The sequence below is a fragment of the Bradyrhizobium sp. MV1.5 genome (assembly GCF_055807615.1).
Genome location: NZ_JBVVPL010000007.1, coordinates 65,329 through 121,547, shown reverse-complemented (window position 1 = coordinate 121,547; position 56,219 = coordinate 65,329). Strand labels below are relative to the sequence as shown.

At 64.0% G+C, this 56,219-nt stretch carries 54 protein-coding genes (1 of these 54 running past the window's edge); 35 read left to right on the top strand and 19 right to left on the bottom strand.

What is annotated here, in order from left to right; translation table 11 throughout:
- Positions 1 to 1,381, top strand: the 3' portion of a protein-coding gene (locus tag AC0L2J_RS09495; RefSeq protein WP_473388977.1) for an NAD+ synthase. Its footprint begins 377 nt before the window's first position; the window shows 1,381 of its 1,758 coding nt (coding positions 378–1,758); its start codon lies off the left edge, out of view; its stop codon occupies positions 1,379 to 1,381.
- Positions 1,382 to 1,590: 209 nt separating this feature from the next.
- Here the strand turns inward: AC0L2J_RS09495 and AC0L2J_RS09490 are convergent, their stop codons facing one another.
- Positions 1,591 to 2,772: a DUF2865 domain-containing protein gene (locus AC0L2J_RS09490; RefSeq protein WP_473388976.1), complete on the bottom strand. Its 1,182-nt coding sequence runs from the start codon at positions 2,770 to 2,772 to the stop codon at positions 1,591 to 1,593.
- Positions 2,773 to 2,902: 130 nt separating this feature from the next.
- The gene (locus AC0L2J_RS09485; protein ID WP_007592521.1) at positions 2,903 to 3,208 is read right to left on the bottom strand and encodes a hypothetical protein; all 306 of its coding nucleotides are present in this window, start codon (positions 3,206 to 3,208) and stop codon (positions 2,903 to 2,905) included.
- A 292-nt stretch (positions 3,209 to 3,500) separates the two neighbouring features.
- Here AC0L2J_RS09485 and cysS point away from each other — a divergent pair, with 292 nt between their 5' ends.
- The 4 genes from cysS (at position 3,501) to AC0L2J_RS09465 (ending at position 7,531) form a co-directional block, all read left to right on the top strand.
- Positions 3,501 to 4,883, top strand: a complete 1,383-nt coding sequence (cysS, locus tag AC0L2J_RS09480) for a cysteine--tRNA ligase (protein ID WP_473388975.1) — start codon at positions 3,501 to 3,503, stop codon at positions 4,881 to 4,883.
- A gap of 115 nt (positions 4,884 to 4,998) precedes the next feature.
- On the top strand, positions 4,999 to 5,508 hold the full coding sequence (locus tag AC0L2J_RS09475; protein WP_473388974.1) for a GNAT family N-acetyltransferase: 510 nt from the start codon (positions 4,999 to 5,001) through the stop codon (positions 5,506 to 5,508).
- The gene (gene cimA, locus AC0L2J_RS09470) at positions 5,505 to 7,103 is read left to right on the top strand and encodes a citramalate synthase (protein WP_473388973.1); all 1,599 of its coding nucleotides are present in this window, start codon (positions 5,505 to 5,507) and stop codon (positions 7,101 to 7,103) included. The genes AC0L2J_RS09475 and cimA overlap by 4 nt, the downstream gene beginning before the upstream one ends.
- 50 nt (positions 7,104 to 7,153) lie before the next feature.
- Complete coding sequence (locus tag AC0L2J_RS09465; RefSeq protein WP_473388972.1) at positions 7,154 to 7,531, top strand: VOC family protein; 378 nt, start codon at positions 7,154 to 7,156, stop codon at positions 7,529 to 7,531.
- On the opposite strand, the gene AC0L2J_RS09460 is transcribed toward AC0L2J_RS09465, so the two are convergent.
- Positions 7,528 to 8,133, bottom strand: coding sequence for an LOG family protein (locus AC0L2J_RS09460; RefSeq protein WP_007608828.1), 606 nt, complete (start codon positions 8,131 to 8,133; stop codon positions 7,528 to 7,530). The genes AC0L2J_RS09465 and AC0L2J_RS09460 overlap by 4 nt on opposite strands.
- 202 nt (positions 8,134 to 8,335) lie before the next feature.
- On the opposite strand from AC0L2J_RS09460, the gene AC0L2J_RS09455 reads away from it, so the two are divergent.
- The 11 genes from AC0L2J_RS09455 (at position 8,336) to AC0L2J_RS09405 (ending at position 21,945) form a co-directional block, all read left to right on the top strand.
- Positions 8,336 to 10,291 (top strand): ABCB family ABC transporter ATP-binding protein/permease, encoded by a 1,956-nt coding sequence (locus AC0L2J_RS09455; RefSeq protein WP_473388971.1) that lies wholly within the window; start codon positions 8,336 to 8,338, stop codon positions 10,289 to 10,291.
- Between the two features lie 77 nt (positions 10,292 to 10,368).
- The gene (locus AC0L2J_RS09450; protein ID WP_256379932.1) at positions 10,369 to 11,073 is read left to right on the top strand and encodes a phosphatidylserine decarboxylase; all 705 of its coding nucleotides are present in this window, start codon (positions 10,369 to 10,371) and stop codon (positions 11,071 to 11,073) included.
- An 86-nt stretch (positions 11,074 to 11,159) separates the two neighbouring features.
- Positions 11,160 to 12,041 carry a CDP-alcohol phosphatidyltransferase family protein gene (locus AC0L2J_RS09445; protein WP_473388970.1) on the top strand — a complete coding sequence of 294 codons (882 nt, stop codon included), beginning with the start codon at positions 11,160 to 11,162 and terminating at the stop codon, positions 12,039 to 12,041.
- A 167-nt stretch (positions 12,042 to 12,208) separates the two neighbouring features.
- Positions 12,209 to 12,928: an RraA family protein gene (locus AC0L2J_RS09440; RefSeq protein WP_473388969.1), complete on the top strand. Its 720-nt coding sequence runs from the start codon at positions 12,209 to 12,211 to the stop codon at positions 12,926 to 12,928.
- Positions 12,929 to 13,279: 351 nt separating this feature from the next.
- Complete coding sequence (locus AC0L2J_RS09435) at positions 13,280 to 14,053, top strand: motility protein A (protein ID WP_007592499.1); 774 nt, start codon at positions 13,280 to 13,282, stop codon at positions 14,051 to 14,053.
- A gap of 23 nt (positions 14,054 to 14,076) precedes the next feature.
- Complete coding sequence (locus AC0L2J_RS09430) at positions 14,077 to 14,907, top strand: OmpA/MotB family protein (protein ID WP_007608835.1); 831 nt, start codon at positions 14,077 to 14,079, stop codon at positions 14,905 to 14,907.
- Positions 14,908 to 15,180: 273 nt separating this feature from the next.
- Positions 15,181 to 17,079, top strand: a complete 1,899-nt coding sequence (locus AC0L2J_RS09425) for a potassium transporter Kup (protein WP_007608836.1) — start codon at positions 15,181 to 15,183, stop codon at positions 17,077 to 17,079.
- A gap of 141 nt (positions 17,080 to 17,220) precedes the next feature.
- Positions 17,221 to 19,149, top strand: a complete 1,929-nt coding sequence (locus AC0L2J_RS09420) for a potassium transporter Kup (protein WP_007608837.1) — start codon at positions 17,221 to 17,223, stop codon at positions 19,147 to 19,149.
- Between the two features lie 170 nt (positions 19,150 to 19,319).
- Positions 19,320 to 19,646 carry a rhodanese-like domain-containing protein gene (locus tag AC0L2J_RS09415; protein WP_473388968.1) on the top strand — a complete coding sequence of 109 codons (327 nt, stop codon included), beginning with the start codon at positions 19,320 to 19,322 and terminating at the stop codon, positions 19,644 to 19,646.
- A gap of 8 nt (positions 19,647 to 19,654) precedes the next feature.
- Positions 19,655 to 20,833 (top strand): aminotransferase, encoded by a 1,179-nt coding sequence (locus AC0L2J_RS09410; RefSeq protein WP_063992863.1) that lies wholly within the window; start codon positions 19,655 to 19,657, stop codon positions 20,831 to 20,833.
- A 5-nt stretch (positions 20,834 to 20,838) separates the two neighbouring features.
- Positions 20,839 to 21,945 carry a polyamine ABC transporter substrate-binding protein gene (locus tag AC0L2J_RS09405; RefSeq protein WP_473388967.1) on the top strand — a complete coding sequence of 369 codons (1,107 nt, stop codon included), beginning with the start codon at positions 20,839 to 20,841 and terminating at the stop codon, positions 21,943 to 21,945.
- 100 nt (positions 21,946 to 22,045) lie between these two features.
- On the opposite strand, the gene AC0L2J_RS09400 is transcribed toward AC0L2J_RS09405, so the two are convergent.
- The 6 genes from AC0L2J_RS09400 to AC0L2J_RS09375 form a co-directional block, all read right to left on the bottom strand.
- Positions 22,046 to 22,978 carry a lipid A biosynthesis lauroyl acyltransferase gene (locus tag AC0L2J_RS09400; RefSeq protein WP_473388966.1) on the bottom strand — a complete coding sequence of 311 codons (933 nt, stop codon included), beginning with the start codon at positions 22,976 to 22,978 and terminating at the stop codon, positions 22,046 to 22,048.
- Between the two features lie 8 nt (positions 22,979 to 22,986).
- Positions 22,987 to 24,264 (bottom strand): beta-ketoacyl-ACP synthase, encoded by a 1,278-nt coding sequence (locus AC0L2J_RS09395; protein ID WP_007608847.1) that lies wholly within the window; start codon positions 24,262 to 24,264, stop codon positions 22,987 to 22,989.
- Positions 24,265 to 24,363: 99 nt separating this feature from the next.
- Positions 24,364 to 25,569 carry a beta-ketoacyl-ACP synthase gene (locus AC0L2J_RS09390; protein WP_007592478.1) on the bottom strand — a complete coding sequence of 402 codons (1,206 nt, stop codon included), beginning with the start codon at positions 25,567 to 25,569 and terminating at the stop codon, positions 24,364 to 24,366.
- Positions 25,566 to 26,036 carry a 3-hydroxyacyl-ACP dehydratase FabZ family protein gene (locus AC0L2J_RS09385; protein ID WP_007608856.1) on the bottom strand — a complete coding sequence of 157 codons (471 nt, stop codon included), beginning with the start codon at positions 26,034 to 26,036 and terminating at the stop codon, positions 25,566 to 25,568. The genes AC0L2J_RS09390 and AC0L2J_RS09385 overlap by 4 nt, the downstream gene beginning before the upstream one ends.
- Before the next feature lie 10 nt (positions 26,037 to 26,046).
- Positions 26,047 to 26,334, bottom strand: a complete 288-nt coding sequence (locus tag AC0L2J_RS09380) for an acyl carrier protein (protein ID WP_007592476.1) — start codon at positions 26,332 to 26,334, stop codon at positions 26,047 to 26,049.
- A 233-nt stretch (positions 26,335 to 26,567) separates the two neighbouring features.
- Positions 26,568 to 26,909 (bottom strand): hypothetical protein, encoded by a 342-nt coding sequence (locus AC0L2J_RS09375; protein WP_063992859.1) that lies wholly within the window; start codon positions 26,907 to 26,909, stop codon positions 26,568 to 26,570.
- A 272-nt stretch (positions 26,910 to 27,181) separates the two neighbouring features.
- On the opposite strand from AC0L2J_RS09375, the gene AC0L2J_RS09370 reads away from it, so the two are divergent.
- Both AC0L2J_RS09370 and AC0L2J_RS09365 read left to right on the top strand, forming a co-directional pair.
- The gene (locus AC0L2J_RS09370; RefSeq protein ID WP_007608860.1) at positions 27,182 to 27,805 is read left to right on the top strand and encodes a ParB-like protein; all 624 of its coding nucleotides are present in this window, start codon (positions 27,182 to 27,184) and stop codon (positions 27,803 to 27,805) included.
- Between the two features lie 150 nt (positions 27,806 to 27,955).
- On the top strand, positions 27,956 to 28,099 hold the full coding sequence (locus AC0L2J_RS09365; RefSeq protein ID WP_007608861.1) for a hypothetical protein: 144 nt from the start codon (positions 27,956 to 27,958) through the stop codon (positions 28,097 to 28,099).
- 17 nt (positions 28,100 to 28,116) lie between these two features.
- Here the strand turns inward: AC0L2J_RS09365 and AC0L2J_RS09360 are convergent, their stop codons facing one another.
- The 3 genes from AC0L2J_RS09360 to AC0L2J_RS09350 form a co-directional block, all read right to left on the bottom strand.
- Positions 28,117 to 29,058: a hypothetical protein gene (locus AC0L2J_RS09360; RefSeq protein ID WP_473388965.1), complete on the bottom strand. Its 942-nt coding sequence runs from the start codon at positions 29,056 to 29,058 to the stop codon at positions 28,117 to 28,119.
- A gap of 198 nt (positions 29,059 to 29,256) precedes the next feature.
- Positions 29,257 to 29,838: a peroxidase-related enzyme gene (locus AC0L2J_RS09355; protein ID WP_473388964.1), complete on the bottom strand. Its 582-nt coding sequence runs from the start codon at positions 29,836 to 29,838 to the stop codon at positions 29,257 to 29,259.
- 204 nt (positions 29,839 to 30,042) lie between these two features.
- Positions 30,043 to 31,782 (bottom strand): ATP-binding protein, encoded by a 1,740-nt coding sequence (locus AC0L2J_RS09350; RefSeq protein WP_007608866.1) that lies wholly within the window; start codon positions 31,780 to 31,782, stop codon positions 30,043 to 30,045.
- Between the two features lie 276 nt (positions 31,783 to 32,058).
- Here AC0L2J_RS09350 and AC0L2J_RS09345 point away from each other — a divergent pair, with 276 nt between their 5' ends.
- Positions 32,059 to 32,691: a hypothetical protein gene (locus tag AC0L2J_RS09345; protein ID WP_007608867.1), complete on the top strand. Its 633-nt coding sequence runs from the start codon at positions 32,059 to 32,061 to the stop codon at positions 32,689 to 32,691.
- Here AC0L2J_RS09345 and AC0L2J_RS09340 read toward each other — a convergent pair.
- From AC0L2J_RS09340 to AC0L2J_RS09330, 3 genes are read right to left on the bottom strand one after another with little or no spacing between them, the layout of a single operon-like run.
- Positions 32,688 to 34,073: an esterase/lipase family protein gene (locus tag AC0L2J_RS09340; RefSeq protein WP_473388963.1), complete on the bottom strand. Its 1,386-nt coding sequence runs from the start codon at positions 34,071 to 34,073 to the stop codon at positions 32,688 to 32,690. The genes AC0L2J_RS09345 and AC0L2J_RS09340 overlap by 4 nt on opposite strands.
- Positions 34,074 to 34,084: 11 nt before the next feature.
- A complete protein-coding gene (locus tag AC0L2J_RS09335) occupies positions 34,085 to 35,185 on the bottom strand; it encodes a transglutaminase-like domain-containing protein (protein WP_473388962.1) in 1,101 nt (366 codons plus the stop codon).
- Positions 35,182 to 36,405 carry a hypothetical protein gene (locus AC0L2J_RS09330; RefSeq protein ID WP_473248378.1) on the bottom strand — a complete coding sequence of 408 codons (1,224 nt, stop codon included), beginning with the start codon at positions 36,403 to 36,405 and terminating at the stop codon, positions 35,182 to 35,184. The genes AC0L2J_RS09335 and AC0L2J_RS09330 overlap by 4 nt, the downstream gene beginning before the upstream one ends.
- A 348-nt stretch (positions 36,406 to 36,753) precedes the next feature.
- On the opposite strand from AC0L2J_RS09330, the gene AC0L2J_RS09325 reads away from it, so the two are divergent.
- On the top strand, positions 36,754 to 37,716 hold the full coding sequence (locus AC0L2J_RS09325) for a catechol 2,3-dioxygenase (RefSeq protein WP_275167413.1): 963 nt from the start codon (positions 36,754 to 36,756) through the stop codon (positions 37,714 to 37,716).
- 3 nt (positions 37,717 to 37,719) lie between these two features.
- Here AC0L2J_RS09325 and AC0L2J_RS09320 read toward each other — a convergent pair whose 3' ends face one another.
- Positions 37,720 to 41,250 (bottom strand): molybdopterin cofactor-binding domain-containing protein, encoded by a 3,531-nt coding sequence (locus AC0L2J_RS09320; RefSeq protein WP_473388961.1) that lies wholly within the window; start codon positions 41,248 to 41,250, stop codon positions 37,720 to 37,722.
- Positions 41,250 to 41,732, bottom strand: coding sequence for a (2Fe-2S)-binding protein (locus tag AC0L2J_RS09315; RefSeq protein ID WP_473388960.1), 483 nt, complete (start codon positions 41,730 to 41,732; stop codon positions 41,250 to 41,252). Before AC0L2J_RS09315 ends, AC0L2J_RS09320 begins: the two co-directional genes overlap by 1 nt.
- A 282-nt stretch (positions 41,733 to 42,014) precedes the next feature.
- Here AC0L2J_RS09315 and AC0L2J_RS09310 point away from each other — a divergent pair, with 282 nt between their 5' ends.
- The 9 genes from AC0L2J_RS09310 (at position 42,015) to AC0L2J_RS09270 (ending at position 50,651) form a co-directional block, all read left to right on the top strand.
- A complete protein-coding gene (locus AC0L2J_RS09310) occupies positions 42,015 to 43,472 on the top strand; it encodes a hypothetical protein (protein ID WP_035974002.1) in 1,458 nt (485 codons plus the stop codon).
- Entirely contained in the window at positions 43,469 to 44,365 is an 897-nt protein-coding gene (locus AC0L2J_RS09305) for a UPF0280 family protein (RefSeq protein WP_473388959.1), read from the top strand. Before AC0L2J_RS09310 ends, AC0L2J_RS09305 begins: the two co-directional genes overlap by 4 nt.
- Positions 44,366 to 44,392: 27 nt before the next feature.
- Complete coding sequence (locus AC0L2J_RS09300) at positions 44,393 to 44,977, top strand: amino acid synthesis family protein (RefSeq protein WP_473388958.1); 585 nt, start codon at positions 44,393 to 44,395, stop codon at positions 44,975 to 44,977.
- Positions 44,978 to 45,003: 26 nt separating this feature from the next.
- Positions 45,004 to 46,206 carry an ABC transporter substrate-binding protein gene (locus tag AC0L2J_RS09295; protein ID WP_007608885.1) on the top strand — a complete coding sequence of 401 codons (1,203 nt, stop codon included), beginning with the start codon at positions 45,004 to 45,006 and terminating at the stop codon, positions 46,204 to 46,206.
- 152 nt (positions 46,207 to 46,358) lie between these two features.
- Entirely contained in the window at positions 46,359 to 48,248 is a 1,890-nt protein-coding gene (locus tag AC0L2J_RS09290) for an ABC transporter permease (RefSeq protein WP_473388957.1), read from the top strand.
- Positions 48,245 to 49,036: an ABC transporter ATP-binding protein gene (locus AC0L2J_RS09285; protein WP_473388956.1), complete on the top strand. Its 792-nt coding sequence runs from the start codon at positions 48,245 to 48,247 to the stop codon at positions 49,034 to 49,036. Before AC0L2J_RS09290 ends, AC0L2J_RS09285 begins: the two co-directional genes overlap by 4 nt.
- Positions 49,033 to 49,737, top strand: coding sequence for an ABC transporter ATP-binding protein (locus AC0L2J_RS09280; RefSeq protein ID WP_007592446.1), 705 nt, complete (start codon positions 49,033 to 49,035; stop codon positions 49,735 to 49,737). Before AC0L2J_RS09285 ends, AC0L2J_RS09280 begins: the two co-directional genes overlap by 4 nt.
- A gap of 26 nt (positions 49,738 to 49,763) precedes the next feature.
- On the top strand, positions 49,764 to 50,219 hold the full coding sequence (locus tag AC0L2J_RS09275; RefSeq protein WP_035974947.1) for a MarR family winged helix-turn-helix transcriptional regulator: 456 nt from the start codon (positions 49,764 to 49,766) through the stop codon (positions 50,217 to 50,219).
- A 42-nt stretch (positions 50,220 to 50,261) separates the two neighbouring features.
- Positions 50,262 to 50,651 carry a hypothetical protein gene (locus AC0L2J_RS09270; protein WP_473388954.1) on the top strand — a complete coding sequence of 130 codons (390 nt, stop codon included), beginning with the start codon at positions 50,262 to 50,264 and terminating at the stop codon, positions 50,649 to 50,651.
- Positions 50,652 to 50,656: 5 nt separating this feature from the next.
- Here the strand turns inward: AC0L2J_RS09270 and AC0L2J_RS09265 are convergent, their stop codons facing one another.
- Positions 50,657 to 51,346, bottom strand: a complete 690-nt coding sequence (locus tag AC0L2J_RS09265) for a hypothetical protein (protein ID WP_473388950.1) — start codon at positions 51,344 to 51,346, stop codon at positions 50,657 to 50,659.
- 108 nt (positions 51,347 to 51,454) lie between these two features.
- A complete protein-coding gene (locus AC0L2J_RS09260) occupies positions 51,455 to 52,651 on the bottom strand; it encodes an amidohydrolase family protein (protein ID WP_456764835.1) in 1,197 nt (398 codons plus the stop codon).
- A 156-nt stretch (positions 52,652 to 52,807) separates the two neighbouring features.
- On the opposite strand from AC0L2J_RS09260, the gene AC0L2J_RS09255 reads away from it, so the two are divergent.
- The 6 genes from AC0L2J_RS09255 to AC0L2J_RS09230 all read left to right on the top strand — a co-directional run.
- Entirely contained in the window at positions 52,808 to 53,581 is a 774-nt protein-coding gene (locus tag AC0L2J_RS09255; RefSeq protein ID WP_473388946.1) for a ferredoxin--NADP reductase, read from the top strand.
- A gap of 107 nt (positions 53,582 to 53,688) precedes the next feature.
- Positions 53,689 to 54,015, top strand: a complete 327-nt coding sequence (locus AC0L2J_RS09250; protein WP_007608909.1) for a hypothetical protein — start codon at positions 53,689 to 53,691, stop codon at positions 54,013 to 54,015.
- 109 nt (positions 54,016 to 54,124) lie between these two features.
- Positions 54,125 to 55,381: a cytochrome P450 gene (locus tag AC0L2J_RS09245; protein ID WP_473388942.1), complete on the top strand. Its 1,257-nt coding sequence runs from the start codon at positions 54,125 to 54,127 to the stop codon at positions 55,379 to 55,381.
- A 138-nt stretch (positions 55,382 to 55,519) separates the two neighbouring features.
- Entirely contained in the window at positions 55,520 to 55,702 is a 183-nt protein-coding gene (locus AC0L2J_RS09240) for a hypothetical protein (RefSeq protein WP_007608911.1), read from the top strand.
- Between the two features lie 12 nt (positions 55,703 to 55,714).
- Entirely contained in the window at positions 55,715 to 55,915 is a 201-nt protein-coding gene (locus AC0L2J_RS09235) for a hypothetical protein (protein WP_007592432.1), read from the top strand.
- 3 nt (positions 55,916 to 55,918) lie between these two features.
- The coding region (locus AC0L2J_RS09230; protein ID WP_473388939.1) for a hypothetical protein at positions 55,919 to 56,219 on the top strand (301 nt) is incomplete at its 3' end.

Genomic DNA, 56,219 nt, shown 5'->3' with positions numbered 1-56,219 from the left:
CGACGAGAAGCGGCTGTTTTCGCGGGGCCCTGCGGCCGGCCCCGTCACCGTGCGCGGCGTGCGCATCGGTGTGCCGATCTGCGAGGACATCTGGCTGGAGGAGTCAGAGGACTACGAGAATGTGGTCGAGACGCTGGCCGAGACCGGCGCGGAGATCATCCTTGTGCCGAACGGATCTCCGTACGCCCGCAACAAGGCGGACGTGCGGTTGTCGGTCGCGGTCGCGCGCGTCACCGAGAGCGGCCTGCCGCTGGTCTATCTCAACCAGGTTTGCGGCCAGGACGAGCTGGTGTTCGACGGAGCTTCCTTCGCGCTCAACGGCGACCTATCGCTCGCGGCGCAATTGCCGGCATTCGCGGAGAGCATCACCACACTGCGCTTCACGAGAAGCGGCGACGATTGGCGCTGTACCGGTCCGATCGCCGCGCAGCCCGAGGGCGACCACGCCGACTACGCAGCCTGCGTGCTGGGCTTGCGCGACTACGTCGCCAAGAATGGCTTTCCCGGTGTGCTGCTCGGGATTTCCGGCGGCATCGACTCTGCCCTCTGCGCAGCGATTGCGGTCGATGCACTGGGTGCCGATCAGGTGCACGGCGTGATGCTGCCTTATCGCTACACTGCGGCACACTCGATTGCTGACGCCGGCGAACTCGCCGGCCATCTCGGCATCCGCTACGAGGTTCTGCCGATCGCGGAAGCGGTGACCGGGTTCGAGACCATCCTGTCCGGCGTCTTCAAGAATCTGCCGCCCGATATCACCGAGGAGAATCTCCAGGCCCGCACCCGCGGCACGCTGCTGATGGCGATCTCCAACAAGACCGGCCTGATGGTGGTGACCACAGGCAACAAGTCGGAGATGTCGGTCGGCTACGCCACGCTCTACGGTGACATGAATGGCGGCTTCAATCCGATCAAGGACATCTACAAGACGCAGGTGTTTCGGCTGGCAAGCTTGCGCAATTCGTGGAAGCCCGAGGGGGCGCTGGGGCCGGCCGGCGAGGTGATCCCGCCCGACATCATCACGCGTCCGCCGACAGCGGAGCTGCGCGAGAACCAGACCGACCAGGATTCGTTGCCCGCTTACGACGTGCTCGATGCCATCCTGGAGCGTCTGATCGAGCGCGAAGAGCCGCTCGAGACAATCATTACCGCTGGCTTCGACCGCGAGACGGTCACCCGCATCGATCATCTCCTCAACGTCGCCGAATACAAGCGCCGCCAGGCCGCGCCCGGCGTCAAGGTCACGGCCAGGAATTTCGGCCGCGACCGCCGCTATCCCATCACCAACCGCTTTCGCGACAAAGGCGAGCAGCTCGCCGCCCCGGACGAGACGCTGGTGTCGCGTGGGAGCAAAGCCTCGATCGACGCGTTCGAAGGGTGAGCTGGCGCTTGCGCTGCCGTTTCCACAAGCGAGATCGGCGTTATTGTGCCCTCGCCCCTTGCGGGAGAGGGCAGCTTCGCTGTCGAAGCGAACTCATTCGGGTGAGGGGTCTGTCTCGGCGTACTCGTGTGCACGTGTGAGCGCGGATCGAACCCCTCATCCGGCGCTTTGCGCCACCTTCTCCCGCAGGGGGAGAAGGGAAGAGCGACCTACTTCTGCTGTTGCGGCAGGAAGCTCGGGCCGACCGAACGGATCGGCTTGTTCTCGGACGAGGTCGCAGGGGCGTCCGCCGGCGGCGTTGCTGCCGGGGCGCCAGCCGTCGTCGTCGCCGGGGCCGCGCCCTTCTTGGCATTCGCAGGCGGGCCCTTGTTGAGCTGCCGCTGCTGCATCTTCTTGGCGCTCTCCTCGGTGACGATGATGTCACCCTGCTGTTCGGCCGATGCCTTGTCGTCGGCGGATTTGAGCGCGTCGGCCCAGGTCTGGCCCGCAGCCTTGCAGGAGCAGGATGGATTGAACTCGCTGCGGAATTTGAACGCGGTCGGCAGCGCCGTGTAGGGCTGGCCGCTGGTGGACACCGCGGAGTTCATGTCCTCGCCGGGATTGCGATGGGTGTAGAGCACGGCTTCGGCGGCCGGGCACAGCGCCTTGCAGGTCTTCTCGTCGTCGGGGAAGCGCGCCGGCACGGTCGCAAACGAGACCGGGAAATAAGCGCCGTCGCAGGTGCGCACGCACACGGTGCGATAGGTGCCTGATTGCGGGCCGAGATCGGACGGCGGCACGCCTTGCGGATTGTTGGGGTTGTTGCCGCCGAACAGATTGCTCAGGAAGTTGCCGCCGCCTTGCGACTGTGCGGCGTTGGCATATTGCGGGCCGCAATTGTTCTGCGCCAGCGCTGCCAGCACCGAGCGGCGCTGGTTGTCACGCTCGGGGCTGAAGCCGCCGGGGCCGCCGCCGCGCAGGCGTTCGAGATTGCCGGTGATCTGGTCCAGATTGGCGCGCATCTGCTGGATCTGGGTGTTGACCGGACCGCATTGCGCCGACTGGCCGCTGAACAGCGAGAAGAAGCCGGAGGAATCGCAACCCATGCGCTTGGCCTGCATGGTGACGCGGTCGAGCTCGGCCTGCTGCTTGCTTTGGGACTCTTGATACCGGCGGATCTGGTCTTCGCGCGCGGGATCACCGCCGCCACGATCGAGACCGGCGAGCTGGCCTTCCAGGCGCGCGCACATCGGGTTGGGTCCGAGCCCGTTCTGGCCAGGCTGAGGTGGCGGTCCCGGCGGGCCGGCCTGTGCGAACGCGTTAGTGACGAGCGCGACCGTGCTCAAGAGCGCGGCGCAGGCAAGGATCGAGCGAGCACGGGAGAGAGACAAAAATTCAGGCATATCCGCCATTCTAGCGAGGTCACGGCCACGCGTGATGTGGGGGGCCGAAGCCCGCCCTCCCATAGCCGCTTCCTGCGGCATCGTCACGTCGTTTCAGAGGCCAGCGATTGGGCCTAAGGTACGCCAGTTCCGAGCGAATTCAGCGCTGGCAGGTGATTGCGACATATTCATCGCAATGGCCATGGGAGCAGTTTGCGCCGGATTTGGGGACAGAGCCGGTAATTTCGTCGGGATCGACCCGGCGATAGGCCGAAGCCTGGGCAAAATCGCGTGACTGGCAGTAGGTGCGGGCGACCTGCGCGCCGCATTTGTCGCTTTTGGCCAGGCACTGATCGACGCCGTAGCCATCCGCCTGGTTGGGGATGATGAAGACGCGGGTCTCGGCGAGAGCGCTGGAAACGACAAGGATGGAGGCGCAGGAAATGAGCGCGAGCAATGATCGCATGAAAACACCGGGGGCAAAAAATAGGAACTGCCAGTTCCAGAATGGGCTCAAATGGTTAAGGATCTGAACCATCTAGCCGTAGCGGCTGCGCATTGCGGAGATAAAACGGCATTTTCGCGGCTCTCTTGACGCGGGGCCGCCTCATAGCCCATATGTTCCGTCATGAACGGTCTCCTCGTCATTTGCGCCATTTGCCGCGAGATTACGAGCTAGCGATTCGCTGGCTGGAGCCGTCTTTTCTCAAAACCATTGAGAGCACTGGACGCCCGGCCAACAGCCGACGGGTATCCTTATGGAATTGCGCCTCTACGATACGCTGAGCCGGGAAAAGCGCACCTTCGTGCCGCTCGATGCCAAGGACGTCCGCATGTATGTCTGCGGACCGACGGTCTATGACTTCGCCCATATCGGCAATGCCCGGCCGGTGATCGTGTTCGACGTGCTGTTCCGGCTGCTGCGCCATCTCTACGGTGAGGCGCACGTCAAATATGTCCGCAACATCACCGACGTCGACGACAAGATCAACGACCGCGCAGCGCGTGATTTCCCCGGCCTGCCGCTAAACGAGGCGATCCGGAAAGTCACGGAGCAGACCGGCAAGCAGTTTCACGCCGACGTCGACGCACTCGGTGCGCTGCGGCCGAACGTCGAGCCGCGCGCCACCGAGCATATCGGCGAGATGCGCGAGATCATCGAGCGGTTGGTCGCCGGCGGCTTCGCCTATGTCGCGGAGGATCACGTGCTGTTCTCGCCACAGGCGATGAACGCGGCCGATGCCGGGCTGCCGCGCTATGGCGCGCTGTCCAACCGTTCGCTGGACGAGATGGTCGCCGGCGCCCGCATCGATGTCGCGCCCTACAAGAAGGGCAACACCGACTTCGTGCTGTGGAAGCCGTCCAAGGCCGGCGAGCCGTCATGGCCGTCACCGGCCGGCGTCGCCGCGCAGGGCCGCCCGGGCTGGCACGTCGAGTGCTCGGCGATGGCCTGGAAGCATCTCGGCGAGCACTTCGACATCCACGGTGGCGGCATCGATCTCGTGTTCCCGCATCACGAGAACGAGGTCGCGCAGACCTGCTGCGCCTTCCATCGGGAGCGCATGGCGAACTACTGGATGCATAACGGCTTCCTGCAGGTCGAGAGCGAGAAGATGTCGAAATCGCTCGGCAACTTCATCACCATCCATGAGCTGCTCACCGACTGGCCGGGCGAAGTGCTGCGCCTGAATATGCTCAAGACGCATTACCGCTCGCCGATCGACTGGACGATGAAGTCGCTGGAGGAGAGCGCCAGGACGCTCGACGACTGGTATCGGGTTGCGGCTGAGGTCGTACCCGGCAAGCCCGCCCCGTCAGTGATCGAGCCGCTGCTCGACGACCTCAACACGCCGCTGGCCATCGCGGCGCTGCATGGCTTGCGCGGCGGCGACGTTGGTGCTCTCGCGGGTTCGTTGCGTCTGCTCGGCTTTCTCTCCGAGAGTGCCGCGCAGTGGGAAGGACGCAAGCAGCAGGCGAGCGGCGTCGATGCCAAGGAAGTGGAGCGCCTGATCTCGGAGCGGACGGCGGCGCGTGCGCGCAAGGACTTTGCCGAGTCCGATCGTATCCGCGATCTGCTTGCCGCGATGGGCGTTGCGATCAAGGACTCCAAGGAAGGCACGACCTGGGAGGTCGCACGATGAAGCGGCCCGACACGCCTTTTCCGCGGCACTGGTTCTATTACATCGCGCTGAAAATCCTGCTGCTCGGCGCCGCCGTGGCGCTGGCGCTGAAACTCTATGGGATGTGGTGAAGACGATGGCACAAGCACTCCCAAAGCCCGGCTTGCGGCCCTTCCTGCCGGAGGACGTGCCGGTTCTCGCCGCGATCTTCACGGCCAGCATCGAAGAGCTGACCGGCGAGGACTATAGCGAAGCGCAGCAGCAGGCCTGGATGGCCGCAGCCGAGGACGAAGAATTCGGCAAGGGGCTCGCCTCCGACCTGACGCTGATCGCAACGCTGGAGGGATCACCGGTGGGCTTTGCCTCGCTGCGCGGCAAGGATCATGTCCGCATGCTCTATGTGCATCCGGCCGTGGCCGGGCAGGGCCTGGCGACCATGCTGGTCGATGCGCTGGAAAAGCTTGCGGGCGGCCGCGGCGCCGACAAGCTGACGGTCGATGCCAGCGACAACGCGCAGGGCTTTTTTGCCAAGCGCGGCTATGTCGCCATGCAGCGCAACAGCATCACCGTCAACGACGAGTGGCTGGCCAACACCACCATGCAAAAGACGCTGGGCAGCGGACCCGCGACGGGAGCGCTGCAATGAGCAAGGAGCGCCTCTATCTGTTCGACACCACGCTGCGTGACGGTGCGCAGACCAATGGCGTCGATTTCACGCTGACCGACAAGCAAATCATCGCTCAGATGCTCGATGAACTCGGCATCGACTATGTCGAGGGCGGCTATCCCGGCGCCAATCCGACCGACACCGAGTTCTTTGGCACCAAGCCGAAGTTTTCGCATGCGCGCTTCACTGCGTTCGGCATGACACGTCGGGCGGGGCGCTCGGTCTCCAACGATCCCGGCGTGGCCGGTCTACTCGAAGCGAAAGCCGACGCCATCTGCTTCGTGGCGAAGTCGTCGGCCTATCAGGTGCGCGTTGCGCTGGAGACGACGAACGAGGAGAACCTCGCCTCGATCCGCGACAGCGTCGCGGCGGCCAAGGCTGCCGGCCGCGAGGTGATGCTCGACTGCGAGCATTTCTTCGACGGTTACAAGGAGGATTCCAGTTTCGCGCTCGCCTGCGCGAAAGCCGCCTATGAAGCCGGCGCGCGCTGGGTGGTGCTGTGCGACACCAATGGCGGCACCATGCCGAATGAGATCGAGGCCATCGTTACCGAAGTGGCGAAGCACATCCCCGGCGATCATCTCGGCATCCACGCCCATAACGACACCGAGCAGGCGGTGGCGAATTCGCTCGCCGCGGTGCGCGCGGGGGCGCGGCAGATCCAGGGCACGCTGAACGGCCTCGGCGAGCGCTGCGGCAACGCCAATCTCTGCTCGCTGATCCCGACCTTGAAGCTGAAGGCTGAGTTTGCCGACGCTTTCGAGATCGGCGTCACGGCGGAAAAGCTTGCGACCCTCGTCAAGGTGTCGCGCACACTCGACGACATGCTCAACCGCGTGCCGAACCGTCATGCAGCCTATGTCGGCGAGAGCGCCTTCGTCACCAAGACCGGCATCCATGCCTCCGCCGTGCTGAAGGATCCGCAGACCTACGAGCATGTCTTGCCGGAGCTGGTCGGCAATCACCGCAAGGTGCTGGTGTCCGATCAGGCCGGCCGCTCCAATGTCATTGCCGAGCTCGACCGCGCCGGCATCGCCTATGAGAAGAGCGATCCGAAGCTGTCGCGGCTGGTCGAGGAATTGAAGGAGCGCGAGGCGCAAGGCTATGCCTATGAATCCGCCAACGCCTCGTTCGAGCTGCTGGCGCGGCGCACGCTCGGCAAGGTGCCGCATTATTTCGAGGTCGAACAGTTCGACGTCAATGTCGAGCAGCGCTACAATTCGCATGGCGAGCGCGTCACCGTGGCGCTGGCGGTGGTCAAGGTCGACGTTGCCGGCGAGCATTTGATCTCGGCGGCCGAAGGCAACGGTCCCGTCAACGCGCTTGACGTCGCGCTGCGCAAGGATCTCGGCAAGTACCAGAAATATATCGAAGGCCTGACGCTGATCGACTATCGCGTGCGTATCCTCAACGGCGGCACCGGCGCGGTCACGCGTGTCCTGATCGAGAGCGAGGACGAGAACGGCGACAGCTGGACCACGGTCGGGGTGTCCCCCAACATCATCGACGCCTCCTTCCAGGCCCTGATGGATTCGGTGATCTACAAGCTGGTGAAGTCGGGGGCGCCGGCGTAGGGACATGGCGCCAGGAACGCAATGACGAGGAGAGAGGGGAAGCGCGACCCATGATCGACCACATCTCCGTCGGCGTCAGCGATCTCGAACGCTCAGCAAAATTCTACGAAACAACGCTCGGGGCGCTCGGGCTCACGCGCGTCGTCACGCGACCGCGGACGATCGGCTTTGGCAAGGCCTATCCCGAATTCTGGATCAATCTGCGCGAGGGCATGCCGCACGTCACGCCGGAGAGCGGCGTGCATATCTGCCTGCGGGCCAGGACGACCGCCGAGGTCGATGCATTTCACGCCGCGGCGCTGTCCGCTGGCGGCGCGTCCGACGGCGCGCCGGGTATCCGCCCGCACGATCGCGTGCCTTATTACGCAGCCTTTGTCGTCGACCCCGATGGCAACCGGATCGAGGCGGTGACGTTTCCAGCGGACTAAAGCTTGCGCGCGACTTCCGGGGCAAGCTGCTTTTCTGCGTCAGCGAGCTGTGCCACGGCGGCCTTCAGCTTCGGCAAGATCTCCTCGATGCGATCGGCCTTGAGGATGTCGACCGAGAGGCCGGCGCGGATGAACTCGGTCTGGCGCATGTGCGACAGCAGCGAGAACAGCGGCTCCCAGAAATTGTCGATATTGGCGAGCAGCACCGGCTTGGCGTGACGGCCGAGCTGTTTCCAGGTCAGCTGCTCCACCAGTTCCTCCAGCGTGCCGACGCCACCCGGCAGCGCCACGAAGGCGTCGGAGCGCTCGAACATCAGCCGCTTGCGCTCGTGCATGTCGGGAGTGACGATCATCTCCTGCACGCGGGTCAGCGCGTTCTCGCGCTTCCGGAGGAATTCGGGAATGATGCCGGTGACGGTGCCGCCGTGATCGAGCACGGAGGTCGCGACCGAACCCATCAGGCCGAGCGAGCCGCCGCCATAGACGAGGCGGATGTTGTTCTCGGCGAGCGCCTTGCCGAACGCCTTGGCGCCTTCGGTGAAACGGGGATTGGTTCCTGGGCCGGAGCCGCAATAGACACAGACGGTTTTGATCGTGCTCATTGGTGCCATGATGCATTGCAGCGAAGAGGCGTCAAGCCCAATCGGTGATTCGGGACTTCCGGAAATCTACCGGTAAACGGCGGCGAACAATCGAAGATTCGCCATCTGGCGGGGTGCATGGGCATCGGTAAGGCTCTATATGACAAACGAAAATCCTTAATGGCAACACAGCCCGCATCCGACGGGCTTTTCAGGCTTCTTGATGGACCAAGTTCAATCGCCCGCCGGCCCCAACGTTCCTGATCCCGCCGGGGGGCCGCTGGAGCGGGCCACGCTGATGGGCACGCTGGCGCATCTGTGGCCCTATATCTGGCCGGGCGACCGTTTCGACCTGAAGATGCGCGTGGTCTGGTCGATGGTGCTGCTGCTCGCCGCCAAGCTGATCACGCTGACGGTTCCTTTCAGCTTCAAATGGGCGACCGACGCGCTGACCGGCGCCAACACCGCGCCGGTCCAGGCCGACAATTGGCACCTCTGGGTGATCGCCTCGCCGCTGCTGCTGACCGCCAGCTACGGCGTGATGCGCATCGTGATGGCAGTGCTGACGCAATGGCGCGACGGCATTTTCGCGCGCGTTGCCATGCATGCGGTGCGCAAGCTCGCCACCATCACCTTCATCCACATGCACGAGCTGTCGCTGCGTTTCCACCTGGAGCGCAAGACCGGCGGCCTGACGCGCGTGCTCGAGCGCGGCCGCGAGGGCATCGAGGTCATCGTACGCATGGTGATCCTGCAGCTGATCCCGACCATCGTCGAAGTCTCGCTGCTGATGGCGGTGCTGCTATGGCAGTTCGATTGGCGCTATGTGCTCGCGACCCTCGTCACTGTCGCGGTCTACATGTACTACACCTACATCGCGACCGAGTGGCGGATCGGCATCCGCCGCAAGATGAACGATGCCGACACCGAGGCGAACACCAAGGCGATCGACTCGCTGCTCAACTACGAGACCGTCAAATATTTCAGCGCCGAGACCCGCGAGTCGCAGCGCTACGACCGATCGGTCGCGCGTTACGAGGAGTCGAGCGTCCAGGCTTACACTTCGCTTGCCGTGCTCAACACCGGGCAGGCCGTGATTTTCACGCTGGGGCTGACCGCGACCATGCTGATGTGCGCGATCGGCGTGCGCAACGGCACCAATACGGTCGGCGATTTCGTGCTGGTCAACGCCATGATGATCCAGCTCTACCAGCCCTTGAACTTCATGGGCATGGTCTATCGCGAGATCAAGCAGGCGATCATCGACATCGAGAAGATGTTCAACGTGCTGGGGCGCGAGGCCGAGATCAAGGACGCGCCGGGCGCGAAGCCGCTGGTGGTCTCCGCGGGCAATGTGCGTTTCGAGGACGTGCGCTTTGCCTATGAGCCTGCGCGCCCGATCCTCAAGGGCATCAGCTTCGAGGTGCCGGCCGGCAAGACGGTCGCGATCGTCGGCCCGTCAGGTGCGGGCAAGTCGACCATCTCGCGCCTTTTGTTTCGCCTCTACGATATCTCCGGCGGCAAGATCCTGATCGACGGCCAGGACATTCGCGAGGTCACGCAGGCGAGCTTGCGCGCTTCCATCGGCATGGTGCCGCAGGACACCGTGTTGTTCAACGATACGATCCGCTACAACATTCGCTACGGCCGTTGGGACGCCAGCGATGCCGAGGTCGAGCAGGCAGCGCAGCTGGCGCAGATCGATCGTTTCATCCGCATGGCGCCGAAAGGCTACGAGACCCAGGTCGGCGAGCGTGGCCTGAAACTGTCCGGTGGCGAAAAACAACGAGTCGCGATCGCGCGCACCGTGTTGAAGGCGCCGCCGATCCTGGTGCTGGACGAGGCGACTTCCGCGCTGGACACCCACACCGAGCACGAGATCCAGGGCGCGCTCGAGCGCGTGGCGAAGAACCGCACTTCGCTGGTGATCGCCCATCGGCTCTCAACCATCGTCGGCGCCGACGAGATCATCGTGCTGGACCAGGGCCGCATCGCCGAGCGCGGCACCCACGCAAAACTGCTTGCGGAGGGGGGACTTTACGCCAGCATGTGGAACAGGCAGCGCGAGGCCGAGGCGGCGCGCGAGAAACTGGCCAGGATGGCCGATTCCGGCGAAGCGCCCAATCGGGAGCCACCGCCGGTCGCCGATGTTCTGGCGGCGCCTGCGGCGGCGGAGTGACCTTGTCTCCGGTCCCAACTCTGGCCTAAACAACATCACCGCGCGGGACGACCTGCGCCATCAACCCTGAGCGGCAGATAGCGATGTCCATTCTCGATTCGATCCAGCGTCAGATCCCGCCGATCCACAAGGAGGGTTATCCCTTCATCGGCGGCTTTGCGCTGGCAAGCCTGGTCCTGTTCTGGCTTTGGTCGCCGTTGGGTTGGATCGGCACCATCCTGACCGTGTGGTGCGCGCTGTTCTTCCGCGACCCCGTGCGCGTGACCCCGGTGCGCGAGGGGCTCGTGGTGTCGCCGGCCGACGGCCGCGTCTCGATGATCACCATGGCGCTGCCGCCGGCCGAACTCGGGCTCGGCGACCGGCCGCTGCCGCGCATCTCGGTGTTCATGAGTGTGTTCAACTGCCATGTGAACCGCAGCCCGATCGCGGGCAGGGTGGACCGTATCGCCTACCGCCCCGGCCTGTTCATCAATGCCGAGCTGGACAAGGCGAGCGAGGACAATGAGCGCAACTCGCTGGTGATCACGACGCCGACGGCGCGGATCGGCGTGATCCAGATCGCCGGGCTCGTCGCCAAGCGCATCGTCTGCTTCGTCAAGGAGGGGCAGGCGATCGGCGCCGGCGAGCGCTTCGGCCTGATCCGCTTCGGCTCGCGGCTCGACGTTTATCTGCCGCTGGGCACCAAGGCGCTGGTCTCGGAAGGGCAGACCGCGATCGCCGGTGAGACGATTCTGGCCGATCTCGCCGGAGACGACCCGAGTCGCGCTTACCGCTCCAATTAACCAATAAGTCGGCCTGAGGGGCCTTCCGCCGCAATGGCGGAGGGGAACGCGGCTTGCTATATCTCGCCCCAAGGTGAGGACGAGCCATGACGCCCTACGACTCTAGAGATCCAGACGTGCGCCGCCGGCGGTTCCGCCCCATCCCGGTGCGCATGCTGGTGCCCAACGTCATCACTCTGCTGGCGATTTGCGCCGGCCTGACCTCGATCCGGCTCTCGATCGAGGGGCGGATGTCGCTCGCGGTCTACGCCATCGTGTTCGCGGCGGCACTCGACGGCATCGACGGCCGCATTGCGCGCATGATCAAGGGGCAGTCGAAGTTCGGCGCCGAGCTCGACAGCCTCGCCGACTTCGTCAATTTCGGCGTGGCGCCCGGCCTGATGCTGTATTTCTGGCAGCTGCACGAGCTTGGCAATGCCGGATGGATTGCCGCCATGGTATTCGCGATCTCCGGTGGCCTTCGCCTGGCGCGCTTCAATGCCACTATGGACGATCCCAACAAGCCGGCCTTTGCCGCCAATTTCTTCACCGGCGTGCCGGCGCCGGCCGGCGCGATCACGGTGCTGCTGCCGATCTATGTCGCGTTCCTCGATCTCGGCCGGCTGCCTGCGGCGGTAACGGCTGCGTATACGCTGCTGATCGCCTTCTTGATGGTGTCGCGCCTGCCGGTGTTCTCCGGCAAGACCAAGCGCATGCGCGTGCCGCCCGAACTGGTGCTGCCTGCGTTCGTTGCAGTGATCGTCTTCATCGCGATCCTGATCGCCTATCCCTGGCACGTGCTGTCGATCGGCACGGTGCTGTATCTGCTCGCTTTGCCGCTCGGCTACAAATCCTATCGCGACCAGGCGCGCGCGTTGGAAACCACCGCGCCGGCGGGAGGCGAGGTCTCGTCGCCGCCGTCGGCACCGACGCTGACAAACCTGTCGGAGCCGCCGCGGGACGATGACCGGCCCGACCGGCTGCACTGAACGGCAAGGCACCAAGCAGCGAGGCACTGAGCCCAAGCCACTTAAGCAGCAAGACTTGGATATCTGCCATGAGGCGCCCTGAGTTGGGTTGAGGCCCGATCTCGGCTATATCGCCCGGTGCAGGCGGCACCGCGCCAACAGCGGCCGCCAATCTGGGAGAGAACGCCGTGACGAATAACGCGACCGGGCCGCTGCCCGCTTCCGTCCTCGAAGCGCTGGGCCGCTACGACACCCCGACGATCTGCAATGCCATGGAGATCGTGGCGCCCGAGCGCCGGCTGATCGGCTACACCACCAAGCCATTGGTCTGCCCATTCCCCGATCTGCCGCCGATCGTCGGCTACGCCCGCACGGTCGCGATCCGCTCGGTGCTGAAAAATTCGCTGCCGCCGGAAGAGCAGTCCAAGCGTCGCATCGAATATTACGAATATGTCGGGACCGGCCACGGTCCGCGCATCTCGGTGATCCAGGACATCGACGGTCCCGACGTCGGCTACGGAGCGTTCTGGGGCGAGGTGCAGAGCAACGTGCACAAGGCGCTCGGCTGCCTCGGCGTCATCACCGACGGTTCGATCCGCGACATCCCGCAATGGGCACCGGGCTTCCAGGCGCTGGCCGGCTCGATCGGCCCGTCGCATGCATGGGTGCATGCCGAGAGCTTTGGCGGTGAGGTGCGTGTTGCCGGCATGACCGTGAAGTCGGACGATTTGATCCACGCCGACCAGCACGGCGCCATCGTGATTCCGCACGATATCGCCGCAAAGCTGCCCGACGCCGCCGAGCTCTGCGGCCGCCGCGAGACGCCGATCCTCGAGATCGCCCGCAGCCCCGACTTCTCGCTGGAGAAGTTGAAGGCTGCATTGAAGCGCTCGGCGGAGATTCACTAACGGCGGGACTGGAACGATCTACGACGCCGCTCGCAGGCTGCCCTGTTCCGTCAGGAACAAGGCAGTTCGGTCCGGCTCGCCGAACATCGCGGCAGCGCAGCCGACGGTTTCGCGCGCGCGGCCTTGAGTGATGGGGTGCGCGCGATGCCGTATGGTTAGCAAAAGATTGAAATCCCTGTCGGCACTCGGCAAAAGCCGGCGCCTTTCAGCGCGCTGCGGCCGCCAGGCGCGCCGGCTCAACTTAACCTTTACGCGTCTTTAATCGCGGCTCACTAGGGTTCCGATGCGGTTCGGGGTTGGGCCGCGCCATCGGCCAGGACGGCCGTTGTTGCGTTCGCGTTGGAGTCTCCCATGGATATCATGACGAGCATCGGGCTCGTGGCGGGCATTGTCGTCATCGCGACGATGATGCTGCTGGGCGGCGATCTCCACATGTTCATTTCCGAGCATGCGATGATCATCATCTTCGGCGGCTCGACCGCTGCGACCATGATCCGCTTTCCGCTCTCGACGCTGATCCACGGCCTGCCGCTCGGCGCCAAGTTTGCCTTCACGATGAGCCGTCTGTCGGCGCACGATCTGGTCGACGAGCTCGCCCGCATCGCCGAGATCGCCCGCAAGCAGGGGCCGGTGGGGCTGGAAAAAGTAGAGACCGACGAGCCGTTCCTGGCCAAGGGCATCCGCTACGTCGCCGACGGCTACGACCTCGATTTCATTCGCGACAATCTCGAGCGCGACCGCGACAATTTCCTGATGCATCTGGACGAAGGCAGCAAGATCTACCGCGCGATCGGCGACTGCGCGCCGGCCTTCGGCATGGTCGGCACGCTGATCGGCATGGTGCAGATGTTCGCAAACATGACCGACCCGTCAAAGCTCGGCCCGTTCATGGCGACCGCGCTGCTCGCCACTCTCTACGGCGCGCTGGTCGCCAACCTGTTCTGTATCCCGATCGCCGACAAGCTGCATGGCAAGCTCCTGGACGAAGAGACCAACCGCACGCTGATCATCGACGGCATCCTGATGATCCGCGATTCCAAGAGCCCGACGCTGGTCCGGGAAATGCTGCTGGCCTATCTGCCCGAGAAGCACCGCCACGCCGAAGGCGAGCCGGTGCCGGCCTGAGGCCGCGCGTCGGGGTTTGAGATATGGCCAAGAAGAAGCGCGGCGATTCACACGGAGGCGGTCACGGCTGGTTCGTGACCTTCGCCGACCTGATGGGCCTGATGATGAGCTTCTTCGTGATGCTCGTCGCGTTTTCGACCCAGGATGCCAACAAGCTGAAGGTCGTCGCGGGCTCCATGCGCGACGCCTTCGGTGTCCAGACCGAAGCGCGCTATTCCGGCATAGTCGAGTCCGACGGGCTGCCGACCCGCCCTCGGCTGAAGAACGTCGATCACATTCAGCCTGAGGACTCCTCCAATACGCCGACGCCGGACCAGGAGGATCGTGACCGCACGTCGGGCGCGAAGATCAAGGTCGACCGCAATTTTGCACTGGCGGCGGCCTCGCTGCGCCAGGCGCTGCAGGACATGCCGGAACTGACCGAGATGTCCAAGCACATCATGTTCGAGGAGACCAAGCAGGGCCTCAACCTCGAGATCGTGGACCAGGACGGCCGCTCGATGTTCGCCGACGGCTCCAAAGTGCCCTATGACCGCACCCGGCGCCTGATCGAGAAGCTCGCTGTCCCGCTCAAGGCGACGCCGCTGCGCGTCTCCATCGCCGGCCACACCGCGGCTGGGTTCGTGCCGACCCGCAGCGACTACGGCGCCTTCGACCTGTCGGCCGACCGCGCCAATGCCGTGCGTCAGATTCTCGAACGCGAGGGCCTGCCGGGCGCCCATGTCTTTGCCGTCTCCGGCAAGGCGGACACCCAGCCGCTGTTTCCGGACGATCCCTCGCTCGCGGCCAACCGGCGGGTGACCATCACCCTGATGCGCGAAGATCCGCCGCTGCCGCCGAATCTGAAGCCGTAGGGCGCATTCGAGCGAAGTGGACCCCGTTTCGTGCGAAGAAAGCACGACAAAACAAGGATGTAGAGCCAATCCCCCTTCAGTCGGGGACGGAAAGTCTCAGGGCTCTTGTGCCACCGTCTTACCTGAGGCATGTCGTCGCGTGGGCGGCGACCGTTGCTGTGCCGTCACAGCATCCGCCCCGGCGCCTGCTATGGTGATGTGCCAATTGACAGGCGCGCCGGAACCGTCAAAAGGCGCCGGATCAATTCTCGGGCAGAAGCGTTCCAGTTTCATATGACGGCGAGCATCACATCGACCGAAGCTCCGGACGGGCCGGTCACCTCGGGTTTCTGGGGCCTGACGCTCGGGAGCATCGGCGTTGTCTTCGGCGACATCGGCACCTCGCCGCTCTACGCATTCCACGAGGCCGTCAGGGGCGCGGCCCACGGTCAGCCGGTCTCGCGGGTCATGGTGCTCGGCGTGCTCTCGCTGATCCTCTGGGCGCTGCTGATCGTCGTCACCGCCAAATACGTGCTGCTGTTGCTGCGCGCCGACAACAACGGGGAGGGCGGCACGCTTTCCCTCATGGCGCTCGGCCAGCGCGCGCTCGGGCGGCGGAGCTGGTTCCTGATGGCGCTCGGCGTCGTCGGCGCCTCCATGTTCATCGGCGATTCCATGATCACGCCGGCGATCTCGGTGCTGTCGGCGGTCGAGGGTCTGAAGCTCGCAACGCCCGCCTTCGAGCACTATGTCGTTCCCCTGACCGTTCTCATCCTGGCGCTGCTGTTCGCGGTCCAGAGCAAGGGGACGGCGCTGGTCGCCTCGGCCTTCGGGCCGGTGATGGTCGTCTGGTTCACCGTTCTTGCCGTGTTGGGCGCCATTCACATCGCCGACGATCCGTCGGTGCTGGCAGCGATCAATCCCTATTACGCGCTGCAATTCCTGCTGTCGCACGGCACGATCGGCCTGGTGACGCTGGGCGCGGTGTTCCTCGCGGTGACCGGCGGTGAGGCGCTCTACGCAGATCTGGGCCATTTCGGCCGCAAGCCGATCCAGTCGGCCTGGATGTTCTTCGTGCTGCCCTCGCTCCTGATCAACTATTTCGGGCAGGGCGCGCTGGTGCTGTCGGATCCCAGCGCGATCGAGCACTCTTTCTATCGCATGGTACCCGAGCATTTCGTGCTGCCGCTGGTCGGGCTTGCGACCGCGGCGACGGTGATCGCAAGCCAGGCGGTGATCACAGGGGCCTATTCTCTGGTCTATCAGGCTGTGCAGCTCGGTCTCCTGCCGCGCTTCGAGGTGCGCTTCACCTCGGAAACCCATGCCGGCCAGATCTATCTGCCGCGTGTAAACCGGCTGCTCCTGATCGGTGTGATGCTGCTGGTGCTGTTGTTCCACACCCCCAGCAATCTGGCTTCGGCCTACGGCATTGCGGTTTCCACCACCATGGTCGCCGACGGCATCATGGGCTTCATCGTGATCTGGAAATTGTGGAACTGGCGCGCCGCGACGGCCGCAGCCGTGATCCTGCCCTTCGTCGTGGTCGACATCAGCTTCTTCAGCGCGAACCTTCTGAAGCTGCTCGAAGGCGCCTGGGTGCCGCTGCTGTTCGGCGTGATCATGGCCGGGACAATCTGGACCTGGCGGCGAGGGTCGGGGATCCTGATCCAGAAAACGCGCCGCATCGAGGTGCCGCTGGACGATCTGATCCGGAGCCTGGAGAAGCGGCCGCCGCACATCGTCAAGGGCACCGCGGTGTTCCTGACCAGCGATCCCTCCTTCGTGCCGACTGCGCTGCTGCACAATCTCAAGCACAACAAGGTGCTGCATGAGCACAACGTGGTCCTGACCATCGAGACCGCGCATACGCCGCGGGTCGATCTGTCGGAGCGTTTCCGGATGGAGAAGATCAGCGACAAGTTCTTCAAGGTCCGCCTGCGCTTCGGCTACATGGAGCAGCCGAACGTGCCCAAGGCGCTTGCGATCGCGCGCAAGCAGGGCTGGCAGTTCGACATCATGTCGACCTCGTTCTTCGTGTCGCGGCGCTCGCTGAAGGCTTCGGCGCAGTCCGGCATGCCGCTCTGGCAGGACCATTTGTTCATCGCGCTGAGCCGGTCCGCCAACGACGCCACCGACTATTTCCAGATTCCCACCGGACGGGTGGTTGAAGTCGGAACCCAGGTCACCATCTAAACCGCGATTGGCAGAGATATGCGAAATTGCATGTCTAAGGCCCAAAATCGGGCTAGGCTATGCCGGCAGCGCAGGACTATAAGCCGCGCGCTCCCCCGCCGTTGTGCAGTGAAGCATTTTTAGAGGCCATCAGGCTCTCCCATGACAAGTGACGTAGCGATTTCCGCCCCGGAAACGGCGGCGGCCAATGGGCATGGGGATGCCCACACCACCGCCGGTTTCGGTGCGCTGACACTCGGCAGCATCGGCGTCGTCTACGGTGACATCGGCACCAGCCCGCTCTACGCGTTCCGCGAGGCGGTGATGGCGGCTTCTGGCGCGGAGGGGTTGCCGACGCCGGCGGCGGTGCTCGGCGTGCTCTCCCTGATCCTGTGGGCGCTCATCGTCGTGGTGACGCTCAAATACGTCGTGATCCTGCTCCGCGCGGACAACAACGGCGAGGGCGGCACGCTGGCGCTGATGGCGCTGGCCCAGCGCGCAGTCGGCACCCGCGGAACAACCATCGTCATGCTCGGCATCATTTCCGGCGCCCTGTTCTACGGCGACGCCGTGATCACGCCGGCGCTCTCGGTGCTGTCGGCGATCGAAGGCATGAAGGACATCACGCTGCACTTCGAGCCCTACATCGTACCGCTGACCGTGATCATCCTGGTCGGTCTGTTTGCCGTGCAGTCCCGCGGCACCGCGCGCGTCGCCGCCTTCTTCGGCCCGATCATGTGCGTCTGGTTCGCGGTGATCGCGATCGCGGCGATCCACCCGATCATCCAGCAGCCGCAGGTGCTGCTCGCACTGAACCCGCTCTATGCCGTGTCCTTCATGATCCACCACGGCATCATCGGCTTCGTGACGCTCGGCGCTGTGTTCCTGGCGGTCACCGGTGCCGAGGCGCTCTATGCCGACCTCGGCCATTTCGGCAAGCGGCCGATCCAGACCGCCTGGCTGTTCATCGTGCTGCCGTCGCTGGCATTGAACTATCTGGGGCAGGGTGCCCTCGTGCTCGGCGACCCCGGCGCGATCGTGAGCCCGTTCTTCCAGCTCTTTCCGCAAGGTTTTTTCCGCGGCTGCATGGTCGTGCTGGCGACCGCCGCAACTGTTATCGCGAGCCAGGCGGTCATCACCGGTGCCTATTCGCTGACGCGTCAGGCGATCCAGCTCGGTCTGTTGCCGCGCTTTGAAATTCGCCATACGTCCGAAGCCCATTCCGGCCAGATCTTCATCCCGCGCATCAACCAGCTCCTGCTGGTCGCGGTGGTCCTGCTGGTGCTCTTGTTCCGCTCCTCCAGCGCGCTGGCCTCGGCCTACGGCATCTCCGTTACCGGGACCATGGTGGTCACGGCGTTGATGGGCTTCGTGGTGATCTGGAAGGTCTGGCGGTGGTCGCCGTTCACGGCTGCCGCCCTGATCGCGCCGTTCCTGTTCCTCGACCTCACCTTCCTCGCCGCCAATCTGCTCAAGGTGTTCGAGGGCGGCTGGGTGCCGCTGGCGCTCGGCGCACTCATGATCATCCTGATGTACACGTGGCGGCGCGGCAGCCGGCTGCTGTTCGAGAAGTCGCGCAAGCTCGAATTCCCGCTCGCCGACCTCGTGGCCATGCTGGAGAAGCGGCCGCCGCAGCGCGTGCCCGGCACCGCCGTGTTCCTGACCAGCGATCCCCTCAGCGCCCCGACCGCCTTGATGCATAGTTTGAAGCACTACAAGGTGCTGCACGAGAAGAACGTCATTCTGACCATCGAGACCGCGCAGACCCCGCGCATCGATCCGGCCGAGCGGGTGAAGCTGGAGCAGATCTCGCCGACCTTCTCCAAGGTGACGCTGAAGTTCGGCTTCATGGAATCGCCCAACGTGCCGAAGGCGCTGGCGATCGCCCGCAAGCTCGGCTGGCAGTTCGACATCATGTCGACCTCGTTCTTCCTGTCGCGGAGGGCGCTCAAGCCGGCCGCCCATTCCGGCATGCCGCGCTGGCAGGACCGGCTGTTCATCTCGCTCAGCCGTTCCGCCAACGACGCCACCGACTATTTCCAGATCCCCTCCGGCCGCGTCGTCGAGGTCGGCACCCAGGTCACTATCTAAAGTGATGATCTGATCCTCCGTTGAAGGTCGCGCTTCAAGTCGCTGCGATTTAGCTTTAACTTGCGCAAGGCAGCTCAAGCCTTTGTAGCGCTTGATTTTCACCGGCCGAGAGGCGAGGTTGCCGGCCGCCGGGATCGCCCCGGCAGCGGCCCGCGACGTTGGAGGATGATGTGGCAAATCAAGTACAGGATCTGACCCCGGACGAGGTCTCCGAGGGTGTCGCGGAAGGGCGCTACCTCCTCGTCGACGTCCGCGAGCCGAACGAGGTCGAGGCTGAGGCCTATCCTTACGGCGTGGTCGTGCCGCTCTCGACTTTCGATCCCAAAGCGATCCCCGATCCGGAGGGTAAGGAGGTCGTGTTCGCCTGCCGCTCGGGCAAGCGTTCGGTGACGGCCTCGCTGGCGGCGCAGGCCGCGGGCCTGCCTTACGACAAGCATCTGGCCGGCGGCATGCTGGGCTGGAAGGCGGCGGGTCTTCCCAGCAAGGTCGGCGGTTGACCCCGCCGATGTCCAAGAGCTCGTCCCTCAACAAGGTCTTCGCGGACCTTCCCGTCACCATCTTCGAGGCAATGTCCCAGGCGGCGCGCGACAATGCCGCCATCAATCTTGGCCAGGGCTTTCCCGACGATCCCGGGCCTGAGGACATCCGCCGCGCCGCGGCCGAGGCCTCGCTGAACGGCTACAACCAGTATCCGTCGATGATGGGTCTGCCGGAACTGCGCCAGGCGATCGCGACCCATTACGGCCACTGGCACGGCCTCGAGCTCGATCCGATGAGCGAGGTGATGGTGACCTCCGGCGGCACCGAGGCCCTGACCTCGGCCATCCTCGCCGTGGTCCAGCCCGGTGACGAGGTGGTGTGCTTCCAGCCGGTGTACGATTCCTACCTGCCGATCATCCGCCAGGCCGGCGGCATTCCGCGCCTGGTCCGCCTCGAGCCGCCGCACTGGCGGCTGAATGAGGACATGCTGAAAAGCGTCTTCAATTCAAAGACCAAGGCGGTGCTCTTCAACAATCCTCTGAATCCGTCCGCGGTGGTGTTTCCGCGCGAGGACCTCGAGCTGTTGGCGCGCTACTGCCAGGAGTTCGACGTCATCGCGATCTGCGACGAGGTCTGGGAGCACGTCACCTTCGACGAGCACAAGCATATCCCGCTGATCACCATCCCCGGCATGCGGGACCGCACCATCAAGGTCGGCTCGGCCGGCAAGATCTTCTCGCTGACGGGTTGGAAGATCGGCTTCGTCTGCGCCGCGCCGCCGTTGCTGCGCGTTGCCGCCAAGGTGCACCAGTTCCTGACCTTCACCACCGCGCCGAACCTCCAGGCCGCCGTTGCCTACGGCCTTGGCAAGCCGGACGAGTATTTCCTGTCGATGCGCAAGGACCTGGCGCGGAGCAGGGACCGCCTCGCCAAGGGACTGGAGAGCCTCGGCTTCCCGGTGCTGAAATCACAGGGCACCTACTTCCTCACCGTCGACCTGTCCCCGCTCGGGCTGAACGAGAGCGACACAGATTTCTGCTGGCGGATCGTGAAGGACTACAAGGTCGCGGCAATCCCGGTGTCGGCGTTCTACGAGCAGGACCCCGTGACCTCGGTGGTGCGCTTCTGCTTTGCCAAGAAGGACGAGACGCTCGACACCGCGCTGGAGCGGCTGTCGGACGCGGTGCGCGGGCGCAAGAGGTAGGGGAGATGACGAACGTCAGCCGCTTTGGTTTTGGCCTCGCGATCGCCACCGCGCTGACGTTGCTCTCCGCCCCCGCAGGGGCCGAGGAGCGCGTCGTCAACTTCTACAACTGGTCGAACTACGTGGCGCCCGACGTCCTCGAGGCCTTCACCAAGGAGACCGGCATCAAGGTGGTCTACGACACTTTTGACGCCAACGAGACCCTGGAGACGCGCCTGATGGCCGGCAAGTCCGGCTATGACGTCGTGGTGCCCACCGCCTATTTCCTCCAGCGCCAGATCAAGGCCAACATCTTCCAGAAGCTCGACAAGTCGAAGCTGCCGAACCTGGCCAATGCCTGGCCGGTGGTGACCGAACGTCTCGCGATCTACGACCCCGGCAATGTCTACGCCGCCAATTACATGTGGGGCACGACGGGCATCGGCTACAACGTCGCCAAGCTGAAGCAGATTCTCGGAGCGGATGCGAAGATCGAGAGCTGGGACATCGTGTTCAAGCCGGAGAACCTCGCGAAATTCAAAGACTGCGGCGTCCACATGCTGGATTCCGCCGACGACATCTTTCCGGCGGCGTTGAATTATCTCGGGCTCGATCCGAACTCGACCAAGCAGGCCGACCTCGACAAGGCCGCCGATGTCGTCGCCAAGGTGCGGCCCTCCGTGCGCAAGTTTCATTCGTCCGAATATCTAAGCGCGCTTGCCACCGGCGAGATCTGCTTCGTGGTCGGCTGGTCCGGCGACATCATGCAGGCCCGCGCCCGCGCTGCCGAAGCCAAAAGCGGCATCGAGATCGGCTACGCCATCCCGAAGGAGGGCGCGCAGATGTTCTTCGACAATCTCGCAATCCCGGCGGATGCGAGGAACGTTAGGGAAGCCTACGAGCTGATCAACTATCTCTACCGTCCGGACGTGGCCGCCAAGAACACGGACTTCCTGTCCTACGCCAACGGCAACCTCGCCAGCCAGAAGCTGGTCGACCCGAAGATCCTGAACGACAAGAATATCTATCCGGACGAGGCGACGCTCGCAAAATTGTTCGTCATCACGGCGCGCGATCCGGCGACCCAGCGGGTTATCAACCGGCTGTGGACGAAGGTGAAGACGGGAAGGTAATCGCGCCCGTCATTGCGAGGAGCGAAGCGACGAAGTAATCCAGAATCTGTCCGCAGAGGGATTCTACGGCGGACAAGTCGCTCGCAACGACGGAACAAGATCACCGCCACCTTCGGTGCAGCCACAGCCACTGCTCGGGATGCTCGCGGACCCAGCCTTCCACTACGCTCGTGACCGCCTGCGTGGTGCCCTGGATGTCGATCTTGCCGTCGGCGTCGCGCACCGGCTGGACCTCTTCGGTGATCTCGGCGGTGAAGCGGCCGCCGGGCAGGCGGATGACGCGAACGCCGTGGATCGGGCATTCGACCTGGCGCAACAGGCGCGCCAGCATCGGATTGGCGCGGGTCTTGCGGCCGAAGAAGGTGACCTCGACGCCGCCGGTCAGATACTGGTCGATCAGCATCGCGACGTGCTTGCCGTCCTTGAGCGCCTGCGCGAGCCGCAGCGGCGCGTCGCGCCCCGCCGGGATCAGCGTACCCATGTTGACCTGGCGCATCTCCTGGATGATGCGGTCGGCGGAGGCGATATTCGGGCGGCGGTAGAGGATCGCCGCATCGAGCCCGTGTGCGACGGCGGCGAGCGCCGGCAATTCCCAATTGGCCAGATGCGCGGCGAAGATCAACGCCGGCTTGCCGTCGTCGCGGATGCCGTCGAACAGCTCGATGCTGCGCCTGGGCAATTCGATTCGACTGTTTTCCGGATGATCGCGGTCGTAATCCCAGACGTGGTCCATATGGGCGAATTCGGCGCCGACGCGACCGAGATTGTCCCAGACGCCCATCAGGATGGATTCGATTTCCTCGGGCGACTTGTCCGGAAACGCCGCGGTGAGATTGGCGCGGCCGATGCGGTGCTCGCGCAGGCGCGGGCCGATCAGTTTGGTGACGCGTGCGAAAAAGTCCGAGGTCTTGGCCGGATCGAAATATCGCGTGGTGCGCAACATGCCGACGGTGGCAGCGCCGATCAGGCCTCCACCGATCGACTTGGCCGTCTCCCGCGCGCGGGCCTTCGTCCTCGCAGGAAGCAGCGCCATGCGTCCGGTCAGGCCGGTTCGCGGGTCAGGATCAGCGAGGCGTTCTGGCCGCCGAAGCCGAACGAGTTCGACATCACTGCGGTGACGCGGGCATCGCGTGCCTTGTTGCCGACGACGTCGAACAGGATCGTGGGATCCGGATTGTCGTAGTTGATCGTCGGCGGGATGCGCTGATGCTCCAGCGTCAGCAGCGAGAAGATCGCCTCGACCGCGCCGGCGGCCGAGATGGTGTGGCCGACCATCGACTTGTTGGAGGTGACCGGGATCTTCGAGACGAGATCGCCGAATACGGCCGACGTCGTATTGTATTCCATCTTGTCGTTCTCGGGCGTCGCGGTGCCGTGCGCGTTGATGTGGTCGATCTGGTCCGGCGTCATGCCGGCATCGGCCAGCGTCTTGTTCATGCAGCCGATGATCGGCTTGCCGTCGGGCGAGGAGCGGGTGCGATGGAAGGAATCGGTGAGCTCGCCGCAGCCGGCGATCACGCCGAGGATTTTTGCGCCGCGCGCGGTGGCGGCTTCATAGCTTTCGAGCACCAGCGCACCGGCGCCTTCGGCCATGACAAAACCGTCGCGGTTCTTGGAGAAGGGACGGGAGGCCGCCTGCGGCGGGTCGTTCTGGGTCGACAGCGCCGAGAGCAGCGAGAAGCGCACCAGCGCCTCCGGGTTCACGGTGCCGTCGGTCGCCACGCACAGCGCGGCATCGGTCTCGCCGCGGCGGATCGCCTCGACGCCGAGCTGGATCGAGGTCGCGCCCGAAGCGCAGGCCGTCGACAACGAGATCGGCGAACCCTTGGTGCCGAAGGTCTCCGCGAGGTAGGCCGCGACCGAACCGAACATGAAGCGGTGGTGATAGGCGCTGTACTTGCCGCCGCCGGAGATGCGCAGCAGATCGTCGTAATTGAAGTCGGGCTTACCGACGGCGCGGCCGAGCTCGCGGCGCTGCGGCCATTCGACCTCGACAGGTGCGACCGCAAGGAAGAGAGGACCCGGGAAATCCGCCTTGGCGCCGATGCCGGCCTGGTCCAGCGCCTCCTGCGTCACCAGTTCGGCCATCCGCTCGGACAGGCCGGTGGAGGAGAACGGATCGACGCTGACGAAATCCACCGTGCCGGCCATCGTGGTTTTCAGGCCGTCGACCGGAAAGCGCGTGATGGTGCGGATGCCGGATTCGCCGGCGACGAGCTTCGCCCAATTGTCGGTCTTGCCGTTGCCGAGCGAGGTCATGATTCCCATGCCGGTGACGACGACGACGGGACGCCCGAGTTTGTCGCGTGGTGCAGTCATGTCGATCCCCGCTTGAGCTGGAGCATGATCCGAAAAAGCGTGACGCGGTTTTTCGAGAAGATCATGCCCAAACAATAACCTGCCGAAGCGCAACGCGCTTTAGCTTACTGCCTCGACCAGCGCCATGCCTTCGCCGCGCCAGTGTCCGGCCCCCACCACCACAATCTGGGTGGGCGCTCCCTGCATTTCAATCTCGGTGCCCGTGGAATCGTTCGGCGGAAACAGCGCGCCGCGCGAGATCGACAGTGCGGCGAGTGCGATGCCGAGCGGGAATTGCGTCTCCATGGTGTGGCCGAACATCGTACCGGTCGAGCGCACCGGGAACTCGGCGTGGCCCTTCAGGAAGCCGCGCTCTTCCGATGTCGCCGGCTCCGCGCCGGTCGCACCGGATATGATCGCGCCCTTGCCGTCGCGCTTCGGCAACTTCGCCCAAAGCTTCTCCAGCGTCGCGGCCATGTCGCCGGGGGTCTTGCGGCGGGCAAGGTCGGCAACGACGCTCGACAGCTTCGCGAATGGCTTTGCGCCGCGCGCTTCCGCATGCGCCTTCGATTCCAGCACCAGGAACGCGCCAGCCGAGCCGAGCGCGAAGCCGGCGTGGTCCTTGCGCGCCCACACGGGTGCGAACTTGTCCTTGAGATTGAAGTCGCCGAATTCGTACAGGACCATCAGGTCCTTGCGCTCGCCATTGTGCGAGCCGCCGATCAACGCGATGTCGCTCTCGCCGGAGGCGATGCGCGACAATGCTATGCGGGCGGCATCGGCGCCGGCAACCTCTTCACCCATGAAAGTGCGCGAGGTGCCGCCGATGCCGTGCACGATGGCGATGTTGCCGGCGAGCAGGTTGGAGAGCTGGGCCAGGAAAAGCGTCGGCCTGAGATCGCTCATCAGCCGCTCGTTGAGGAAACCGGGCGCGTTGGCGCCCTTGGCCTCGGCCGTGAGCACGCCGGTGTCGACGTTGAGATCGCGCTCGCCGCCACCGGCGGCGACCACCATGTCGATCTTCGACAGGATGTCCTTGTTGCCCTTGATCCCGGCGGAGTCGAGCGCAAGCCCGGCCGCATAGGTGCCGATGCGCTGCCAGGCTTCCATCTGGCGCTGGTCGCCCTTCTTCGGAATCTGGCTGTCGAAGGTAACAGGCATCAGGGGGTGCACGATGTAGGGCGCAAACCCCTTCTCGTCGACATTGATGCGCTTCTCCTGAAGCGCGGCCCAGTTGGCGTCCAGGCCCTCTCCGAGCGAGGTGGCCAGGCCAATGCCGGTGATCCAGACTTCCGTCTGGGCGGGCTTCGAAGCAGTCTCGGTCATGGCGATACGGCCTGTTGCGGAAAGCCGACGCGTTTGGCGACCGCGTCCATGTGGGCGCGCATATCCGCATGGGGAAAGGGAATCTGCGTGAAGGTCAGCGTCGAATTCGCGCGCAGCTTGCCGCCGACCTTGATCTTGGCTTCGGTCACGGCGTAGCCCGAGCCCTGATGGGCCAGGCTCGCCTCGATGCTCATGAGATCGCCGGGGAAGACCGAGCCGCGGACCTTGGCCTCCTTGACGGCAGCCAGGATCGGCATGCGCTCGAATTTGAGCACGCCAAGCTGAAGCCAGCCGGAGGCCTGCGCCATCGATTCGATCAGGAGCACGCCGGGCATCAGGGGATAGCCCGGGAAGTGCCCCTCGAAGATGGTGCTCTCCATCGGGACCTGAGCCTCGACGACAATCGTCTTCGCGTCGACGTTGAGGTCGACGACGCGATCTATCATGTGGAAGTATTCGAGTTGCATGACCGCGCGCTTAGGCGCTCGCGCCCTTGGCCGCAACCAGTTCGTCAATGCGGGCGCACAGGTTTTTCAGCACGAAATACTGCTCGGTGGTCGCTTTGCCGTCGTTGACCTCCTGGGTCCACTTTTCCAGCGGCAGCTTGATACCGAATTGCTTGTCGATCGCGAACGCGATGTCCAGGAAATCGAGGCTGTCGATGCCGAGGTCATCGATGGCATGGCTATCCGGCGTGATCGTGTCGCGCGGGATGTCGCAGGTTTCAGCGATGATCGTAGCGACCTGATCGAATGTGGAGGACATCACTAAGCCTTTGATAGATTGCGGATATTTTTCAGATTGTCCAGAGTGGAACGGTGGGTGGGCATCGCGCCCCGATGACGCCCTCAACCCCCCTCTGGCCGGGTCGAGAGCCCGTATATCGGAGCGTCGCCCTGAGTTCAATGGAGCCGGCGGGTGTGGGGACAGGACTAAGGACGCCCCGGCTGAGCCGTTTCCGCCGAAGGACCGTCGGCGCGCCTCGCCAGACGTCTTCCTTAGATGTGCGGCGTCGTGATCTTGACGCAGTCACGGCGGCCCATCAGCACGCAATCCTGGGTCCGGCGCAGGTCGGCGATGCTCACCGCGAGCCAGATCCCGATCGCGGTCAGTGCGATGGTGAAGGCCAGCGCCGCGATGTTGGCGAGCATGCGATGGCGGAAATCGTCCGGTTCAGTGCGGGGCTGCTCGTAGCGCGACAGGTCGAGCGGCTCGGGCGCGACGCGCAATTGCTGCACGCTAGCGTTGCCGCGGTAGCCCGTCGGGGAAGGCGAGGTGCGCGGCCTGAACTGGAGCACCCGGTGCTCGTCATCCGAGCTTATGGGCCGCCGGTTTGTCATGGTGCAGAGATCACTCCGAAGCAGCGATTTTAGATAGCATACGTGGTGAACGCGTTGCAGAAAATCTTCTCAACGCGCACGTGCATTGCGCGTTCGCACTATCCTGCAGGGCTGCGAACGTATGACCGCGGAACCGCGGTCGTGCCGGGCATGCAGAAGGGTGCGATGCAATAATCTCCGCCGGGCCGAATGCGTTTTGCCGACGCGATGCCCATGGCATAGTCGAGGGAACCTGACCACGCAGCTGCAACCATGTTAAGGGCCTTTCGACCATGACCAATACGCGCGAACCGAGAGTGCATCCGGTGTCGATCCTGTCGCTGCGGCCGACGCAGATGACGGTCGGGATGCGCGAGGTCAAGGAGAAGCGCAAGCGCTGGCGCGAGCACGACAAGAAGAAGCAGGCCGATCTGCTCGGCAAGCATATGATCCCCGTCGTGCATGGCCCCGACGAGCGCTATTACGTGATCGACCATCATCATCTCGGTCGCGCGCTGCACGACGAGGGCGTCAAGGAGGTGCTGGTCACCATCGTCGGCGACCTCAGGATGGTCGAACGCGAAGCGTTCTGGGGCGTGATGGACAACAAGCGCTGGGTCTACCCCTACGACGCCAAGGGCGAACGGCGACCGTTCCGCGATTTGCCCAAATCCGTCGTCGATCTCAAGGACGATCCTTTCCGGAGCCTTGCCGGCGAGCTGCGCCGCATGGGCGGCTTCGCCAAGGACATAACCCCCTTCTCCGAATTCCTGTGGGCCGATTATCTGCGCCGAAAGCTGTCGCGCAAGGCCGTGGATGCCAATTTCGACAAGGCGCTCGAGAAGGCGATGTCCTCAGCCAAGAGCAAGGACGCGATCTATCTGCCCGGCTGGTGCGGTCCGGCTGACGATGACTAGGCGCAACGCTCGCGTCGGTCCGGCATGCGGTCCCGAAAAGCGGGCCTGATCACAGCCTCTTGAGCGAAACCATCTTTTGTCCGCGCGAAGCCGTGCTGAAACAAAGCCGTGCCATCTGTTGGAGTCGTCGAGCTCTCATAGGAGGCCGAAATGCGCCGTCTGGTTTTCGCCGTTGCCCTGCTCGTGGTCGCTTCAGCCGGGATATCGGCATCGTTTGCCGCAGTTCACCATGCCAAGACATTGACGTTCTCCGAGCGCTTTGCCCCGGCGCTCGAGTTGATGGCGAAGCGCTAGGACAGATTCACGCCGGTTCAACCAACGGCGTCGCGATCGATTTTGCGCAGCCGCACAAAGGCGGCCCAGGCTCGCGGATAATCCTCGTCCGTGGGATCGATCGTAAGTAGCGCGCGGCATGCCTCCTTGATCTCCTCAGGCGAAGGACGCTTGGCCGGAACGCCGGATGATTTGGCTTGCTCCCAGCGAGCCTCGATATCTGTTGCGAAAGCCAGGGCCTCGGCGCTCGTCCGCTTCTGCGCCGATTTCGCCAGCGGATGGTCCGAGGGGAAATTCGGCCATGCGGCCGGAGGCTGATCGACACGCCACGTCAGTTCATCTGCTTGTCGCGCCTCCACGCCCGTACTTGAATGCTGGGCTGCTGGTGCCCATCCAGCCCCTGCTGAGGCTGCCGAACCCGACGTGCCGGCCGATCTCCGCGCGTCCGCCGAACCTGGCGCGACTGCCGCTGTCTGTCCGGCCAGCTGGCCAAGCTGTTGTTCCATCGTTCCGCCGTTGGACTTGGGGATCATTTTTTCGACGGTCTTGATCATCGACAGCGCGCCTGGCGATATCAGTGAGTTCTGGTCGGCAATTTTGTCGTCGGCCGCGCCTGGGCAGGGCTTGTAAGCAGAGCGCTGCGACGTCATCCGGCCGTCGTCGTCGATACGGGCAAAATCGATCGCGACGGTGTAAACGAAGGCGGCCTCGACATACTGCCTCTCCTTGTCCATCGCCTTTACGGAGCCGCATACGTATTTTGCCTGGTCCGCATCGATCGTTCGCAGGCCGTTGAAGTGAGCTGAATTCGGCGCAACGAGGACCCGCAAGACGGCAGCTCGCGCCTTGCCATGCTCCGATTCGAACATGCTCCATATCTCGTTCGCGTTGATGATTTCGGGCTGATAGTTCCATGCGTATCCGGCGGCGAAGAATGCCGTGCCAATACATGTCGCAATAACAAATGCCCGCACGTTCATGAGCAGCCCCTCAACAGGCACGACTCATCCACGTCTCCGGTGATGGAAACTACGCAAGTTGTGCCAAAGCGTTTGTGCTAGTTGAGGGTGAGATTCTTAATTAAACGTGTGCGATTGCGAAAACGCAGAGTTCCCGTCAAACGGGAACTCATCCGCTGCATTTGTCGGCGACCCGTTTCTTTAGCGCTCGGCGGTCGGTCATTTCTTCGGCAGCCGTCCCATCAGATAGAATTCGTCATTCGGCCGCATGCCGGTGAAATTCGCCAGCCGGTTCGACAGTGCGAAGAAGGCGGAGATTGCGGCGATGTCCCAAATGTCGTCGTCGCTGAACCCATGCGGCGCGAGCGCGGTGAAATCGTCCTCGGAAATCCGCTGCGCATCGGCCGAGACCTTCATCGCGAAGTCGAGCATCGCCTTTTGCCGCGGCGCGATGTCGGCTTTGCGGTAGTTCGTGGCGATCTGGTCGGCGATCAGCGGGTTCTTGGCGCGGATGCGCAGGATCGCGCCGTGCGCAATCACGCAATACTGGCACTGATTGGCCGCCGAGGTCGCGACCACGATCATCTCGCGCTCGGCCTTGGTGAGGCCGCCGTCCTTCTCCATCAACGCGTCGTGGTAGGCGAAGAAGGCGCGGAACTCGTCCGGGCGGTAGGCCAGCGTCAAGAACACGTTCGGCACGAAGCCGCTTTTCTCCTGCACGGCGAGGAGACGCGTGCGGATGTCGTCAGGGAGCGCATCGAGAGCGGGAGCGGGGAAGCGTTGTGCGGCGGTTTTTGTCATTGGCTTGTTTTCCGGATCGGGGGCACCGAACATTAGTCGATGCTGGCGGTCGCCTCAACGTGCCACACACCCAGTGTCATCGCCCGATTTAATCGGGCGATCCAGTATTCCAGAGACAGCGATGGGATACGGAGAAGCCGCGGCGTACTGGATGCCCGCTTTCGCGGGCATGACGGCGGAGTTTGCCGAAGCGGTATCCGCCCCTTACCGCAGCGGCTTCTTCAGCAGCGAGAAGCGGTCCGGATCCAGCCCCATCGACGGTTGCAGCATCGGGGCCTCGACGTTGGAGAGCGTCTTCGCGGGCGGCGCCGAGAATACCGGATCGTTCGGCACGTCGCGCTGCGAGGTGGCACCGCGCCAGCGCTCGAGCACGGCGCCGACGAAATGCATGTCGTGACCGGAGGTGACCGAGGGCACGCTGCTGATCGTCGCTTCGCCGCGCGGCAATTGATGCGGCGGCACCTCCTTGAAGCGCAGCCGCGTCGGCAGCGCGACACCTTCGCCGAAGGCCAGCACTTCGCGGGTGCCGAGCGAGGGCACGAACGAGAGCAGATTCGCGGCCGCATCCGACACCGCGGCGCGCAGCAGCGCCTGGTCGCGCTCGTTGGCAAGGCGCATCGTGAACAGCGTGTTGCACTGGGAGATGATGGTGGCGTCGAGCTCGGCCGGACGCTGGGTGATGAGGCCGAGATAGACGCCGTATTTGCGGCCTTCCTTGGCGATGCGCGACACCGCCTTGCGAGTCGGCCCGAAGCCGACATTGCGATCGGCGGAGGCGTAGCGGTGAGCCTCTTCGCAGACGAACAGCATCGGTGAAACGCCGTCGCTCCACAGGCCGAAGTCGAAGGCCATGCGGCAAAGCACCGAGACGACGGAATCGATGACCTCGGCCGGGAAGCCGGCGAGCTGCATCACCGTCATCGGTTTGCCGTTGGCCGGCAGGCGGAACAGGTGACTGATCACCTCGGCCATGGTGTCACCACCGACATTGGCGTTGTCGAACATGAAGGCGTAGCGCGGGTCGTTGCGGACCGCCTCGATGCGGGAGATCAGCTTGTGATAGATGATGCGCGAGGAGCGGTTCTCGAGCTTGCCCATGCGCTCGTCGATCAGCGACATCAGATCGACCAGGCGATAGGGCACCGGCGTATCGACGGTGTAGCCGATCTGCTTGGGATCGATGCGCTTCAGGCCGATGCGGTCGGTGTTCTGATATTGGGTGTAGACGCCCTTGGCGAGCGGAATCACCTCGGCGAGGACGTCGAGTTCCTCGGGCACGCCGGCGCGGCCGCCGAACAGCACGTCGACGATTTCCTCGAAATTGAACAGCCAGAACGGCAGTTTCAGATTGCGCGGGTTGAGCACCAGCGCGCGGTCGCCGAAACAGCGGCCATATTCGTTGTGCACGTCGAGCAGGAAGATGCGCAGGTTCGGGCGCGCCTTGAGGATCTCGTTGAGCAGCAGCGACACACCGGTCGATTTGCCGACGCCGGTCGATCCCAGCACCGCGAAGTGCTTGGAGAGCATTTCCTCGATGTCGACATAGGCGACGACGGAGCTGTCCTGCTGAAGGAAGCCGACATTGATCTGGTCGGAGCCGGTGGGCGCGTAGATCGTGCGCAGCTCCTGGCTCGTGATCAGGTCGACCGAATCACCGATGGTCGGATAGTTGGTGACGCCGCGCTGGAATTTGGCCTTGCCAGTCGCGTTGAGGATTTCGCCGAGCAGGTCGACCGAGGCGATGGCGATCAAATTGTCGTTGCTCGAGAGGTTCTCGCAGGACACCTCGGTGATCATCGCGACGATGACCGAGCTGGCGCAGCGAATACTGACGAAGCGGCCGACGGTTGCCCGCACTTCCGAGACCGGCATCCGGCTTTCAGCCAGCAGCCCGACCCGGGCGAGCGATCCGCGAACCGAAATCACGCGTCCAAAGGATGTCACAATGAATGAACCTGACAAGAGCAACGGGTTGCCCGGACTATGCACGGCCGTCGCTGGACAAACGGTTAAGCGGCAGGCGCCGGCGCTTCGTTAAATCCGCGACAATTCGGGTGCGAGGTTTGTTCCCAATGCATACTTGTGGGCAGAAACGGCGAGGAAATGCTGCTTTTTCCCGGCCGGTTGGTGTGCGGGTGGGTTAAGGAATAGTTTACCATATGCCAAGAGGCGGAGTGGAATCGGTGCGGCCCGAAGCGGCCGTGGAGAGAGGCGTAGCGGATGTCGGAAAAGATCGTGAAGCAGCGGGTTGGCCCGGGCATCTACCTGCTTCGCTTCAAGACACAATATGAGCTGACGTCGACCTTTCTGCGCGTGCAGGAGCACTACGAGTCGCCGGAGTTCCACGGGCGCGTTTTCTCGCTAGAGCAGTACATGGACTGGTATGCGGAACAATACGGCAATTTCACCTACTATCAGGACTGGTCCGGTTTCAACGTGCCTTCGACGGCATTCGCTCCGTTCTATACCGGCGCGTTCGATCCGCTCACGCGAAAGGAGAGGCGTCTGCTTCGCTTTTTCGAACGGCTGCGCGGACGCTTCTACGTGATCGGGATCTACCAAGGCCACGGCAGCACGCTGACGCACGAACTCGCACATGCGCTGTTCTTCACCGATGCCGGCTACCGCAAGGGAGTTCGTGAGGCGATGCGCTCATACGATACCCGTGCGCTGGAGCGGCAGATTGCAAAGGCCGGTTACGCGCAACATGTCATCGAGGACGAGGCTCAGGCCTATCTGATTGCGCCGTCGGGTGAGCTCGGTGCCGCGTCGAAACCGCTGGTGCCGCTGCGCCGGCAATTGCGTGCGCTGTTCCGCGAGCATGCGACGAAGCTGTCAGTGCCGGCAACCTAGGCCAAGCTGCGCCGGATGAAGCCGATCGTTCTGGTCTGACGAAAGTAATTGCAGTGCCAAACGTCGGGCGAGTTACCGAAATCCTCGACGCCCTGGATCGCGAGCGGGAAGCCCGTCGCTCCCAGGTCCGACATCGAGACCGTATCGACAACGAGATCGTTCTTGCTGGGAAAGATTTCGTCGGCGGCCAGGTCGCCGATCCGCAGTGCCCTGAAATTTTTCCAGAACTGCCAGCCGGGATTCTCCGTCTCGAAATTCGACTGGACGACGAAGTAGGCGGGCTGCGTCGTACAAGGACCGAGCCGCAGCAGATTGAGCTCGTAATTGTTCGCGATCATGGATTGCCCGAACAACCCCGGAACGAGCGCGACCAGCCCATCAAGGAGCGGCGTGTGTGCAAGCGTGCCGGTGACGGTCATCACCACCTCGACCAGCTTGCCGGCGACCCACAGGAACGGATTGGCGCCACCGGCGAGCTGTAACGTCTTCTCGGCGAAGGTACCGATATTGGAAAGCAGGCTCAGTGCGTGCTGGAGCTTGTCGGGCGCGGCGAGCGAGGTGCCGTGGAGTGGCGAGCCAGCAAACACGACGCGGGTCGTCGCGGCGAGCGAGCGGCCGAACGCCTCCAGCCACCACCGCACGATCAAGCCGCCGCGGCTATGGGCGATGACGTCAACTTCTCCCGTTGCATCGACGAATGCGCGTCCGAGCTCGAGCGCATTCAGAACCGGGCTGACGGCAAGGGTCGCGTGCTCGAAAACGAGAACCTGATCGTACTTGTCGGGTCCGTTCAGGGCGGCCCCGAGAAACGCCTGGCCATCGGCAGTCGCCTGGAACTCGCCGATCATGTTGACGGCGTTCGAGAAGGTCCCGTGGACCAGCAGCAGGGTCCGCCCCTTGAATGGTCCATGGGCATCGGCAGCGTCGATGACGAAGTTGGACGGACCGCCCCGCAACTGGCGTATGTGTGACCGCAGCGAAACATCGATTGCGGAGTTGAGTCGCATGTCGATGGCGCCGATGGCCGCGGCAGCCCTGTTCGGCTGGAGCCTTGGAAACTCCTTGGTCAGGATCACCGTCTGATCGGGAAGCGGCGGCGGCCCTCCGGCCCGCCGTGCGCGACGGCGGCGCTGCGGCGCTTCCGCGCGTGCCGGAACGCCGTCATACCATCGCAGCACACCGTTTTCCTCGACCAGGGAAGCCGCGAGGATGTTGTCGTCGGGTGTGTTGGAAGCGCGCCGCCTGCGTCGGCGCAGGCCGGCTACGGAGTCCATCCTCTCGTCATGATCGACATAGAGGGGCACAAACAGGTCATCGTTATCCTCGGCCGCCTTGATCTGCGACAGGAAACGTCCGGGGTCTTCCGCAACAAACTGTGACATGTTCGATGCCGTCATTCATTGATGATCGGAAGCGGGGTGACGTTCAGGCTTCGTGCGTGCTGGATGTCCAGCAGGCTGTCGAATTCCTTTTGGCTGCGCAGATTGGCCCGTCCTTCGGTTTGCGCGTCCTTGAAGCTGTAGGCACCGGTCAGGTAGGTGGCTTCCAGCATCACGAGGTCGCCCGACGTCACATAGGCCATGATCTCGGCGTAACTCATCTTGGTGAGTCTCCAGCCGTAAGGATCGACGTAGCACAAGCCCGCATTGCGGGTCGCGGCATCGCCGACGGTCGGCACCGTGGCGGGCACCTTCGCCACGCCCACGAAGTCGTCGTGCGCCTCCTCGGACCGCCAGTAGCCGACGAAGGCATGACCGGTGAGCAACACCACGACCGGGAAGATGCCGACATATTCGAGGCACGAGGCGAGCAACAGCGCCAGGTCGATGCAGGTGCCTGTGTTGGAAGCGACGATCTCGCTGGGGGTGCGCAGCCGCTGCGTCTGCTCCGAATAGGCGGGGGGAGGGTTGATGTACTGCAGACGATATTCGTTGACGAGCGCGGTCCATATGGCCTGAACCTGGCGATCGACGGCGTGCTGTTCGTCCTGCTGGTAGCCGTCGAACCCTGCGCCGGGGTCGTCCAGAATGCCGACCAGGTAACGCCGGGAGGCGTGGATGATCGCAAGGATCGCCGGATCCCTCGGCAACACGAAGGACGGCAGCCAGGGATTGTTCTTGGTGTCGTCGAGCCATTCGTCCACGGGTATCAACGTGACGCGCCTGGTGTCCTCGAACACCGTCTGTCCCCCACACGTCACCTTGACGTAGACGGCGGACTGCACTCGCTCGTGCAGCGAACGGCTCAAGCTGGCGGTGAGAGGGATGATCACGTCGGAGGACAGCGGCAGCTGCAACTCCTCCATGAGCGGGATCGTGTAACGGTAGGGGTAGTTCTCGGCGCCGACGCAGAGTTCGACCTGAATCGTGATCGCTTCGACTGGCTTCTGGGTCAGCCGCGTCAGCGTCAATTTGTCGAGCAAGGGCCTGTTGTTGTGCAGGAGGGAATAGTTGATAGCCTCCGCCACGTCCAGATCGACCTGGATCGGAATCATCTGGCTGCCCTCTTCTTCCGGGGAGACGCCTTCTTGGCGGAACGCGATCTCGCCGCCGGTTTCATGATCGACTCGCTGCCTGGCGCGAAGATGCTTCGTCCCATCCAGATCACGATTGACGTGCCGTGAACCTTGTCCGACGGCATCGCCTCCCAAGCCTTCAGGAATGCATCCGGGATCGAAAGGATCAGTCCGTCCTTTCCGTGAAACCAGTTCCAGTAGAATGCCTGGAAGAACAGCTCCGCCACCTCGTCGTCGATCTCGTCGAGAAATCCGAGCGCCACGTGGGCCTTGTTTCTGACCAGCTCGCGCGCGATGCGTGCGCCGGAATAATAGAGATTGAGTGTCACTATCCGGGGTGGCGTCGGACCCACGAGGATCTTGGCAAGGTCGCCGTAGGGAACGGGTAGCTCGCTCTCGTGACCTTCGCGAAGGATCATTCCATCTGGCAGCCGTCCGGTGGGTTCGATGAGCGTGTCGAACAGCGGCTTGTTCTTCGTCTTCATGTCCACGTAGAAATCTTCGACGATCCAGGCGGCCTGATGAGTATCTATGCCTGTGACGTGGATCGCCTCCCACTTCGAGCCGTGGATTGTCTTGGCGAGCTCACTTGTCTGGGGCGTGCGAACGATGGTCCGGTATTTGTCGTTGTCCGGTTTGTCGATCGCACCGATCGCGACGCTGATGCGCTTTTCCTCGTCCGCGAACTCGTACTTGTCCCAGAAGCGTCCGGGCGCGCTCTCGACGAAGAGCATACCTGTCGGCGGGTGTGGGGTGACCTGCGCGAGCCCGTTGTCGAACAGGCGCGAGATCAAGGTGCTGTGGTAACGGCCTTCCGCGCGCGTGCCGGCGCTGAGCAGATATTCCCAGGGAATTTCACAGGCCGCTTCATGGATCGCACAGATCCTCGCATCCGTGCGATCCCAGTCGTGCACCTCGATCTCGATACGTTCGGCTGTGGCCAGCTCGCGCAAACGCTTGGTCGACACGCCCACGCCTGCGAGGTCCTTGACGGCGCGCTCGGCGATGGATTTGCGCAACTCGACGTCGAATGCCCAGCGCGAGCGCACCCGCAGAAGGTATGTCCATTCCTGCGCGAGGCGCGCGAGTCGTTCGGGATTGGTGACGGGCGTATCGGGGACACCGGCCGCGCGAATCGTTGCGATGCCTTTACCCGGCGAACTGCCGGCCGGTTCCGTGCTCCCGGACTGCTTGGCCATCGAGCTTCCCCCAACTCCCGGCGCACCGAGCGATTGGCTGCAGCTCGGGTTCCCAACAATACACCTTGAGATAGCGTCCGCCGTCAAGATAAACCGGGGGAGGATGACAAATCGCCGCGCGCAAGTGTCTCGCGCCTTCCGCATAGCTGCGAATTGGCGGCGACCGATTGAGTAGTATCTTGGTAGGACGCGGCTGGAACGAATTTGTTGACGAGACCTAATCATTTGTACATTAGTACAAATGAACCGGCAGCCTGGTGCCGCCTACCGGCGCGTGAGCGGATTGCAGCCGGCGCGAGATCGCGGGATCCGGTCCAGCGTATCGCAAGCCACGCCTTGGAGGACACCATGCAGCCCGAACCGATCCTCGATCTCGCTCATCTCGGCCACATGGAGCTGCTGACGCCGAAGCCGGACGAGAGCCTGAAGTTCTTCGTCGACGTGATGGGCATGACCGTCAGCGGGCAAAAGGGCGAGTCGGTCTATTTGCGCGGCTGGGACGACTATGAGCGCTATTCGCTCAAACTGACGGCGTCGAAGACATCGGGCATGGAGCACATGGCGCTGCGCGCGCGCAGCCAGCAGGCGCTGGAGCGCCGCGTTGCGGCGCTGAAGGGATCCGGCTTCGATATCGGCTGGATCGACGGCGACATGGGGCAGGGGCCGACCTTCCGCTGCCGCGATCCCGATGGACACATCGTCGAGCTCTATTACGAGACCGAATGGTATCAGGCGCCGCCCGAGCTGAAGCCCGCACTGAAGAACCAGGCGCAGCGCTTTCCCGCGCGGGGCGTCAACGTCCGGCGCCTCGACCATCTCAACTGCCTCGCCGTGGACATCAAGGCCAACCGCGAGTTCTTCGAAAATTATCTCGGCTGCCGCCTCACCGAGCAGATCGTGCTCAACGACGGCCGCGAAGCGGCGATGTGGCTGACGATGTCGAACAAGAGCTACGACTTTGCCTACTCGCTTGATCACTCCGGCACGCCCGGCCGCTTCCACCACGTCACCTACGCCCTCGACAGCCGCGAGGAGATCCTGCGCGCCGCCGACATCTTCCTGGAGAACGGCATCCACATCGAGACCGGTCCGCACAAGCACGCGATCCAGCAGACCTTCTTCCTCTATGTCTACGAACCCGGCGGCAACCGCGTCGAAGTCGCCAATGCCGGCGCGCGGCTCATCCTCGCGCCCGACTGGAAGCCGATCGTGTGGACGGAAGAGGAACGCAAGAAGGGGCAGGCGTGGGGCCTGAAGACGATTGAGTCCTTCCACACGCACGGCACGCCGCCGGTGGAGCACAAGAAGTAGCGCTCAGTTCGTGGCGGCTCTCACACGCGCAATCGTCTCCTTCACGCCGGTCCATGCTGGCCTGTCCGGTGCAAACTGCTTACGCAGGAACGTGACGAGTTCCTCGACCTGTGCATCGCTCATGCTGTTCTTGAATGCCGGCATGTAGCCGAGATCGCTCGACACCGGCTCGGCGATGCCGTGCAGGATGATTTGCACGAGATTGTCCGATGCGGCGCTGTGCAGGTTGCTGTTGAGTGCCAGCGAAGGCCGGCTGCCGAACAGCGGCAGGCCGCCGACCTCATGGCAGACGGCGCAGGCGCCCTGATAGAGTCGCGCGCCGCTGGAGGAAGCGACCGTGACTTGCGTGGAAGCTTCTAACCCGGTCGCGAGTGCGTCCTGCGTCGGCGTCCCGGTCGCGCTGTCATTGAACGAGTTAAGATAGACGGCCATGGCGCGGATGTCCTGGTCGGGCAGGGCTTTGAGGTCCCGGACGATCGGCGCCATCGGCCCGGCGGCGACGCCATGATATCGCGAGTGGCCCGTGCGCAAATAGGCGAAAAGCTCGTCCTCACTCCATGGGATCGGCGCGTGCGAGAGTGAGGTCAGCGGCGGCGCCTCCCAGCCCTCGGCAAAGCCGCCGGCGAGATAGGCGCCACGCTGCTCGGCGCCGAGCGCGTTGCGCGGCGAATGGCAGGCGCTGCAATGGCCGAGACCTTCGACGAGATAAGCGCCGCGATTCCAGACTTCGGACTTGGCAGGGTCGGGCTTGAACTCCCGCGTCTGGTGGAACAGCGCATTCCAGCCGGCAAGTAGCGGGCGGAGATTGAACGGGAAGGCGAGCGTATTCGCAGGCTGCGTCGTGCGCACCGCCGGCTGTGCCATCAGGTAGGCATAAAGCGCCTGCATGTCGGCGTCGCCGCTCTTCGAAAATTGCGTGTAGGGGAAGGCGGGATAGAGTTGCCGTCCGTCGCGATGCAGCCCGTCGCGCATCGCGCGCTCGAACGCTGGATAGGACCAGGCGCCGATGCCGGTCTCGACGTCGGGCGTGATGTTGGTCGCGTAGATCGTGCCGAACGGCGTCTCCAGCGCGCGGCCACCAGCGTTGAGCGCGCCGCCGATCATGGTGTGGCACTCCGCGCAATTGCCGAGTGCGGCCAGTTGTTGCCCGCGCGCGATCGTCGCTGCGGAATAGACCGATGGGTCAGGCCGCGCGATCGGCGCGATGGCGCGGCCAGGCAAAACAGCCGCGCCGATGCAGATCGCCGCGGTGCAGATCGCCGCGATGGTCGCGAAGATGCCGACGCGTTTGGCGAATGGATTCTCCCAGATACGGGACGGTTGTGGCGCAGGCGGAGCGGGCAGCGCCTGCGGCGTGGCCGGTGCGCCGCCGTGCAGCCCCTTCAGGATGCGCTCGGGCGTGAACGGCGGCTCGCGAAATCGCACGCCAGTGGCATCGAAGATCGCGTTCGCAATCGCAGCCGCACTCGGGACCGAGGCGGATTCGCCGACGCCGAGCGGCGGCTGGTCCGGCCGCGGCAGCAACAACACGTCGATCTTGGGCACGTCAGGGAAGGGGATGATCGGGTAGGCGCCCCATTCCCGCGCCACGACTGCGCCGCGCTCGAACGAGACCTCCTCCATCAGCGCGCGGCTGGTGGACTGGATGACGTTGCCGTGGATCTGGTGGCGCACGCCGTCCGGGTTGATCATCAATCCGGAGTCCTGCCCGGCGACCACGCGCGTCACGCTGACGTCGCCGGTCGCCTTATTCACGGCAACGTCGGTGACCCAGGCCGACCACGCCGCGCCATAGCCGGGAAATTTGCTGTGGACGTAGAGCGCATAGGCAAAACCGCGCCCATGCACGATCTCGCCGTCTTTCTCTTCGCGCACCGGTCGTGGCGTCCAGCCCGCGCGCTCGGCGACCGCGTGGACGAGATCGACGGCACGCCGGTCCTTCAGGTAACGCAGGCGATATTCGATAGGGTCGACGCCGGCCTCGGTCGCGGCTTCGTCGATATAGGATTCATGCGCAAAGGTGTTCGGCAGGGCCGAGACGCCGCGAAACCAGGACGCGCGCGCGATCGGCGCCATGTCGTGGGCGACGACGCGCATGTGGTCGTAATCGTAAGGCGGGATCGCGGTGCGGTCGCCCATCTGGAGGACGTCCGGCTTCGGCGATATCCGCCCCGTCAGCAACAGCGCCAACGTCGGGGCGGCATTCGACGGATAGCGCGTGGCGAGATCGTAGGCGGCGACGTCGCCCTTCGCGTCCAGGCCGCCATTGACGTCGATGAGCTGCGCGGCGCCCTTGGGCTCCCAGGCGTGTTCCTGCTCGCGCGTCAGCTGCACGCGCACGGGTCGGCCGACAGCGCGCGAAAGCAACAACGCGTCCGCGGTGACATCGTCGGCGCAGTTGCGGCCGTAGCAGCCGGCGGCCTCCAACCTGATGACCTCGATCTCGCTCTCGGGACGCTCGATCAGCAGCGACAGATCTGCGCGCAGCACGTGCGGATTTTGCGTGCCCGACCAGACGCGGATGTTGCCGTCCTGGAAGTCGGCGACCGCGCAGGACGGGCCGATCGAGGCATGCATCTGATACGGCCAGACGTAAGTGCGCTGCATCGGCTTGGCCGCGACGGCAATGGCAGCATCGACGTTGCCCTTGTCGATCAGGGTGCGCGGCGTCGATGGATTGGCACGCAGCGCCGTCTCGACGTCGGCGAGATCCGTCAGTTCAGGCGTCGGTCGCCAGCTCACCGTAAGCTGCTCGGCCGCACGGATCGCGTTCTCCTCGCGCTCAGCGACGACGCCAACGAAATCGCCGATGCGCACGACGGCTATGATGCCGGGGATGTCGCGCACCGAGGATTCATCGACCGAAATCAGGCTGGTGCCGACGAACGGTCCGGCGTCGACGCCGGCATAGGGCGGACGCACCACGCGACCGTGCAGCATGCCTGATACACGGATGTCGTGCACGAAGGTCAGCTCGCCCGTGGCCTTGGCAGGCAGGTCGACGCGGGGCATCGATTGGCCGACAATGGCGTAATCGCCGACCGGCTTGACGGCGACGTCGTCGGCAAGCTCGAGACGAATGGTCTCTCCGCCGATCAACTCGCCATAGCTGACGCTGCGATTGTCTTGCCCGCGCACAAGGCCGTCTTCGATCCTGAGATCGGCTGCCCGCAGCTCCAGCCGCTCGGCCGCACGTGCGATGAGGAAGTGACGCGCCTGCGCGGCAGCTTTGCGCAGGGGAACGGCGGTGATCTGGATGGTCTCGCTGGCGATCGTGGCGCCCTGGTTCGGCACCGTTGCGGTGTCGCCGAGTACCACGACGACGCGGGCAACGGAGACGTCGAGCTCTTCAGCCACGATCTGGCCAAGCGCCGTGCGGATGCCGGTGCCGAGATCGACGTGTCCGTTATAGGCGGTGACCGAGCCGTCCGCGGTGATGCGGACGAAGGTCTCGGATGTGCACTCGTCCACGCTGCGGACGACGACGAGCGAGCCGGATTGCAGCTCAGCTCCGTTCGGATGCGGGGAGGCCATCAATCACCGGCCTCGGCGAGTTGGCCAGACGCACGCATCACCGCGCGCAGGATTTCGACATGCGTGCCGCAGCGACAGAGATTGTAGCGCAGCGCCGCCAGCGCCTCCTGTTCGGTGGGCTGGGGGTTGATCGCAAGCAGCGCTTTGGTGGTCATGATCATGCCGTTGAGGCAGTAGCCGCATTGTGCGGCCTGTTCGTCGATGAAGGCCTGCTGCACCACATCCGGCTTGTCGCGGGTACCTAGCCCTTCGAGCGTCATGATGTCGCGGCCGGCGCAGCCACTGATCGGAATGACGCAGGAGCGCGCCGCCGCGCCATCGATCAGGACAGTGCAGGTGCCGCATTCACCGAGGCCGCAACCGTATTTCGGACCGTTGAGCGCGAGATCGTTGCGCAGCACGTAGAGCAGCGGCGTGTCCCGCGCCGCAGTGATCTCGTGGATCCTGCCGTTCACGGTGATGCGGATCGGTGTCTGCGTCATCCTCGTTCCCAAGTCGACTCGTCGAGCGCCGCGGCCAAAGCTTCACGAAATTCCAGGTCCGCTCAAAATCTATGTCGCGACGATACCGTTTGTACACAAACGTGCAAGCCGTGCATGCCGCAGTGCAGCGCGAATGCCTTCTTTGTGGACAGAGCGGATAGGCAAATGAGGTTTTATGCGGCAGGCGCATATTTTGCGCCGCACCGCCGCTTGACAGCCATCGGGAGGGCGCGCAACATCGTTCGTGTACAAATGATAACTGCACTGTCGGCTGGCTTTGACATGGTGACTGAACCTACGAGCGCCGCCATCGACAAGATCCGCTGCGATGCGTGTCCGGTGATGTGCTACATCAAGCCGGGCGCGGCGGGCGCCTGCGACCGCTATGCCAATCACGAGGGCAAGCTCGTCCGCGTCGATCCGCATGTGATCCTGGAGCGCACCGTGTCGCATGGCGGCAAGCTCGTTCCGTTCAGCCGCACCGAAGATTGGGACGGCAAGATCGTCCACGAGCCTTCCACCTTTGTAACGGCGATCGGCGCGGGAACGACCTATCCCGACTACAAGCCGGCGCCGTTCATCGTCTCGGCGGAGGTCGACGGCGTCGACATGGTGACTGTCGTCACCGAGGGCATCTTCTCCTATTGCGGCATCAAGGTGAAGATCGACACCGACCGTTATCTCGGGCCGGAGACGGCGACCGTCCGTGCACAAGGCGAGGCGGTCGGTCATGTTACCACCAGCGAATACGGTTCGCAGATGCTGTCGCTCGGCGGCGTGCACCATCTGACCGGCGGCTCCAAGAAGGAAGGCCGCGTCACCTGCGACACGTTGATGGACCTCGCAAATTGCAAGGCGGTCGAACTCACCATCGACGGCGGCGCGAGCGTGGTGGTGCAGGCCGGCCAGCCGCCGATCGTCAACGGCATGAAAGAAGAGCGCATGCGCGTCGGCTGCGGCTCGGCGACGATCGGCATGTTCGCCAAGCAATGGCACGGCAAGGTCGACGAGGTCGTCGTGGTCGACGACCATATCACCGGCGTGCTCTCGGAGCACCAGGCCGGCAAGCTGCTCGACATCGCCGACACCGGCATCAAGATGAAGGGGCGCCGCTCGACGCCCGGCCGCTATTTCCAGGTCGCCGATCCCGGCACGGGTTGGGGCGGCACCAATATCTCCGATCCGCTCGCAATCCTGGGACCGTTCGATGCGAATGAGGCCAAGCCTGGCCTCTCGATGCTGATGGTATCCACGACGGGCGAACATTCCTCCTATTATGTGCTCGACGAGGCCCTGAAGCCGGTCGAGACCGAGATGCCTGATGTCCTCAAGTTTTCGGTCGAGCGCATTCAGGAGAATTGCGAGCCGGCGCTGTGTACGGTGCTGTTCATGGCGGGCGCCGGTGGTTCCTTGCGGGCGGGCGTGACCGACAATCCTGTGCGGCTGACCCGCTCGGTGAAGGACGCGCTGACGCGCGTCACCAGTGGTGGCGCGCCGGTCTATGTCTGGCCGGGCGGCGGCATCACCTACATGGTCGACGTGACGCAGATGCCGGCGGGGGCATTCGGTTACGTGCCGACGCCCGCGCTGGTCGCGCCGATCGAATTCACGATGAAGCTGTCGGACTATGCGGCGCTCGGCGGGCACATGGATTATGTGAAACCGCTCGCCGAAGTTCAGCGTGGCGACGATGTCCGCCAATTGCCCTGGCAAAACCCGATTCCCGGACCTCGGGCATGACAAGGCTCCCGCAAATCGCGTTGCTGTCTGATGGCCGGCGGCTGCATTTGCAGGATGGACCGATTGATTTGATCGTCGAGGCGAGGGGAGAGCCGAGCGAGGTACGTGCAGCCTATGAGGCGGCCGCCCGGCGCTTCACGGGATTACTCGACGAGCTCTGCGCGGAACTGCCGGAGTTGCGGGCTGCCGTCGAGGGTCGGACCTCGCTGGTAGGCGTCGTGGCGCGCCGCATGCACGCCGCGGTCGCGCCTTATGCCGCTGATGACTTCATTACGCCGATGGCGGCGGTTGCCGGCGCCGTGGCGGAGGAGATTCTCGGCGCAATGCTGAACGCTGCGGCGCTCGATCGAGCCTATGTCAACAATGGCGGCGACATTGCCCTGCATCTCGGCGACGGCGAGCATTTTTCGGTCGGCCTGATGGACCGGCCCGATCGCGACGGCGTGATGCGGACAATCAGGGTGGACGCCGATGATCCCGTGCGCGGCATCGCGACCAGTGGACGGCACGGCCGCAGCTTTTCGCTCGGGATTGCCGATGCGGTGACCGTGTTGGCCGGAACGGCGTCGCAAGCCGACGCGGCCGCGACGATCATTGCGAATGCCGTCGATCTGCCGGGGCATCCCGCCATCATCCGGAAGCCAGCGAGCGAGCTTCAGCCCGACAGCGATCTCGGCGCGCGGCTCGTGACCCGTGACGTCAGTGAATTGTCGCAGACCGAGATCACCACCGCGCTGGAATCTGGCGCGGAATGTGCACGGCAATCATTCGATCGCGGATTGATCGAGGGTGCCGTGTTGCAGCTTTGTGGTGATATGCTTGTCATCGGGACCAAGGATATTGAACGGCAACGATCGCGCCCGCTTGTGCTGGAGAACGCGGTTGATGCCTGAACAGGGAAGCGGCTTGAGGAAACAATCATGAGCGCGATCATCCGCAAGATCGTCACCGTCGTCGAAGAGACGCAGATGGAGATGGGCCGCCAGGTCTCGCCGCCGACGCGGCGTGCGGCGGCGATCGCCGTGATCGAGAATCCGTTTGCCGGAAAGTATGTCGAGGACCTTTCGCCGCTGATCGCGATTGGCGAGGAGCTCGGCGAGCTGCTCTCGAAGCGGGCGGTGGCGGCGCTCGGCATCGACGGGTCCAAGGCGCAGAGCTATGGCAAGGCTGCGGCCGTCGGCGAGAATGGCGAGCTGGAGCATGCCGCTGCCATCCTTCACCCGAAAATGGGCGCGCCGGTCCGTAAAGTGCTGGGCAAAGGCGCTGCGCTGATCCCGTCGTCGAAGAAGCGCAGTGGACCCGGCACGACGCTGGACATTCCGCTGGGCCACAAGGATGCGGCCTTCGTGCGCAGTCATTTCGACGGCATGGAAGTGCAGATCAACGACGCGCCGCGCGCCAACGAGATCATGGTCGCGGTCGCCGTCACCGACAGCGGCCGTCCGCTGCCGCGCGTCGGCGGGCTGACGCCTGCGGAGATCAAGGGCGAAGACGGACTGCGTTAAATCTTTTCAGAAAAGTGGAGGTTGGGATGCGAGCAAAGAACTATTTTGTCGGCGCGGCGTTCGCGCTGTTGGCAAGCGGCATGGCTCATTCGGCCCTGGCGCAGGACATCAAGATCGGCGAGATCAACAGCTATTCGCTGCTGCCGGCGTTCACCGAGCCCTATCGCAAGGGCTGGCAGCTCGCGGTTGAGGAGATCAACGCGGCCGGCGGCATCAACGGCAAGAAGCTTGTCGTCGTCTCCAAGGACGACGGCGGCAAGCCGGCGGATGCGCAGACCGCGGCCAACGAGCTGGTGTCGAGCGAGGGCGTGGCGATGCTGACGGGTACGTTCCTGTCGAACATCGGACTTGCGGTCAGCGACTTCGCCAACCAGAAGAAGGTGTTCTTCCTGGCGGCCGAGCCTCTGACGGACGCCATCACCTGGTCGAAGGGCAACAAGTACACGTTCAGACTGCGTCCTTCCAATTACATGCAGGCGGCGATGCTGGTGGAAGCAGCCAGCAAGCTACCGGCAAAGCGCTGGGCGACGATCGCGCCGAACTATGAATACGGCCAATCGGCGGTTGCCGTATTCAAGAAGCTGATGTCAGAGAAGCGGCCCGACATCCAGTGGGTCGACGAGCAGTGGCCGCCGCAGGGCAAGATCGACGCCGGTCCGGTGGTGCAGGCGGTTGCCGCGGCCAATCCGGAAGCGATCCTCAACGTCACCTTCGGCGCGGATCTCGTCAAGCTCGTACGTGAGGGCAACACCCGCGGTCTGTTCAAGGGACGCGAGGTCGTCTCGTTCCTCACCGGCGAGCCCGAATATCTCGACCCGCTCAAGGAGGAGACGCCCGAGGGCTGGATCGTCACCGGCTATCCCTGGTACTCGATCAAGACGCCCGAGCACGACGCGTTCCTGAAGGCCTATCGGGCCAAGTACAACGACTATCCGCGCCTCGGCTCGATCGTCGGCTACCAGACCATCAAGTCGGCTGCGGCGATCCTGGCGAAGGCCAATTCGACCGATCCGGAGAAGCTGATCACTGCGGCGGAAGGACTGTCGATGCCGTCGCCGCTGGGCGAGATCACCTTCCGCAAGATCGATCACCAGTCGACGCTCGGTGCCTATGTCGGCAAGACCGCGCTGAAGGACGGCAAGGGCGTGATGGTGGACTCGTCCTACAAGAAGGGCGCGGACTATCTGCCAAGTGATGCCGAAGTCGAGAAGCTGCGTCCGAAGGATTGATGCAAAGAGAGACCGGGGCCTCATGGTTCGAGACGCGCGGCGCAGCCGCGCTCCTCACCATGAGGGTCCCGGACCTCATCCTGAGGAGGCGCGTAGCGCCGTCTCGAAGGATGAAGCCCAATATTGAGAACTATGCTTAACCCGGACCGCCGATGGCCTTTTACGTCGTACAGTTTCTGACCGGTCTCGCGAGCGCAGCATCGCTGTTCCTGGTGGCGTCGGGCCTGTCGATCATCTTTGGCGTGACGCGGATCGTGAATTTCGCGCATGGTGCCTTCTACATGATCGGCGCCTATATCGCCTTCACGCTGACGGAGCGCCTATCGGGGACGTTCGGCTTCTGGGGCGGGATCGTCATCGCAGCGCTTGCCGTGGCGGTGATCGGCGTCATTGTCGAGATGGTGCTACTCCGGCGCATCTATCACGCGCCCGAGCTGTTCCAGCTGCTTGCGACCTTCGGCCTGACCTTGATGGTCGAGGACCTAGTCGTCCTGATCTGGGGCCCAGACGATCTCGTCGGGCGCCGTGCACCCGGATTCAAGGGGGCGATCGACTTTTTCGGCCAAAACATCCCGAGCTATGATTTGTTCCTGATCGTGCTCAGCCCGGTCGTGCTCGGCATTCTCTGGCTCCTGTTCCAGCGCACGCGCTGGGGCGTGCTGGTGCGCGCAGCGACGCAGGACCGCGACATGGTCGCAGCGCTCGGCGTCAATCAGAAATGGCTGTTCACGAGCGTGTTTGCGGTCGGCGTTTTCCTCGCCGCTCTCGGCGGTGCGCTCCAGATCCCGCGCGATGCCGTGCATCATGCGATGGATTTGCGCATCATCGTCGAGGTCTTCGTTGTCGTGGTGATCGGAGGCCTCGGCAGCATCATCGGTGCTTTCGTCGCAGCGGTGCTCGTCTCCGAGCTCAATGCCTTCGGCATCCTGATCTTTCCAAAAATCTCCATCATCCTGGTCTTCCTGGTGATGGCGGCGGTGCTGATCGTGCGGCCCTGGGGCCTGTTCGGCAGGCCCGAGGCGCCGGCGCGCAAGACACCGGGCCTCACCGTCAATCCCTGGCGACCGCTGACGTCGCATGAGCGGTTGGCTGCGCTTGCAGCGCTTGTCATCGCGGCGACGCTGCCGCTGTTTGCCGGTAACTATGCGCTGACCGTCGGCTCGGAGATCGCGATCTCAGTGATCTTCGCCGTCAGCCTGCATTTCCTGATGTCGGTCGGCGGGCTTGCCTCCTTTGGTCACGCCGCCTATTTCGGCCTCGGCGCCTACGGCGTCGCTTTCCTCGCCAAGATGGCGGGACTGCCGATGATCGTCTGCCTCTTGCTCGGTCCGCTGCTCGGCTGCATCGGCGCTGCCGTGTTCGGCTTCTTCGCGGTACAGCTCTCCGGCGTCTATTTCGCCATGCTGACGCTCGCCTTCGCGCAGATCGTCTGGTCGATCGCGTTCCAATGGGTGAGCGTCACCGGCGGTGACAACGGCATTCTGGGCGTCTGGCCCGCGAGCTGGGCCGCGAGCCCATCGCATTTCTATTGGCTGTCGCTCGGCGTTGCGGCGCTCGTGACGATCGCGTTGCGGGCGATGGTGTTCTCGCCGTTCGGCTATGCGCTAAGGGCGACGCGCGACTCGCTGCTACGCAGCGAAGCGGTCGGCATCAACGCCAAGCGCATCCAGTGGACGGCCTTCGTGATCGCGGGCACGACCGCGGGCATCGGCGGTGCGCTGTTCGCCTACCTCAAGGGCAGCGTCTTCCCGGACAATCTCGGCATCTCGCTCTCGGTCGATGCGCTCGTCATGGTGCTGCTCGGCGGCGTCGAGACGGTCTCGGGCGCGGTGATCGGCGCCATCGTCTACAAGGCCTTGAACATCTGGCTGGTCAGCCAGACCGATCTGTCAAAACTCGTGCTAGGCGGCTTCATCGTTCTTATCGTCGTCGTCTTCCCCAAGGGCATCGTCGGTATGCTGGAGATGCTGGCGCAGCGCCGCAGGAAAGCATCGCCGCCGGGATCACCCTTGCTTGCCAAGCCGATCGAGTCCGCCGAATGAGCGTCGCCCCACCACTTCTCGCGGTCGAAGGACTGACCAAATCCTATGGCGGCGTGCACGCCGTGCGCGGCGTCTCCTTCTCGTTGCGATCAGGCGAAATCCTGGCGCTGATCGGGCCGAACGGTGCGGGCAAGAGCACCTGTTTCGACATGCTCAACGGACAGAACAAGCCTGATACCGGCCACGTCCGCCTGCTCGGCGAGGACATAACCGGCAGGAAGCCGCGCGAGATCTGGCGGATGGGCGTGGGCCGCACCTTCCAGATCACCGCGACCTTCGCGACCATGACGGTGCGGGAGAATGTGCAGGTCGCGCTGATCTCGCACGGCAAGCAATTGTACAATCTTTGGGGCTCGGCGCCGAACTTCGGCCGCGGCCAAGCCGGGCGACTGCTCGAGCTGGTCGGCATGGGCGGTTACGCGGATCGCCCCTGTGGCGAGCTTGCCTATGGCGATCTCAAGCGGCTCGAGCTCGCCGTCGCGCTCGCCAACCAGCCAAAGCTGCTGCTGATGGACGAGCCGACCGCCGGCATGGCGCCGCGCGAGCGCGTCGATTTGATGCGGCTGACCGCGCAGATCGCCCGGGAAAAATCGATCGGCGTTCTCTTCACCGAGCACGACATGGACGTGGTGTTCGAGCACGCCGACCGCATCATTGTGCTCAACCGCGGCATGCTGATCGCCGAGGGCTCGCCGGCCGAGGTCCGCGGCAATCCGCAGGTGCAGGCGGTCTATCTCGGCGAGGGCCTCCTTTACGAAGCCGGGCATCGCGAGGGAGCATCGGCATGAAGCTCACGGTACAGGACCTCAATAGCCATTACGGCCCGGCCCATATCCTGTTCGACATCGGCTTCGAGGTCGGCGAGGGGGAAGTCGTGGCATTGCTCGGCCGCAATGGCGCCGGCAAGTCGACGACGTTCCGCTCGATCGTCGGGCTCGTCGCGCAGCGCTCGGGGCGGATCATGTTCGAAGGCAAGGATGTCTCGGCGCGCCCGACACATGAGATCGTGCGGGATGGGCTTGGTTACGTGCCGGAGGAGCGGCGTATCTTCACCGACCTGACGGTGGAAGAGAATCTCGAGGTCGGCCGCCAGCCGAAGCGCCCGAACGCGCCGCACTGGACTCGCGACAAGCTGTTTTCGCTGTTCCCCAACCTCGGCGAGATGAAAAATCGCCCGGGCGGCCGCATGAGCGGCGGCGAGCAGCAGATGCTCACCATCGCACGCACGCTGATGGGCAATCCGTCGCTGGTGCTGCTGGACGAGCCTTCGGAGGGTCTGTCGCCGAAGATCGTGGAGCAGATGGTCGAGGCCATCCTGACCATGAAGAAGGAGGGCGTCAGCATCGTGGTCTCCGAGCAGAATCTGCATTTTGCGCGGCTGATCTCCGATCGCGCCTATATCATCGAGCGCGGCCGCATCTGTTTCGGCGGCACCATGGCCGAGCTCGACGCGCGTCCGGATATCCGCGACGCGCATCTGTCGTTGTGAAGGCAAAGGGCAAGGGCATCGAGCGGATGGCGAGAAGCGTCGCGGCGAAGAAGAGCGTCAAACCGGCAAAGCCGCCTTACGTGCTCGACGAGCAGGTTGGCTTCATCCTTCGCCAGGTCTGGCAGCGCCACAGCGCGATCTTCTCTCGCGAGATCGGCACCAATATCACGCCGACGCAATGGGCGGCACTGTCGAAGCTCGCCGAGGCCGGGCCATGCTCGCAGAACCAGCTCGGGCGCCTAACGGCGATGGATGTGGCGACCATCAAGGGCGTGATCGATCGTTTGACGGCGCGCGGCCTCACCGAGACCAGCCAGGATCCCGAGGACGGACGGCGGCTTCTGGTCAGCCTGACGCGCGCGGGGCAGCAGCTGGCGGAAAAGGTCGCGCCGAATGCGCTCTCGATCACGCGGGAGACGCTGGCGCCGCTCGAGCCAAAGGAACGCGAGATGCTGATGGCGCTGTTGAACAAGCTGCGGTGAGGCGCGACTAACCTCGGTGAAGGTCTTGTCGAGGTTTTCGGTATGAGAGCGGCGACCCGGTTTGCGATGGCTCTGAGTATGAGTGCGGTGCTGGTGGGCGAGTGTGCTCCCGCTCTGGCTGCGCAAGCCTATGAGGGGTTCTGGGCGTCAACAAAAAAGGATTGCCGCGACCAGGACAGCGCCAATCGCATGAGCATCGGGGGCGGCAACCGTCTCTATTGGTACGAGACCCGGTGCCGCGCAAGCGAGATCACCGCCGATGGAAAGCTCAGCTGGAAAATGAAGCTCGCCTGCGAAGGTGAGGGCGAGAAGTATCGCTCCAGTCCCCGTGTTTCCATTGCCGCTGATGGCAAGCTGGTGATGGACAACAGCCCGGTCGGGCAAGGCAAGCGCCAGACCTACGTGCGTTGTGAAATCGCAAAACCGCGGTGATCCCCTTACGTCTTCCCCGGCCATTTGGCGCGATAGCGGATTTCGCTGCCGTCGGCGAGCCGCCGCCACGTTCCGAACTCCGGCGTATGCGGAGCCCAGGCCGTCAGTCCGATCGGGTAGACTCGGCTGGGCTGTCCCTGGATGTTGACGGCGAGCTGGCGGTGCGAGGTTCGGAACGCCAGTTCGACTTCGCCTGCGATAACGGGCTGATCGCCGTCACGATGGAAGCCGGCTGGGTTCAATTCGCCCGGCATGGTGTTGAGGTCGGTCTGCAATTCGATAGTGATGTCTTGCGGTGATTTCGGCACCGTTGCGCCGGCCGGAAGGCGAACCTCGAACACGAGCAGGGGAGTGGCGCCGTTCCGGTTGAGCCAGGGCGTGGCCGTCATGTACGCGACGCCCATGTAAGTGGCCGCAGCGGCAACGCAGAGCAGGACGACAACGCCGAGCGACTTCAGGCTGTTGCGCGCGAGACCGCTATTGCTTGCATCCGCGCCGGAACGTGTCACCAGCCAGCTGGCAAGCACCACGCCAGCGATCGCGCCGATGGGTGAATAGACGAACAGTGCCAACAGGCCAGACGTGATCGGGTCCGCCCGGTTGCCCAGATCGAGCACTGAAAACAGCGCAAAGGTCGCGACATAACCTCCGACCGCACCGGCAACGCCGGCAGCAATCCGCGACGAATTCTTCATGTCTGCCTCGACGCCCAGCAATGAACTGCCTGCGTTAGACGCAGCAGGCTGGCGACTTGTTCAATGCTTTCCGGGGCCCGCGCGGAGCGGCGAGCCGCTCCGGCTGCGTCACTTCGCCACCACCTCCGGCACCCTGCCGGCCGGCGGGGTGTTGCGGCTGCGCTGGGTGCGCACAATGCCGTCGATGATGGTCATGCCGATGCCGGGGAGGTCGCCGAGCTGGACGCTGTCCAAAATGTTCTTGCCGGCCGAGTGCTGCGCCTTGTCCATGATGACGAAGTCGGCGGAACGACCGACTTCGATCAGGCCGCAATCCAGTTCGCGCATCCGCGCCGTGTTGCCGGTAGCAAGGCAAAACGCGACCTCGGCCGGCAGGTCGCCAAGCGAGGACAGCATCGAGACCATGCGGAGAATGCCGAGCGGCTGCACGCCGGAGCCGGCCGGTGCGTCGGTGCCGAGGATGACGCGATGGAGATCGCCCATCTCGCGCGCGATGCGCAACGTGAACAGCGCCGAGCGCTCATTGCCGTTGTGCACGAGTTCGAGGCCGCGCTTGCAGCCCTCGCAGATACAGCGGATCTGGTCGTCGGGAAGCGCGGTGTGGCCGCCATTGATGTGGCCAACCACGTCGGTGTCGGCCTCCAGTACCACGTCCTTGTCGATCAGGCCGGAGCCGGGGATCGAAGGACCGCCGGTGTGGATCGTGCTCTGGATGCCGTATTTGCGAGCCCAGCCGACCATTTTTCGCGCGGTCGGGCCGTCCTTGACGCCGCCCAGGCCCACTTCGCCGAGCAGCTTGACGCCGGCGGCCGCCAATTCCTTGAAGTCCTCCTCGACCATCTCGCATTCGATCACAGGTGCGCCGGCGTGAACCTTCACGCCGCCAGGCCGCAGATTCCAGAATGCCCGCTGTGCGAAGATTGCCATCGCCTTCAGCCCGACGACGTCGCGCGGGCGGCCGGGCATATGCACCTCGCCGGCGGAAACCATCGTGGTGACGCCGCCATGCAAATTGCTGTCGATCCAGCCGATCTGGTTCTGGCGAGGCGTCCAGTCGCCCGCAACAGGGTGGACATGGCTGTCGATCAGGCCGGGCGCCACCGTGGTGCCGTTGGCCTCGACGATGGTGGTCGCGCCTTCGGTGTTGAGGTCCTTGAAGCGGCCGATCGCGGTGATCTTGCCGTTCTCGGCGACGATGGTGTCACCATCCAGGATCGGCTTTTCCAGCGCGCCGGACAGGATCAGGCCGATATTGCGGATCACGAGCTTCGAGGGTCCGGTGGCCTGGGGTGCGTCATGCGCCATGGAATGGGTCCTTGTCCTTAACTGCAACGCTTCCGATCTTGGGCAGCCTTGACCGCGGGATCAAGCCGGATTATTCATTAGTATACAAATGATCGTGTACAAACGACGCATAGCTGCCGCCTTGAAAACCGCCACGACGCGCAACGGAAGGGTGAGATGAGCAATTTCAATCAGGAAGCCGTTTTGAGCGTCCATCACTGGACCGACACGCTGTTCTCCTTCAAGACCACCCGCAGCCCGACCTTCCGCTTTCGCAACGGCGAATTCACCATGATCGGCCTCAAGGTCGGCGAGAAGCCGCTGCTGCGGGCCTACAGCGTCGCCAGCGCCAATTACGAGGACACGCTGGAGTTCTTCTCGATCAAGGTGCCGGACGGCCCGCTCACCTCACGGCTCCAGCATCTCAAGGAAGGCGACGAGATCATCGTCAGCCGCAAGGCCACCGGCACGCTGGTGATCGACAATCTGGAGGACGGCCGCAACCTCTACCTCATCGGCACCGGTACGGGCCTTGCGCCGTTCCTGAGCGTGATCAAGGACCCCGAAACCTACGAGCGGTTCGAAAAGGTGGTGTTGCTGCACGGTTGCAGGCACGTGAAGGAGCTCGCCTATGGCGAGATGATCACCCAGACGCTGCCGAAGGACGAGCTGATCGGCGAGTACATCCGCAACCAGTTGATCTACTATCCGACCGTGACGCGTGATCCCTTCCGCAATCGCGGCCGCATCACCGACCTCATCACCTCGGGCAAGCTGTTTTCCGATATCGGCCTGCCGGCCCTGGAAGCCGCCCGCGACCGCGTCATGATCTGCGGCAGCCCGGCGCTGGTGGCGGATACCCGCGTGCTCCTTGGCGAGCGGGGGCTGATCGAGGGCAATCACGGCGAGCCGGCCCAATTCGTGGTCGAAAAGGCCTTCGCCGAACGCTAGGCCCGGAATTTTTCGCGCAATAAGACCGTATTTTCGCCGCCGGACGCCCGTTGCGGCGCCGATTCGGCGCGCGATACACTGCGGGAACGAATCAGCGGAGTTCCCACATGGTTGCGGACAGCGACAGCAACATCGCCTGGCACCGGGTTCAGTTGAAGAAGAACCGCGCCGAGCTGAAGGCGCTCGAGACCGCGCGCTTCACGATGGGCGAGATCGCGTCTTCGAAGCGGAACGGCCAGACCCAGAAGGCGGTCGGGGAACTCAAGCGCAAGATCGCGCAATCCGAGCGCGCCATCGCCGATCACGACAAGCGCACGCGCCGGCCGCTCACCACCGACCTGCAAAGCCTCAGCAAAGGCAGCTGGAGCAATTGGGACGCCTACACCAACCAGCAGCAGCGCAAGATCGGCCCGCGTTCGCCCGGGCGGGGGTAGACTCGGCTCTCACGCCTGCACCGAAGCCGAAGCGGAGGTTCCGTACCCCTTGCGCGGGCAATGACGGGCACCATCTCGGTGAGGCGCCATCAACCGCTCCGGTGATCACATGGCACCACGCCTCGATTTCACCAGCGAGGCCTTCTTTCGCGATCCGCCCAAGGCGATCGCAACGTTGCGCATGTCCGGTCCTGTGGTCGCGGTGCGATTTCCTCTCGTCGGTCATGTCTGGATCACCACGACCCACGAGGCCACGGCGCAGGTGCTGAAGGACGGCACCAATTTCACGCTGCGCAAGGAGGATGGCGACGTCGCAGGTCTGCGCTGGTGGATGCCGAACTACGTCAAGACCATCGCCAACAACATGCTGACGATGGACGAGCCGGACCACACAAGGCTGCGCAGCATCGTGGACGAGGCCTTCCGCCGCCGCGCGATCGTCGCGATGGAGCCGCGCATCCGCGCCATCGCGGACGGTCTCGCCGACGAGCTGTTCTCGGCAGGAAGCCCGGCCGATCTCGTCCAGCGCTATGCCCGCATCCTGCCGCTCGCGGTGATCTCCGAGCTGCTCGGATTGCCGTTGGCCGATCGCCCTCGCTTCATCGCCTGGGCCAATACGATGTCCTCGCTTACGAACGTCGCCAGCTTCTTCCGCCTGCTGTTCGCGTTCCGCAAGATGCGAGCCTACCTCGAACGGCAGCTGCAGATTGCCCGCGTGCGGGGCGGCGAGGGCCTGATCGCGGAGCTGGTCCAGGTCGAGCGTGAGGGCGGCCAGATCACGCCGGACGAAATGGTGTCGATGGTGTTCCTGCTGCTCGCGGCGGGCTCGGAGACCACCACGCATCTCATCAGCGGTTCTGCCCACGAGCTCCTCAGAAATCCCAGCGTTCGCGACTGGCTTGCGCAGGACTGGAGCCGCGTCGGACTTGCGGTGGAGGAATTCCTGCGCTTCGTATCGCCGGTGCAGTTCTCCAAGCCGCGCTATGTGAGGCGGGATATCGAGCTCGCGGGCGTGCGTCTCAACAAGGGCGATCGCGTCATGGTGATGCTCGCCGCCGCGAACATGGACCCGGCGATGCATGATCATCCCGACAGCCTCGATCTCGCGCGCAAGCCGAACCGTCACATGTCCTTCGGAACGGGAATCCATTTCTGCCTCGGCCATCAACTCGCCCGGATCGAGGGTGCGTGCGCCCTGGAAGCGCTGTTTGTGCGATGGCCCCGGCTTGGCTTTGCTGTGGACGTGTCGGAGATCCACTGGCGCAAACGACCGGGCCTGCGTGCGATCGCGAACCTCCCTGTCGTGCCGGACGGTCACGGAGCAGCCGGATCGATGATGGTTCATTCGCAGCCAGCGGCCTGCTGAGACTTACACGCTTGCGAAAATTTTCTCTGCATTCGTCGCTAGGAACGGCATGTCGTTTCTCTAGTTGTTTTTGGGACATCGGAAGCCGCGATGAGTTCCTCCGGACGATGTCGCAGATCAACAACAGGAGACAGCATCATGACCGGCAAGATGCCACCTGTTCCCGCCGAGAGCCAAAGCCCGAAGGGAACCGGCGACAGCAAGCAAGTGTCCTCGACTGCCCCGCGAGGCCAGCAGCGTGCGCAAAACCCGGACCAGCAAGGGCAGCAGGGCAACATCAAGCAGAACACCACCAACCAAGGCTATCAGCAAGATCGCTGAGGAGCGGACCTCATGTCGACATCCACCAAGACACCGAACAGCATTCGTCAGGGCGGACCTGGCGCATCGCATGAGAATGCGAAGGCGCCGCTCGAAGTGAAAAAGCCACCGGCGGACGACCCGCAGCGCAACCACAGCCGCGTTTCCGGCGGAGGTGGCGAGCACGATTCACACCACAGACATGACGAGGCCGGAAAAGGCGGAGGCAGGTAAGGCATGAGCAATAAGCAACCCAAACTCTACGCACCGACCGAGAAGGATCTGCGCGAAAATCCCCTGATCGGCGGATCGAAGGGCGCAACGATGGCCGGTATCTCGCCTGAGGACCTCGATGACGCCTTGGGCGGGAACACGATCGAAGGCGATGTCGAGAACGACGTAAACGCCGCTGGCGGCATCGACAAGGACGTGGGGGGGCGGGGGGCGCGGCGGCGCCGCCGCAAGCAGCCGGGGGGGCCCCAGGACAGCCCGAAAAAACAGCCGCAAAAAAATAGCCTACACGCGCCGGCGCCCCCGG

Coding starts and splice junctions, on each gene's coding strand:
- AC0L2J_RS09490 (WP_473388976.1), bottom strand. CDS start 2,772: ATGGCGGATATGCCTGAATTTTTGTCTCTCTCCCGTGCTCGCTCGATC.
- AC0L2J_RS09485 (WP_007592521.1), bottom strand. CDS start 3,208: ATGCGATCATTGCTCGCGCTCATTTCCTGCGCCTCCATCCTTGTCGTT.
- cysS (WP_473388975.1), top strand. CDS start 3,501: ATGGAATTGCGCCTCTACGATACGCTGAGCCGGGAAAAGCGCACCTTC.
- AC0L2J_RS09475 (WP_473388974.1), top strand. CDS start 4,999: ATGGCACAAGCACTCCCAAAGCCCGGCTTGCGGCCCTTCCTGCCGGAG.
- cimA (WP_473388973.1), top strand. CDS start 5,505: ATGAGCAAGGAGCGCCTCTATCTGTTCGACACCACGCTGCGTGACGGT.
- AC0L2J_RS09465 (WP_473388972.1), top strand. CDS start 7,154: ATGATCGACCACATCTCCGTCGGCGTCAGCGATCTCGAACGCTCAGCA.
- AC0L2J_RS09460 (WP_007608828.1), bottom strand. CDS start 8,133: ATGAGCACGATCAAAACCGTCTGTGTCTATTGCGGCTCCGGCCCAGGA.
- AC0L2J_RS09455 (WP_473388971.1), top strand. CDS start 8,336: ATGGACCAAGTTCAATCGCCCGCCGGCCCCAACGTTCCTGATCCCGCC.
- AC0L2J_RS09445 (WP_473388970.1), top strand. CDS start 11,160: ATGACGCCCTACGACTCTAGAGATCCAGACGTGCGCCGCCGGCGGTTC.
- AC0L2J_RS09435 (WP_007592499.1), top strand. CDS start 13,280: ATGGATATCATGACGAGCATCGGGCTCGTGGCGGGCATTGTCGTCATC.
- AC0L2J_RS09430 (WP_007608835.1), top strand. CDS start 14,077: ATGGCCAAGAAGAAGCGCGGCGATTCACACGGAGGCGGTCACGGCTGG.
- AC0L2J_RS09425 (WP_007608836.1), top strand. CDS start 15,181: ATGACGGCGAGCATCACATCGACCGAAGCTCCGGACGGGCCGGTCACC.
- AC0L2J_RS09420 (WP_007608837.1), top strand. CDS start 17,221: ATGACAAGTGACGTAGCGATTTCCGCCCCGGAAACGGCGGCGGCCAAT.
- AC0L2J_RS09410 (WP_063992863.1), top strand. CDS start 19,655: ATGTCCAAGAGCTCGTCCCTCAACAAGGTCTTCGCGGACCTTCCCGTC.
- AC0L2J_RS09405 (WP_473388967.1), top strand. CDS start 20,839: ATGACGAACGTCAGCCGCTTTGGTTTTGGCCTCGCGATCGCCACCGCG.
- AC0L2J_RS09400 (WP_473388966.1), bottom strand. CDS start 22,978: ATGGCGCTGCTTCCTGCGAGGACGAAGGCCCGCGCGCGGGAGACGGCC.
- AC0L2J_RS09395 (WP_007608847.1), bottom strand. CDS start 24,264: ATGACTGCACCACGCGACAAACTCGGGCGTCCCGTCGTCGTCGTCACC.
- AC0L2J_RS09390 (WP_007592478.1), bottom strand. CDS start 25,569: ATGACCGAGACTGCTTCGAAGCCCGCCCAGACGGAAGTCTGGATCACC.
- AC0L2J_RS09385 (WP_007608856.1), bottom strand. CDS start 26,036: ATGCAACTCGAATACTTCCACATGATAGATCGCGTCGTCGACCTCAAC.
- AC0L2J_RS09380 (WP_007592476.1), bottom strand. CDS start 26,334: ATGTCCTCCACATTCGATCAGGTCGCTACGATCATCGCTGAAACCTGC.
- AC0L2J_RS09375 (WP_063992859.1), bottom strand. CDS start 26,909: ATGACAAACCGGCGGCCCATAAGCTCGGATGACGAGCACCGGGTGCTC.
- AC0L2J_RS09370 (WP_007608860.1), top strand. CDS start 27,182: ATGACCAATACGCGCGAACCGAGAGTGCATCCGGTGTCGATCCTGTCG.
- AC0L2J_RS09365 (WP_007608861.1), top strand. CDS start 27,956: ATGCGCCGTCTGGTTTTCGCCGTTGCCCTGCTCGTGGTCGCTTCAGCC.
- AC0L2J_RS09360 (WP_473388965.1), bottom strand. CDS start 29,058: ATGAACGTGCGGGCATTTGTTATTGCGACATGTATTGGCACGGCATTC.
- AC0L2J_RS09355 (WP_473388964.1), bottom strand. CDS start 29,838: ATGACAAAAACCGCCGCACAACGCTTCCCCGCTCCCGCTCTCGATGCG.
- AC0L2J_RS09345 (WP_007608867.1), top strand. CDS start 32,059: ATGTCGGAAAAGATCGTGAAGCAGCGGGTTGGCCCGGGCATCTACCTG.
- AC0L2J_RS09340 (WP_473388963.1), bottom strand. CDS start 34,073: ATGTCACAGTTTGTTGCGGAAGACCCCGGACGTTTCCTGTCGCAGATC.
- AC0L2J_RS09335 (WP_473388962.1), bottom strand. CDS start 35,185: ATGATTCCGATCCAGGTCGATCTGGACGTGGCGGAGGCTATCAACTAT.
- AC0L2J_RS09330 (WP_473248378.1), bottom strand. CDS start 36,405: ATGGCCAAGCAGTCCGGGAGCACGGAACCGGCCGGCAGTTCGCCGGGT.
- AC0L2J_RS09325 (WP_275167413.1), top strand. CDS start 36,754: ATGCAGCCCGAACCGATCCTCGATCTCGCTCATCTCGGCCACATGGAG.
- AC0L2J_RS09320 (WP_473388961.1), bottom strand. CDS start 41,250: ATGGCCTCCCCGCATCCGAACGGAGCTGAGCTGCAATCCGGCTCGCTC.
- AC0L2J_RS09315 (WP_473388960.1), bottom strand. CDS start 41,732: ATGACGCAGACACCGATCCGCATCACCGTGAACGGCAGGATCCACGAG.
- AC0L2J_RS09310 (WP_035974002.1), top strand. CDS start 42,015: ATGGTGACTGAACCTACGAGCGCCGCCATCGACAAGATCCGCTGCGAT.
- AC0L2J_RS09305 (WP_473388959.1), top strand. CDS start 43,469: ATGACAAGGCTCCCGCAAATCGCGTTGCTGTCTGATGGCCGGCGGCTG.
- AC0L2J_RS09300 (WP_473388958.1), top strand. CDS start 44,393: ATGAGCGCGATCATCCGCAAGATCGTCACCGTCGTCGAAGAGACGCAG.
- AC0L2J_RS09295 (WP_007608885.1), top strand. CDS start 45,004: ATGCGAGCAAAGAACTATTTTGTCGGCGCGGCGTTCGCGCTGTTGGCA.
- AC0L2J_RS09290 (WP_473388957.1), top strand. CDS start 46,359: ATGGCCTTTTACGTCGTACAGTTTCTGACCGGTCTCGCGAGCGCAGCA.
- AC0L2J_RS09285 (WP_473388956.1), top strand. CDS start 48,245: ATGAGCGTCGCCCCACCACTTCTCGCGGTCGAAGGACTGACCAAATCC.
- AC0L2J_RS09280 (WP_007592446.1), top strand. CDS start 49,033: ATGAAGCTCACGGTACAGGACCTCAATAGCCATTACGGCCCGGCCCAT.
- AC0L2J_RS09275 (WP_035974947.1), top strand. CDS start 49,764: ATGGCGAGAAGCGTCGCGGCGAAGAAGAGCGTCAAACCGGCAAAGCCG.
- AC0L2J_RS09270 (WP_473388954.1), top strand. CDS start 50,262: ATGAGAGCGGCGACCCGGTTTGCGATGGCTCTGAGTATGAGTGCGGTG.
- AC0L2J_RS09265 (WP_473388950.1), bottom strand. CDS start 51,346: ATGAAGAATTCGTCGCGGATTGCTGCCGGCGTTGCCGGTGCGGTCGGA.
- AC0L2J_RS09260 (WP_456764835.1), bottom strand. CDS start 52,651: ATGGCGCATGACGCACCCCAGGCCACCGGACCCTCGAAGCTCGTGATC.
- AC0L2J_RS09255 (WP_473388946.1), top strand. CDS start 52,808: ATGAGCAATTTCAATCAGGAAGCCGTTTTGAGCGTCCATCACTGGACC.
- AC0L2J_RS09250 (WP_007608909.1), top strand. CDS start 53,689: ATGGTTGCGGACAGCGACAGCAACATCGCCTGGCACCGGGTTCAGTTG.
- AC0L2J_RS09245 (WP_473388942.1), top strand. CDS start 54,125: ATGGCACCACGCCTCGATTTCACCAGCGAGGCCTTCTTTCGCGATCCG.
- AC0L2J_RS09240 (WP_007608911.1), top strand. CDS start 55,520: ATGACCGGCAAGATGCCACCTGTTCCCGCCGAGAGCCAAAGCCCGAAG.
- AC0L2J_RS09235 (WP_007592432.1), top strand. CDS start 55,715: ATGTCGACATCCACCAAGACACCGAACAGCATTCGTCAGGGCGGACCT.